Annotated in this window: 53 protein-coding genes and 1 pseudogene (1 of these 54 running past the window's edge); 24 read left to right on the forward strand and 30 right to left on the reverse strand. The window is 51.3% G+C overall.

Annotation, left to right across the window (positions count from 1 at the left end):
• The 5 genes and pseudogenes from ACIDEJ_RS13610 to rplY all read left to right on the forward strand — a co-directional run.
• A pseudogene (locus ACIDEJ_RS13610) lies at window positions 1-459 on the forward strand (IS5-like element ISSpu11 family transposase); the annotation flags it as partial.
• A 120-nt stretch (window positions 460-579) separates the two neighbouring features.
• Window positions 580-1,104, forward strand: a complete 525-nt coding sequence (locus ACIDEJ_RS13615; RefSeq protein ID WP_411988612.1) for a type II secretion system protein — start codon at window positions 580-582, stop codon at window positions 1,102-1,104.
• Window positions 1,105-1,472: 368 nt separating this feature from the next.
• A complete protein-coding gene (locus ACIDEJ_RS13620; protein WP_411988613.1) occupies window positions 1,473-2,843 on the forward strand; it encodes a L,D-transpeptidase family protein in 1,371 nt (456 codons plus the stop codon).
• A 152-nt stretch (window positions 2,844-2,995) separates the two neighbouring features.
• Complete coding sequence (locus tag ACIDEJ_RS13625; protein ID WP_411988663.1) at window positions 2,996-3,544, forward strand: DUF882 domain-containing protein; 549 nt, start codon at window positions 2,996-2,998, stop codon at window positions 3,542-3,544.
• A gap of 115 nt (window positions 3,545-3,659) precedes the next feature.
• The gene (rplY, locus tag ACIDEJ_RS13630) at window positions 3,660-3,944 is read left to right on the forward strand and encodes a 50S ribosomal protein L25 (RefSeq protein ID WP_411988614.1); all 285 of its coding nucleotides are present in this window, start codon (window positions 3,660-3,662) and stop codon (window positions 3,942-3,944) included.
• 184 nt (window positions 3,945-4,128) lie between these two features.
• Here rplY and minE read toward each other — a convergent pair whose 3' ends face one another.
• Genes minE through minC form a run of 3 tightly spaced genes read right to left on the reverse strand, consistent with a single transcriptional unit; the run spans window position 4,129 to window position 5,894 of the window.
• Entirely contained in the window at window positions 4,129-4,386 is a 258-nt protein-coding gene (minE, locus tag ACIDEJ_RS13635) for a cell division topological specificity factor MinE (protein WP_411988615.1), read from the reverse strand.
• A gap of 7 nt (window positions 4,387-4,393) precedes the next feature.
• Window positions 4,394-5,200 carry a septum site-determining protein MinD gene (minD, locus tag ACIDEJ_RS13640; RefSeq protein WP_411988616.1) on the reverse strand — a complete coding sequence of 269 codons (807 nt, stop codon included), beginning with the start codon at window positions 5,198-5,200 and terminating at the stop codon, window positions 4,394-4,396.
• 25 nt (window positions 5,201-5,225) lie between these two features.
• Window positions 5,226-5,894: a septum site-determining protein MinC gene (minC, locus tag ACIDEJ_RS13645; RefSeq protein ID WP_411988664.1), complete on the reverse strand. Its 669-nt coding sequence runs from the start codon at window positions 5,892-5,894 to the stop codon at window positions 5,226-5,228.
• A gap of 120 nt (window positions 5,895-6,014) precedes the next feature.
• Here minC and ACIDEJ_RS13650 point away from each other — a divergent pair, with 120 nt between their 5' ends.
• Genes ACIDEJ_RS13650 through ACIDEJ_RS13660 form a run of 3 tightly spaced genes read left to right on the forward strand, consistent with a single transcriptional unit; the run spans window position 6,015 to window position 7,778 of the window.
• Complete coding sequence (locus ACIDEJ_RS13650; protein ID WP_411988617.1) at window positions 6,015-6,299, forward strand: YcgL domain-containing protein; 285 nt, start codon at window positions 6,015-6,017, stop codon at window positions 6,297-6,299.
• An 11-nt stretch (window positions 6,300-6,310) separates the two neighbouring features.
• Window positions 6,311-7,285, forward strand: a complete 975-nt coding sequence (locus ACIDEJ_RS13655) for a lytic murein transglycosylase (protein WP_411988618.1) — start codon at window positions 6,311-6,313, stop codon at window positions 7,283-7,285.
• A gap of 52 nt (window positions 7,286-7,337) precedes the next feature.
• Window positions 7,338-7,778, forward strand: coding sequence for a YcgN family cysteine cluster protein (locus ACIDEJ_RS13660; protein WP_411988619.1), 441 nt, complete (start codon window positions 7,338-7,340; stop codon window positions 7,776-7,778).
• Between the two features lie 56 nt (window positions 7,779-7,834).
• On the opposite strand, the gene dsbB is transcribed toward ACIDEJ_RS13660, so the two are convergent.
• Window positions 7,835-8,350, reverse strand: a complete 516-nt coding sequence (gene dsbB / locus ACIDEJ_RS13665; protein ID WP_411988620.1) for a disulfide bond formation protein DsbB — start codon at window positions 8,348-8,350, stop codon at window positions 7,835-7,837.
• A gap of 87 nt (window positions 8,351-8,437) precedes the next feature.
• The gene (gene nhaB / locus ACIDEJ_RS13670; RefSeq protein WP_411988621.1) at window positions 8,438-10,030 is read right to left on the reverse strand and encodes a sodium/proton antiporter NhaB; all 1,593 of its coding nucleotides are present in this window, start codon (window positions 10,028-10,030) and stop codon (window positions 8,438-8,440) included.
• 304 nt (window positions 10,031-10,334) lie between these two features.
• On the opposite strand from nhaB, the gene fadR reads away from it, so the two are divergent.
• Window positions 10,335-11,054 (forward strand): fatty acid metabolism transcriptional regulator FadR, encoded by a 720-nt coding sequence (gene fadR, locus ACIDEJ_RS13675; RefSeq protein WP_411988622.1) that lies wholly within the window; start codon window positions 10,335-10,337, stop codon window positions 11,052-11,054.
• Window positions 11,055-11,107: 53 nt separating this feature from the next.
• Here fadR and ACIDEJ_RS13680 read toward each other — a convergent pair whose 3' ends face one another.
• From ACIDEJ_RS13680 to hyaA (ACIDEJ_RS13760), 17 genes are all read right to left on the reverse strand, one after another.
• The gene (locus ACIDEJ_RS13680) at window positions 11,108-12,625 is read right to left on the reverse strand and encodes a SpoVR family protein (RefSeq protein ID WP_411988623.1); all 1,518 of its coding nucleotides are present in this window, start codon (window positions 12,623-12,625) and stop codon (window positions 11,108-11,110) included.
• A gap of 10 nt (window positions 12,626-12,635) precedes the next feature.
• A complete protein-coding gene (locus ACIDEJ_RS13685) occupies window positions 12,636-13,907 on the reverse strand; it encodes a YeaH/YhbH family protein (RefSeq protein WP_411988624.1) in 1,272 nt (423 codons plus the stop codon).
• 53 nt (window positions 13,908-13,960) lie between these two features.
• A complete protein-coding gene (locus ACIDEJ_RS13690; RefSeq protein WP_411988625.1) occupies window positions 13,961-15,895 on the reverse strand; it encodes a PrkA family serine protein kinase in 1,935 nt (644 codons plus the stop codon).
• Between the two features lie 315 nt (window positions 15,896-16,210).
• On the reverse strand, window positions 16,211-16,558 hold the full coding sequence (hypA, locus tag ACIDEJ_RS13695) for a hydrogenase/urease nickel incorporation protein HypA (protein WP_411988626.1): 348 nt from the start codon (window positions 16,556-16,558) through the stop codon (window positions 16,211-16,213).
• Entirely contained in the window at window positions 16,558-17,565 is a 1,008-nt protein-coding gene (hypE, locus tag ACIDEJ_RS13700) for a hydrogenase expression/formation protein HypE (protein WP_411988627.1), read from the reverse strand. The genes hypA and hypE overlap by 1 nt, the downstream gene beginning before the upstream one ends.
• 2 nt (window positions 17,566-17,567) lie before the next feature.
• Complete coding sequence (gene hypD / locus ACIDEJ_RS13705) at window positions 17,568-18,692, reverse strand: hydrogenase formation protein HypD (protein WP_411988628.1); 1,125 nt, start codon at window positions 18,690-18,692, stop codon at window positions 17,568-17,570.
• Window positions 18,685-18,927, reverse strand: a complete 243-nt coding sequence (locus ACIDEJ_RS13710; RefSeq protein WP_411988629.1) for a HypC/HybG/HupF family hydrogenase formation chaperone — start codon at window positions 18,925-18,927, stop codon at window positions 18,685-18,687. Before ACIDEJ_RS13710 ends, hypD begins: the two co-directional genes overlap by 8 nt.
• The gene (gene hypB / locus ACIDEJ_RS13715; RefSeq protein ID WP_411988630.1) at window positions 18,927-19,688 is read right to left on the reverse strand and encodes a hydrogenase nickel incorporation protein HypB; all 762 of its coding nucleotides are present in this window, start codon (window positions 19,686-19,688) and stop codon (window positions 18,927-18,929) included. Before hypB ends, ACIDEJ_RS13710 begins: the two co-directional genes overlap by 1 nt.
• Window positions 19,689-19,747: 59 nt before the next feature.
• Window positions 19,748-22,075, reverse strand: coding sequence for a carbamoyltransferase HypF (gene hypF, locus ACIDEJ_RS13720; protein WP_411988631.1), 2,328 nt, complete (start codon window positions 22,073-22,075; stop codon window positions 19,748-19,750).
• A 72-nt stretch (window positions 22,076-22,147) separates the two neighbouring features.
• On the reverse strand, window positions 22,148-23,941 hold the full coding sequence (locus ACIDEJ_RS13725) for a NiFe hydrogenase (protein ID WP_411988632.1): 1,794 nt from the start codon (window positions 23,939-23,941) through the stop codon (window positions 22,148-22,150).
• A 2-nt stretch (window positions 23,942-23,943) separates the two neighbouring features.
• Window positions 23,944-24,543 carry a HyaD/HybD family hydrogenase maturation endopeptidase gene (locus ACIDEJ_RS13730; protein ID WP_411988633.1) on the reverse strand — a complete coding sequence of 200 codons (600 nt, stop codon included), beginning with the start codon at window positions 24,541-24,543 and terminating at the stop codon, window positions 23,944-23,946.
• A 16-nt stretch (window positions 24,544-24,559) separates the two neighbouring features.
• A complete protein-coding gene (cybH, locus tag ACIDEJ_RS13735) occupies window positions 24,560-25,228 on the reverse strand; it encodes a Ni/Fe-hydrogenase, b-type cytochrome subunit (protein ID WP_411988634.1) in 669 nt (222 codons plus the stop codon).
• 14 nt (window positions 25,229-25,242) lie between these two features.
• On the reverse strand, window positions 25,243-26,946 hold the full coding sequence (gene hyaB / locus ACIDEJ_RS13740) for a nickel-dependent hydrogenase large subunit (protein WP_411988635.1): 1,704 nt from the start codon (window positions 26,944-26,946) through the stop codon (window positions 25,243-25,245).
• 3 nt (window positions 26,947-26,949) lie between these two features.
• The gene (gene hyaA / locus ACIDEJ_RS13745; RefSeq protein ID WP_411988636.1) at window positions 26,950-28,086 is read right to left on the reverse strand and encodes a nickel-dependent hydrogenase small subunit; all 1,137 of its coding nucleotides are present in this window, start codon (window positions 28,084-28,086) and stop codon (window positions 26,950-26,952) included.
• 438 nt (window positions 28,087-28,524) lie between these two features.
• Window positions 28,525-29,202: a Ni/Fe-hydrogenase, b-type cytochrome subunit gene (gene cybH, locus ACIDEJ_RS13750; RefSeq protein WP_411988637.1), complete on the reverse strand. Its 678-nt coding sequence runs from the start codon at window positions 29,200-29,202 to the stop codon at window positions 28,525-28,527.
• Window positions 29,203-29,214: 12 nt separating this feature from the next.
• Window positions 29,215-30,918: a nickel-dependent hydrogenase large subunit gene (locus ACIDEJ_RS13755; RefSeq protein ID WP_411988638.1), complete on the reverse strand. Its 1,704-nt coding sequence runs from the start codon at window positions 30,916-30,918 to the stop codon at window positions 29,215-29,217.
• A gap of 3 nt (window positions 30,919-30,921) precedes the next feature.
• Complete coding sequence (gene hyaA, locus ACIDEJ_RS13760; protein WP_411988639.1) at window positions 30,922-32,058, reverse strand: nickel-dependent hydrogenase small subunit; 1,137 nt, start codon at window positions 32,056-32,058, stop codon at window positions 30,922-30,924.
• 405 nt (window positions 32,059-32,463) lie between these two features.
• On the opposite strand from hyaA (ACIDEJ_RS13760), the gene ACIDEJ_RS13765 reads away from it, so the two are divergent.
• Together ACIDEJ_RS13765 and ACIDEJ_RS13770 are read left to right on the forward strand one after the other, a co-directional pair.
• On the forward strand, window positions 32,464-33,123 hold the full coding sequence (locus ACIDEJ_RS13765; protein ID WP_411988640.1) for a response regulator: 660 nt from the start codon (window positions 32,464-32,466) through the stop codon (window positions 33,121-33,123).
• Window positions 33,124-33,126: 3 nt separating this feature from the next.
• The gene (locus ACIDEJ_RS13770; RefSeq protein ID WP_411988641.1) at window positions 33,127-34,509 is read left to right on the forward strand and encodes an ATP-binding protein; all 1,383 of its coding nucleotides are present in this window, start codon (window positions 33,127-33,129) and stop codon (window positions 34,507-34,509) included.
• A 74-nt stretch (window positions 34,510-34,583) separates the two neighbouring features.
• On the opposite strand, the gene nikR is transcribed toward ACIDEJ_RS13770, so the two are convergent.
• Window positions 34,584-34,997 (reverse strand): nickel-responsive transcriptional regulator NikR, encoded by a 414-nt coding sequence (nikR, locus tag ACIDEJ_RS13775; protein WP_411988642.1) that lies wholly within the window; start codon window positions 34,995-34,997, stop codon window positions 34,584-34,586.
• 292 nt (window positions 34,998-35,289) lie between these two features.
• Window positions 35,290-36,690 carry an asparagine--tRNA ligase gene (gene asnS / locus ACIDEJ_RS13780; RefSeq protein ID WP_411988643.1) on the reverse strand — a complete coding sequence of 467 codons (1,401 nt, stop codon included), beginning with the start codon at window positions 36,688-36,690 and terminating at the stop codon, window positions 35,290-35,292.
• 194 nt (window positions 36,691-36,884) lie between these two features.
• Here asnS and ACIDEJ_RS13785 point away from each other — a divergent pair, with 194 nt between their 5' ends.
• Window positions 36,885-37,223: a hypothetical protein gene (locus tag ACIDEJ_RS13785; protein ID WP_411988644.1), complete on the forward strand. Its 339-nt coding sequence runs from the start codon at window positions 36,885-36,887 to the stop codon at window positions 37,221-37,223.
• Here ACIDEJ_RS13785 and ACIDEJ_RS13790 read toward each other — a convergent pair.
• Together ACIDEJ_RS13790 and pabB are read right to left on the reverse strand one after the other, a co-directional pair.
• Window positions 37,199-37,798 carry a CoA pyrophosphatase gene (locus tag ACIDEJ_RS13790; protein ID WP_411988645.1) on the reverse strand — a complete coding sequence of 200 codons (600 nt, stop codon included), beginning with the start codon at window positions 37,796-37,798 and terminating at the stop codon, window positions 37,199-37,201. The two genes, ACIDEJ_RS13785 and ACIDEJ_RS13790, sit on opposite strands and share 25 nt — an antisense overlap.
• 4 nt (window positions 37,799-37,802) lie before the next feature.
• Window positions 37,803-39,215 carry an aminodeoxychorismate synthase component I gene (pabB, locus tag ACIDEJ_RS13795; protein ID WP_411988646.1) on the reverse strand — a complete coding sequence of 471 codons (1,413 nt, stop codon included), beginning with the start codon at window positions 39,213-39,215 and terminating at the stop codon, window positions 37,803-37,805.
• 219 nt (window positions 39,216-39,434) lie between these two features.
• Here pabB and ACIDEJ_RS13800 point away from each other — a divergent pair, with 219 nt between their 5' ends.
• Both ACIDEJ_RS13800 and ACIDEJ_RS13805 read left to right on the forward strand, forming a co-directional pair.
• The gene (locus ACIDEJ_RS13800) at window positions 39,435-40,955 is read left to right on the forward strand and encodes a fumarate hydratase (protein WP_411988647.1); all 1,521 of its coding nucleotides are present in this window, start codon (window positions 39,435-39,437) and stop codon (window positions 40,953-40,955) included.
• Between the two features lie 82 nt (window positions 40,956-41,037).
• Complete coding sequence (locus tag ACIDEJ_RS13805) at window positions 41,038-43,098, forward strand: S9 family peptidase (RefSeq protein ID WP_411988648.1); 2,061 nt, start codon at window positions 41,038-41,040, stop codon at window positions 43,096-43,098.
• A gap of 127 nt (window positions 43,099-43,225) precedes the next feature.
• Here ACIDEJ_RS13805 and pyk read toward each other — a convergent pair whose 3' ends face one another.
• Window positions 43,226-44,662 (reverse strand): pyruvate kinase, encoded by a 1,437-nt coding sequence (gene pyk / locus ACIDEJ_RS13810; RefSeq protein ID WP_411988649.1) that lies wholly within the window; start codon window positions 44,660-44,662, stop codon window positions 43,226-43,228.
• A gap of 174 nt (window positions 44,663-44,836) precedes the next feature.
• The gene (locus ACIDEJ_RS13815; RefSeq protein WP_411988650.1) at window positions 44,837-45,691 is read right to left on the reverse strand and encodes a MurR/RpiR family transcriptional regulator; all 855 of its coding nucleotides are present in this window, start codon (window positions 45,689-45,691) and stop codon (window positions 44,837-44,839) included.
• 346 nt (window positions 45,692-46,037) lie between these two features.
• Between ACIDEJ_RS13815 and zwf the strand changes: the two genes are divergently transcribed.
• From zwf to ACIDEJ_RS13845, 6 genes are all read left to right on the forward strand, one after another.
• Window positions 46,038-47,510, forward strand: coding sequence for a glucose-6-phosphate dehydrogenase (gene zwf, locus ACIDEJ_RS13820; protein WP_411988651.1), 1,473 nt, complete (start codon window positions 46,038-46,040; stop codon window positions 47,508-47,510).
• 9 nt (window positions 47,511-47,519) lie between these two features.
• Window positions 47,520-48,224: a 6-phosphogluconolactonase gene (pgl, locus tag ACIDEJ_RS13825; protein ID WP_411988652.1), complete on the forward strand. Its 705-nt coding sequence runs from the start codon at window positions 47,520-47,522 to the stop codon at window positions 48,222-48,224.
• 9 nt (window positions 48,225-48,233) lie between these two features.
• Window positions 48,234-50,090, forward strand: coding sequence for a phosphogluconate dehydratase (gene edd, locus ACIDEJ_RS13830; RefSeq protein WP_411988653.1), 1,857 nt, complete (start codon window positions 48,234-48,236; stop codon window positions 50,088-50,090).
• Window positions 50,091-50,099: 9 nt separating this feature from the next.
• Window positions 50,100-50,765 carry a bifunctional 4-hydroxy-2-oxoglutarate aldolase/2-dehydro-3-deoxy-phosphogluconate aldolase gene (locus tag ACIDEJ_RS13835; protein ID WP_411988654.1) on the forward strand — a complete coding sequence of 222 codons (666 nt, stop codon included), beginning with the start codon at window positions 50,100-50,102 and terminating at the stop codon, window positions 50,763-50,765.
• 698 nt (window positions 50,766-51,463) lie between these two features.
• Window positions 51,464-52,195: a hypothetical protein gene (locus tag ACIDEJ_RS13840; RefSeq protein ID WP_411988655.1), complete on the forward strand. Its 732-nt coding sequence runs from the start codon at window positions 51,464-51,466 to the stop codon at window positions 52,193-52,195.
• A 354-nt stretch (window positions 52,196-52,549) separates the two neighbouring features.
• Window positions 52,550-53,167 (forward strand): type II secretion system protein, encoded by a 618-nt coding sequence (locus tag ACIDEJ_RS13845; RefSeq protein WP_411988656.1) that lies wholly within the window; start codon window positions 52,550-52,552, stop codon window positions 53,165-53,167.
• Between the two features lie 177 nt (window positions 53,168-53,344).
• Here the strand turns inward: ACIDEJ_RS13845 and ACIDEJ_RS13850 are convergent, their stop codons facing one another.
• Together ACIDEJ_RS13850 and ACIDEJ_RS13855 are read right to left on the reverse strand one after the other, a co-directional pair.
• Window positions 53,345-53,962, reverse strand: a complete 618-nt coding sequence (locus ACIDEJ_RS13850) for a LysE family translocator (protein WP_411988657.1) — start codon at window positions 53,960-53,962, stop codon at window positions 53,345-53,347.
• 2 nt (window positions 53,963-53,964) lie between these two features.
• A complete protein-coding gene (locus ACIDEJ_RS13855; RefSeq protein ID WP_411988658.1) occupies window positions 53,965-54,723 on the reverse strand; it encodes a YqcI/YcgG family protein in 759 nt (252 codons plus the stop codon).
• Between the two features lie 130 nt (window positions 54,724-54,853).
• On the opposite strand from ACIDEJ_RS13855, the gene ACIDEJ_RS13860 reads away from it, so the two are divergent.
• From ACIDEJ_RS13860 to ACIDEJ_RS13875, 4 genes are all read left to right on the forward strand, one after another.
• Window positions 54,854-55,759 (forward strand): LysR substrate-binding domain-containing protein, encoded by a 906-nt coding sequence (locus tag ACIDEJ_RS13860; RefSeq protein ID WP_411988659.1) that lies wholly within the window; start codon window positions 54,854-54,856, stop codon window positions 55,757-55,759.
• 466 nt (window positions 55,760-56,225) lie between these two features.
• Window positions 56,226-56,654 (forward strand): NADAR family protein, encoded by a 429-nt coding sequence (locus ACIDEJ_RS13865; RefSeq protein WP_411988660.1) that lies wholly within the window; start codon window positions 56,226-56,228, stop codon window positions 56,652-56,654.
• A gap of 99 nt (window positions 56,655-56,753) precedes the next feature.
• Entirely contained in the window at window positions 56,754-56,984 is a 231-nt protein-coding gene (locus ACIDEJ_RS13870; protein ID WP_411988661.1) for a hypothetical protein, read from the forward strand.
• A 147-nt stretch (window positions 56,985-57,131) separates the two neighbouring features.
• Window positions 57,132-57,671: the 5' portion of a Vat family streptogramin A O-acetyltransferase gene (locus tag ACIDEJ_RS13875; protein WP_411988662.1), read on the forward strand. Its footprint extends 99 nt past the window's final position; the window shows 540 of its 639 coding nt (coding positions 1-540); it begins with the start codon at window positions 57,132-57,134; its stop codon lies beyond the right edge, outside the window.

A 57,671-nucleotide genomic window follows, 5' to 3' on the forward strand; every position in this document is an offset into this window, starting at 1 on the left:
ACGCATAGCCATGAAATCATCGCCGCAGAACTGAGTTTATCCGGTGTAACAGACGCTGAAGTCATGCCGAATTTGCTCAAGCAAACCCATCGCAAAATCCGCAATATCTCAGGTGATGGTGCTTACGACACAAGAGCCTGTCACGATGCAGTTCGTAGAAAACAGGCTTTGGTACTCATTCCACCGAGGGAAGGTGCCGCGCTCTGGGAACAAGGTCATCCGCGTAACTTAGCGGTCAGTTGGCAACAGCTTCATGGTTCAAATAAACAGTGGAAAAAACGGTATGGTTATCATCGGCGGTCAATCTCAGAAACAGCAATGTACAGAGTGAAGCAACTACTTGGTGGCAGATTGAGCCTGCGAAATTATAACGGTCAGGTAGGAGAAACTTACGCGATGATAAAGGCGTTGAACAAGCTCACAGGGCTAGGCATGCCTGAAACTCACTGTGTAGTATAATCTTTAAACAATTATGATGGATTTGTTCGCTGAGTCGATTTAGGAAACAAAGCCGGTATATGATTAACTCAGGATTTTTATCTTGCAAAACGGATGATCGTGCCCGAAGGCAGAGGGGGAATGATGAAGAAACAACATGGATTTACGTTAATCGAACTTGTCGTCGTGATTATTATTCTGGGTATTTTAGCGGTTGTTGCAGCGCCTAAGTTCTTAAATTTGCAAGGTGATGCCCGGGAGGCGTCCATTAAAGGTTTCGCTGCGGCATTGAAGGGGACCGTGCAACTCAGTCATGCCAAAGCGCTGATAGAGGGGAAAGACAAACAAGCAACCGGGGCCAGTCTGAGCATTAATGGTAGCCAAATCAATCTTGCCTGGGGATACCCCATCGCGGCGGATTCCGGCGGGATTATCGATTTGATTGACGATATGAATGACTGGACCTATTTGGTTGTGCTTGGCAATGCAGTTTCGCCATCAAAAGTGTTGTTTACCTTAAAATCCGTGGCGGCCAATCAAACGGTGTTTTCTGCAGGGGTTACCGATACGGGTTCTTTGATTAGTACCTGTTATGTCCAATATCAACAGGCGACGGATGCCGCTCCTGCGGCCATTTCATTCCCTGTAAACGGTTTGAAGTGCTAACGTTTTCATTGTTTGAATGGGGATGCAAGCCGTATTAACACAACGGCTTGAAAAGGCATGTGTTGCTTCATTTCCACATGTTTTCATGCCTGACGGGGCAAGCGTGGAGCTTACCCGATTACGCATTAAATATTGCGTTACATGTTAAGTGTGGGCATTCATCAGCAATACCTGCCAGTGCATGAGGCAGAGTGACTTTTGGCACTGGACGGTTTTTGCTGGGCTGGTGTCACGCAATGCCGCGTTGCGTTTCATGTTGTTGTTAACTCAATATAATAAGGTTTGCAGCATGGCTGGTCGTATCTGATCATCAGCACCAAAACGCATAAATTTTGCCATACTTTAGCCGTATCGAATGGAGAATGTTTATGACGTGCTATCGGTTATGGCTGATTTTGTGGGCAGGATTGTTGTCTTTTACCGCCAATGCTGCTGCCAGCAATAATGACATCACCTGGAAAACACTGACTGCCCATGTGCAAATGTTGGCGTTATTGCCGGAGCAAACGTTGTTGCGCCAACAATTGTCTATGTTAAACAGTGCCCAGTCCTTGGGCGTTGTTACCCAGCGGGCACTTGAAGAGGAGATTGCCAATTTTTGGCAACGACAGGGGGTGGACATTCCCTATAGCGCTTTATCTCCGGCTTCCTCTCCCTTGCAGCGAGCCATTGCCTTGGAGCCGCAAGCGGCACAATACCAAGCGGTAGTGAACCGCATCCAGTATTTGCTATGGTTGCAACAACAAGCCTGGCCGATATTGCAACCCAGCGGTTGGTTGCGTCCAGGGGATAATCATCCGTTAATGCCACAAATTACCCAGCGTTTGTTATGGCTGGGGGATTTATCCCGTTATCCTGAAAACGGTTACGACTATACCGAGGACATTGCCGAAGCGGTGCGTCATTTTCAGGCGCGTCACGGGTTGAAGGTGGATGCCGTTATCGGGCCACAAACCTTGCGTTGGCTGAATGTATCGCCGTTGCAAAGGGCCAGTATCTTGGCACGGGATTTTGTCGCTGAAACGGTCTATCGCCAAAAATTATCTGACAGCTACATTTTGGTCAATGTTCCGGCCTATCAACTAAGCCTGGTTGAATCGGGTCAAGTGGTTTTGCAGTCCAAGGCCATCGTTGGCCGCCCTTATCGTAAAACCCCATTGTTACAAAGCGTTATTTCCAGCGTGGTACTGAATCCCGGCTGGCATGTACCGCGCAGTATTTTGCGACGGGATATTCTGCCTAAAATTCGTCAAGACGGTAATTATCTTCAGGAGCGTGAATTTACCGTGGTGGATTACGCCGGCCAGCAAATTGAGAAATCTCCTGAAGAGTGGCAGCAGTTGGCCCATGAGCGTTTTCCTTACCGCCTTATTCAACAACCGGGTAACCTGAGCGCATTGGGCCGCTTTAAATTTCATTTTCTCAATAGCTTTGATGTTTATCTGCATGACACGCCCGACAAACAGTTATTTGCACGTCATGATCGGGCGCTGTCTTCGGGATGTGTCCGGGTGGAGAAATCTTTTGAGCTTGCCCAGTGGCTGATACAGCATCGGGTGGCTGATGTGCGCAAATGGGACAACATGCAGGATAATTTTCATACCACACAGTGGTTTGCCTTAAAACAGCCTCTGCCCGTGTACATTGTGTATTGGACATCCTGGATTGACGGGCAGGGTGTAGCGCAGTTTCGTGATGACGTGTATAAAAAATTTTCTACAACTGATGAATTAAGATAACCATTTGCCAACATGTAAAAAATAGTCTACCCGTCATCCAAATCTTATCTGGTCTTTACATCATATTACTGATTCAACAGTTGACCACGAGATATAAAACGGTTAATTTTTGTGCGGTTACAATAATGTTTCCAACAGTAAAGGTGATGAAATTGTCAGTTGTATGTCCTGCCCGCCGGCAGTTATTAAAAGGACTTGGGGGCGTGGCGTTAATGTCTTTTATCCCCGCTCAGGCGATGGCGAGTCGCTCTACCAGGGGGCGTCGGTCACTGAGTTTTTACAATATCCATACAGGGGAGCGCGAAGACGGTATCTACTGGCTTGACGGGCAGTATGATCCTGACATGCTGTCGTCATTTAACCATCTGCTGAGAGATCATCGCCAGAATTTGCAAGCGCCCATGGATAAGCGCCTATTTGATTATCTTTATCAGTTACAGCAACAGTTAAACACCGATAAGGAAATACATGTTATTTCCGGTTACCGCTCACCCAAGACCAACGAAATGTTACGCGCCCATAGTGGCGGCGTTGCCAAAAAGAGTTTCCATATGTCCGGCATGGCCATGGATATTGCCATGCCGGGAGTCAAACTGTCCCATGTGCGGAATGCCGCTAAGGGGCTGAAGCTGGGCGGCGTGGGCTATTACCCAAAGTCCGGTTTTGTGCATATTGATTGTGGACCGGTCAGAAGCTGGTAAGTCATTGTTGGCTCTTGTTGCTTTTAGCCGTCTGTGGTAATATCCGCCCGCTTTATACGAGGTCGCCATTGGTCGAAAATGGCGACCAATTATTTTTTACGAGAGAGTAATTGTTATGTCTTATACAATTCAAGCCACTACCCGCACAGAGATTGGGAAAGGTTCGAGCCGCCGCCTGCGTCGTGAGGGTAAAGTGCCTGGCGTTATCTATGGTGTTAAAGCTCCTGTATCTATTATGTTTGATCATAAAGATATCATTAACGTTCAGACCAATGATGATTTCTATACCAGCGAGTTGACCATTGTCCTTGATGGTGAAGAAGTAAAAGTACGTGTACAGGCAATGCAGCGTCACGCGTTCAAGCCTGTTATTGAGCATGTGGATTTTGTTTACGCTTAATCCGTAGCTGCCAATAAAAAAGCGCCTAAGGGCGCTTTTTTATTATGTAGAAACCGCTGAACACCCAAGTAACTGCCATTTTGCGCTTTCACCCCGCTAAGGTGGGCGCGAGTCATCACGGCCATGCTTGCCCTAACAGGCTGTTTGGCAGCATGACCTTACCCTGGATGGCATTGCTTCCGCATTAATGATCCGGAAGGGTGACGTTAAGTTCCAGCACCGATAAGTTATCGTCATTCTGATCCAATTGCACTGAAACCTGCTCTTCAGAGATGGCCACATATTTGCGGATAACCTGAATAATTTCCTGTTTCATCAAAGGCAGATAATCGGGCGTATCCCGCTCTGAACGCTGATGGGCGACGATAATCTGCAACCGCTCCTTGGCGGTGGCGGCGGTGTTACTTTTCTTGCTGCTTCTGAAATAGTCAAGTAAAGACATAGTTTAGCTACCCAAATATTCGTTTGAGGAATCCTTTCTTCTCTTCGACAGTGAAGCGTAGGGGAATTTCTTCGCCAAGCAGTCGGCCTACCGTATCAGTATAGGCTTGTCCTGCATCGCTCTCCTGGTCAATGATCACGGGCACCCCTGAGTTGGAGGCTTTCAGCACTGATTGGGATTCAGGAATAACGCCTAACAACTTGATGGCCAGAATTTCCTGCACGTCTTCCACACTGAGCATTTCCCCGGTTTTTACGCGCGCGGGAGAATAGCGGGTAAGAAGCAGGTATTCTTTGATGGGTTCCAGGTTTTGCTCCGCCCTGCGGCTACGGCTTTGCAGCATACCGAGAATACGGTCAGAATCCCTGACGGAGCTGACCTCAGGATTGGTGGTAACAATTGCCGTGTCAGCAAAGTACAGCGCCATCATGGCGCCGGTTTCAATGCCCGCTGGTGAGTCACAGATGATAAATTCAAAGTCTTTGGCTAAATCATCCAGTACCTTTTCAACGCCGGCTTTGGTTAATGCATCTTTATCCCGGGTCTGGGATGCGGGCAATACAAACAAGTTGTCGCAACGCTTGTCTTTGATAAGGGCTTGGTTCAGGTTGGCGTCACCATTGATGACATTAACGAAGTCATAGACAACGCGACGCTCGCAACCCATGACCAAGTCCAGATTGCGCAGTCCAATATCAAAGTCGATGACGACCGTTTTATGGCCTTTAAGTGCCAGACCGGTTGCAATCGCAGCGCTGGAGGTGGTTTTCCCCACGCCTCCTTTCCCCGAAGTGACCACAATGATTTGTGCCATGTGTTGTTATATCCCTTGTAGCTGTCTAGTCGGGCAGTGATTCGACAGTGAGTGATTCATCGTTTAAGCGGATACAGCAGCTTCCGCGTTTTGCTCCATGTTGTTGCAGGTTTTCCGCCAGCCAGTAACGGCCGGCAATGGAAACCAGTTCGGCGTCCAATGCCTGGGCAATGATAATGGCGTTGGCGTCACCCTTGGCGCCCGCCATCGCTTTCCCACGCAAAGTGCCATATATGTGAATGCTACCATCGGCAATTACCTCGGCGCCATTGCTCACTGCGCCAAAAATTATCAAATCACCGTTTTGTGCATAAATCTGTTGCCCGGAACGCACGTTTTGCTTGAGCACTTTACATTCTCTGGGCGGGGCAGGTGGAAGCGTATTGGCTTTGCCCATTTTCAAGTGGGCAATCCCCAATTGGGCCGCTTGTTGCTGTTGTGCTTCATCAGCACCGGTGATCCCTACCAAAATAAGTTGGCGTTCGGCCATTGCCTCCTTTAAGGCTAACAGATCAATTGCTTGATGGGTAATGGCGCTAAAATTCAATACCAGTGGGGCGTTGATAAAAAACTGGGGCGCTTGGGCCAATTTTTTATCAAGTTCCTGCAACAGGTGAGGCAATTCGGCAGAATTAATATGCAGAACAGACAACATGAAAGAGGAACATTTCAGTTCCAGTGCGGGTTTTTGCATCCTGGCGGAAGTCTCCGGCATCCGAGCATTAAGCTCATTAACATACAATGTATAATGGTCAACCATGTTATAATGCGCTAATTTTAGTGGCAAGCCATAACCGGGGAATTTGGTGTTCTTATGATCTGTGCGGTATATAAAAGCAGACGCAAAGCTGATACCTACTTATTTATCAAACAAAAAAATAATTTTGATGTGGTGCCAGAGCCTTTGCTGAAGGTATTTGGTCAGCCTGAATTGGTGATGCTGTTGCCGCTGGAAAAACGGCAACATCTGGGCATGGCGGATATTAACAAGGTAAAAGCGGAATTGGAAAAAAACGGTTATTACCTGCAATTACCACCACCGCAAGTTAATTTACTTAAAGAGTTCCTTGCCGAGCAGGGAGTGTCTCCAACAGAGTAAAGGGCATTGATATGAAATACTGGGGGGCGCTGTTTGCTGTTCTGCTGCTGGGCATAAGTTTTGTGGTTCATGCCCAAATCACAAATTTTTCCCAATATCTGTCATTGTTGCGGCAGCAGGCGCTGAAAGACGGTATTGCCCCGGCAACCGTTAATGCCGAATTCCCCCAGATAAAACGTTTCCGGCGCGCTGAAATGGCAGACGCGCCATCCGGGCCCCGTTCACTTGAGCAATACCTGCCTGCCAGCGCCACCGAGCTGCGGGTGCTGGCAGCGAAAAAGCACTACCTTGCCCATAAAGCGGCATTTGACGCGCTGGCCAATCAATACCAGATCCCCGCGCGATTCGTGTTGGCCTTGTGGGGGGGGGCCTCGGATTTTGGCGAGCATCCGGCGCGTTATCCGGTATTGTCTGTGACAGCTTCCTTGGCATTTGCGCAGCAGGACGTGGCAGTACACCGACAAAATTTTATGGCGGCGTTAACGCTACTGGATTCAGGAACACACAACGTTGACCAATTGCGCAGTGACCGTAATGGACTGCTGGGACAGGCGCGGTTGTCTCCGGTGCTGTACGCACAGTGCGCCACTGATGGCAATGGTGACGGACAAGCCAATATTTGGGATGACCCTGAGGATGTGTTTGCCTCCATTGCCCATTGTTTGCAGGTATTGGGATGGGAGCAGAGTCAAACCTGGGGACGTCAGGTTCGGGTGCCTGCCACGCTGGATAGCGCATTGGTGGGCGAGGAGCACAAAGCAACATTTGCCCAGTGGCAGGCGCTGGGTGTAACGCGTTTTGACGGCAGTGCGCTGCCAAAGCGTCAGGATATGCAGGTATCATTGATAATGCCGGACGGTACCAATGGCCGACATTACTTGATTTATGATAATTACCGGGCACTCAAGCAATTGCTTTACGATGACTATGTGGTACTTGCTGTGGTGCATTTATCCGAAAAGCTCAAGGCACAGCAGATAGACTGAGTAACAATGGCCAATGACAAGGTGCCCAATAACAAGAAGTAGGTAACCGAAGATGTCTTTCTGGTTGTCAAAAACATTATCTGAGATGACACAAACGGAATGGGAGCAGCTATGTGACGGTTGTGGTAAGTGTTGTCTCAATAAGCTGATTGATGATGAAACCGATGAACTGTATTACACCTGCGTTGCGTGTAAATTGTTATCCGACAAAGATGGGTCATGCCTCCATTACCCGCAACGTTTTGAGTTTGTACCCGAGTGTACGGCCATTACGCCGCAAAATATTGCCAGCCTGGATTGGTTGCCGGATAGCTGCGCTTATCGGCGGCTGTACCTGGGACGGCCATTGCCCAGCTGGCATCCGTTGTTAACGGGTGACAAAAAACTGATGCATAAAAAAGGCATGTCCATCAAAGGTAAAACCATCAAGGAAACCCGGGTCAAGGATCTGGAAGATTATATTGTGATCTGGCCGTTACAGGACATTGATTAATCGGAAAACAGAGCAGGCCTGAGCCTGCTCATCCACGTCTGCAATATCGCTTGTCATCATGCCTTTTTTCGTACGATGGCAGTAGCAAAGAGCGCCAACATCAGCACGTAAACCGCAAACGCCACAATCATCCATTGCGCCATGGTTATGCCCATAAAACGCCAGGGAATTTCGCTGCACATGCCTGTGGGCATGAACATTTCAGGTAGCCACTCATGCAGGGGTAACCACGCAGGAAACTCGGGTGTAAAGGAACATGTGGCAAAAGGCGAGGGATGCTGTTGTAAATCATTAAGCGCCATGGCTATCTTCAAGCCCCAAATGGCACTAACGCCCCAAATCAGCGCCGCCATTATTCGTAACGGCCGATATGCAGGAGCCAGCATTCCAATAATGCCGGCAATGGCCAGCCCCACCACGGCAACTCGTTGGTAGATGCACATCACGCAAGGGTTAAGCTGCAGGCCGTATTGAAAAAATAATGCCGCCAGTTCCAGCGCAGCCGCACTCAGAAACAACAGCAACCAGCTGCGCCGGGATATTGCCCAGGTATTGAGAAATTTCAGAATCATTCCCCCCAATAAAAAACGCCCATAGTGTCATGGGCGTTTTTTAGACCTGGCTGAACCCAATTGGTTCAGCCAATGGTTTTATGATGATTAGTGCCCAGCAGCTTCTGCAGCACCTTGCATCACTTCCCGCATGCTGTGGTGCAGGATCATGTGCGTATCATAAAAATATTGGGTAGCTTCTTGCAGGAAACCACTTTCAATGGCCAGTACGCCCACAATGGACAGTACGATGGTGTAAGGCAGCGCCATCCATACCATACGGCCATAAGACAAGCGGATTAACGGTGCCAGTGCAGAGGTCAGCAAGAACAGGAACGCGGCCTGACCGTTAGGTGTGGCCACTGAAGGCAGGTTGGTACCTGTGTTAATGGCAACCGCCAGCAAGTCAAACTGATCGCGGGTGATCTGGCCATCCAGCAGGGCGGCTTTCACTTCGTTAATATAAACCGTGCCCACGAACACGTTATCACTGACCATCGACAGCAAGCCGTTGGCAATATAGAAAATCACCAGCTGTACGTTGCCTTCGTAACTCAAGGCCCAGTGGATCACCGGGGCAAACAGATGCTGGTCAATAATCACCCCTACCACGGAGAAGAACACTGCCAGCAATGCGGTAAACGGCAAGGCTTCCTTAAAGGCGTTACCCAAGGCGTGTTCGTCAGTAACACCGTTAAATGCGGTGGTGAAAATAATCACGGACAAGCCAATCAGGCCTACAGAGGCCAGGTGGAAGGCCAGACCGATAATCAGCCATATCCCTACCATGGCCTGGATCACCAGTTTCATCTTGTCTTTGGTGGTGCGGCGCTCATCTTCGTGATTGGCAAAATCCACCAGAATGCGATGCACGGCATCCGGCAACTTGGCGCCATAACCAAACAGGTGGAATTTTTCCACGACCAGACAGGTAAGTACCCCCATGAGCAACACGGGCACGGTGACTGGCGACATGCGCAGGGCAAATTCGGCAAACTGCCAATTGGCCTGGGCAGCAATAATCAGGTTTTGTGGTTCACCCACCATGGTGCACACGCCACCCAGTGCAGTCCCCACACCGGCATGCATCAACAGGTTACGCAAAAATCCACGGAAGTTTTCCAGCTCTTCAGCGTTTAACTGTCCGTCTTCATCATCGGTGTGATCATGGCTGTCAGCAAAATCCTTGCCTGAGGCCACTTTGTGATAAATGGAGTAAAAACCCACCGCAACGGCAATGATGACCGCAATAACGGTTAGGGCATCCAAAAATGCGGAAAGGAAGGCTGATGCCAAACAAAACAGCAGCGACACGGCAATTTTGGAGCGTACTTTAGTGATCATTTTGGTGAACACATAAAGCAGCAACTGTTTCATGAAGTAGATGCCTGCCACCATAAAAATCAACAGCAGCAATACTTCAAGGTTAGCTTCCAACTCATGTAATACCTGGCTTGGACTGGTCATGCCAATAAAGACCGCCTCAATAGCCAAAAGTCCCCCTGGCTGCAGTGGATAACACTTAAGTGCCATGGCCAGGGTGAAAATAAATTCGGCAACCAACAACCAACCTGCAAGGAAGGGATGAATACTGAATACGATTGGATTAATAATTAAAAAACTTAGAATTGCAAGCTTGTACCACTTGGGCGAGTTCCCCAAGAAGTTACCCATGAAGGCCTGACTTAATGGCATTGGCATGGTTTCCCTCTCTCAAGTAAGTTGTTATAGGTCGTTATGTCGTTATAAAAAGCACATGGTTTGTGTGAATGGCCAGTCTAGCCCAAACCCTTGATTATTGTCATGAGAAGTCTGAAAACAGTCTTAAAATTTCACTATCCGATAGTAAAAGTGAGATGTAGGTACGGGTTTTTTTTGAGAGTTCCCTGTTAACGCTCAACGCGGATGACCGCAGAGTGTAGACCATTGTTTGAAGGTTTCCATTTTTTTTGTCTCTGGTATGATCAGTGGTCAAAATTATTGTTACCACTGGAAAATTGGGCTGATGATCATCAATGCCAAAGGGCCTGCAAGTTTTGCAGAAAAATACATAGTTCGCTCGATTTGGGAAAACAAATTTCCTCCAGGCTCCATTCTACCGGCAGAGCGGGAGTTGTCGGAGCTCATCGGCGTCACCCGCACCACGTTGCGGGAAGTGCTGCAGCGTCTGGCGCGGGACGGCTGGCTGACCATCCAGCACGGCAAACCCACCAAAGTGAATAATTTCTGGGAAACTTCCGGGCTGAATATTTTGGAAACCATTGCTGATTTGAATCCGGCAGGTTTTCCGGTACTGGTGGATCAATTGCTGTCGGCCCGTACCAACATCAGCACCATTTATTTCCGTGGCGCCTTGCGCAATAACCCCAATATTGCCATTGATACACTGGCCGGTGCCCATGAGCTGGAAGATGAAGCCGGAGCCTACACGGATTTTGATTACATGTTACACCATACACTGGCGTTTTCATCCGGTAATCCGTTGTACGTGTTGATCCTCAATGGCTTTAAGGGACTTTACGGCCGGGTGGGGCGTTATTACTTCAGCAATGTGGAAGCCCGCAAGTTGGCACTTAATTTCTATCTCACGCTGGAACATCTGGCCCGCAGCGGCCGATTTGCCGAAGTGCCGGAATTGATGCGTACCTACGGTAAAGACAGTGGCATCATGTGGCAGAAGATGCGTGACGACATGCCGTTGGAGATTGCCCAGGATAACCAGTAATGCTTGCCATAAACAGACCGCCATGGCGGTCTGTTTATGCATTTCCCCGCCGTTTAAGCCGCCGCTTCCTTGTCTGGGCAGATCCCCAAGGTTTTGACATGGTCATCATCCTGTTGCTCCAGTCTTACCTCAAATCCCCAAAGCCTGTGCAGGTGTTTGAGCACTTCACCATGATTGTGTGCCAGCGGTACCCCCTGATTGGGAATGTAGCGCAAGGTCAGTGACCGGTCGCCATTCAGATTCACGTTATACACCTGGATATTGGGTTCGTTATTGGCGAGATTATATTGGGCGGACAGGGTTTGGCGGATATCCCGGTAGCCCTGTTCATCATGAATGGCCGAGATGCTCAGATGCTCCTGACGCTCATCATCCAAGACACTGAACAGCTTGAATTGGCGCATTAAATGGGGCGATAAATACTGGCTTATGAAACTCTCATCCTTGAAATTCTGCATGGCAAAATGCAGGGTATCAAGCCAGTTGCTGCCGGCAATGTCCGGAAACCAATGGCGGTCCTCCTCGGTGGGGCTTTCACATATTCGGCGGATGTCGCAAAACATGTTGAATCCCAACGCGTAAGGATTAATACCACTGTAATAGGGGCTATTGTAGGCGGGCTGGGCCACCACATTGGTGTGGTTTTGCAAAAACTCCAGCATGAAACGGTCGGTCAACAATCCTTCATCATACAAATGGTTAAGCAGGGTGTAATGCCAAAAGGTCGCCCAGCCCTCATTCATCACCTGGGTTTGCCGTTGCGGGTAAAAGTATTGCCCCAGTTTACGCACGATGCGGATCACCTCCCGCTGCCAAGACGCCAGCAATGGCGCCTTTTTTTCAATGAAGTAGAGAATGTTTTCCTGGGGTTCAGAGGGAAAGCGTTTGTCCGCCTGGGCCTTTTGTTCCGCGGCCTTGTGCGGCACGGTGCGCCACAAATCGTTTACCTGGCTTTGCAGATAGGCTTCCCGCTGCTGCTGGCGTTGCTGTTCCTCTTTGAAGGAGATTTGTGAGGGCCGCTTGTAACGATCCACCCCGTAGTTCATGAGGGCATGACAGGAGTCCAGGATGGTTTCAACCTCTTCCACGCCGTATTTGCGCTCACAATGGCTGATGTACTGTTTGGCGAATACCAGATAGTCAATAATGGAGCTGGCATCGGTCCAGGTTTTGAACAGGTAGTTGTTTTTGAAGAAGCTGTTATGCCCGTAACAGGCATGGGCCATTACCAGCGCCTGCATGGTAATGGTGTTTTCTTCCATCAGATAAGCAATGCAAGGGTCTGAATTAATCACGATTTCATAGGCCAGTCCCATCTGCCCCCGTTTATAGCCCTGTTCGGTTTCAATAAAGCGTTTGCCAAAAGACCAATGGGTGTAGCCTATGGGCATGCCAACGCTGGCGTAGGCATCCATCATCTGCTCGGCCGTGATGATCTCTATTTGGTTGGGATAGGTGTCAAGGCGATAATGGGCGGCAACTCTGGCAATCTCTTTTTCATAGCCCTCAAGCAGCTCAAAGCTCCATTCTGGCCCGTCACTCAGGGGCTGACGCCGTATCTGCTGTGTCATAATGCCTCCTTCATACCGCTTGTTTCTTGAACAGTTCGCGAAATACCGGATAAATGTCTTCCACTTGCCGAATATTTCTTACTGCCATATTGTCAAATTTTTCAGTAAGTTGTTCGTACTCTCGCCATAAGGTCTGGTGGGCGCGGTTGGTGATTTCGATATAGGAAAAATAACGCACGCAAGGCAGGATTTGCTTTTCCAGCAACTGATGGCACAGGGGGGAATCATCCGCCCAGTTATCACCGTCAGAGGCTTGGGCCGCGTAAATATTCCATTCGTCGGCCGGGTAGCGTTTCTGCTGGATTTCATGCATCAGTTTTAACGCGCTGGACACTATGGTGCCGCCGGTTTCCTGAGAATAAAAAAAGTCGTGCTCGTTCACTTCTTTTGCTTGGGTATGGTGGCGGATATACACCACTTCCAGATTTTTATACGTCCGGGTGAGAAACAGGTATAGCAGGATGTAAAAACGTTTGGCCATGTCTTTGGTGGCCTGATCCATGGAACCGGACACATCCATGAGACAAAACATCACCGCCTGGCTGGTGGGGATTTCCCGTTTTGAAAAATTGTTAAAACGCAGATCGAAGGTATCAATAAAAGGCACCTTGGTAATCTTTTGTTGTAATGCCGCTATCTGGTTTTGCAACGCGAGAATGCGCTCGGCACTGGCTCCCGGCGTATCTTCCAGGGTGTTGAGCTCTTGCTCCAGTGCTTGCAACTCACGTTTTTTGCCTGCGGTCATGGCCGTGCGCCGAGCCAGCGAAGAACGCAACGACCTGACAATATTGATATTGGTGGGTACGCCATCAGTGGTGTAACCGGCGCGATAGGTTTGATATTCCACCAATTTGTTCAGGCGGTTTTTTTGCAGGTTGGGCAACTCCAAATCTTCAAACAGCAGCTCCAGATATTCGTCCTTGGAGATCTGGAATACAAAGTCATCCTGCCCTTCGCCACTGTCGGAAGCATCACCGCTACCACTGCCGCCACGACCTCCGCCGCCCTGGGGACGTTCGATTTTGTCGCCACGGCTGAACTGATCATTGCCGGGATGCACCCGCTCACGGATCCCGCCCTGACCTTGGTGGAACACGGGTTCACTAATGTCCCGGGTGGGGATGCTGATTTTTTCACCCTTGTCCACATCCGTCACGCTGCGGCGGGTGACAGCATCACTTACCGCTTTTTTGATTTGTTGTTTATAGCGGTCGATAAAACGCTGGCGGTTAACGGTACTTTTACCTTTGGCATTTAACCGCCTGTCGATGAAATTCGCCATAAGCGCCTCCCTAAGTGTGGAACGGGGCGGTCAATGACCGACCCCGTGTCGGACTACGAGGACTTTCTTACCCTCAGGTACCATTCAGACAACAGGCGGACCTGTTTTTGGGTGTAACCCTTTTCCATCATGCGACTGACAAAGTCGTCGTGCTTACGTTGATCTTCCGTGGATGTTTTGGTGTTAAAGGAGATGACCGGCAACAAATCCTCAGTGTTGGAAAACATTTTCTTTTCTATCACGGTGCGCAGTTTTTCATAGCTGGTCCAGTTGGGGTTATTGCCATCATTGTTGGCACGGGCACGCAACACAAAGTTGACGATTTCGTTGCGAAAATCCTTGGGATTGCTGATGCCAGCGGGTTTCTCGATTTTCTCAAGCTCCGCATTGAGGGCTGCGCGGTCGAACAATTGCCCGGTTTCCGGATCCCGATACTCTTGATCCTGGATCCAGAAGTCCGCATAAGTGACGTAACGGTCAAAGATGTTCTGGCCGTATTCAGAATAGGACTCCAGATAGGCGGTCTGGATCTCTTTTCCGATAAATTCCACGTATTTGGGAATAAGGTATCCTTTGAGGTATTCCAGATAGCGATCGGCCGTATCTGACGGGAATTGCTCCTGTTCAATCTGTTTTTCCAGTACGTAAAACAGGTGCACCGGGTTGGCCGCTATTTCGGTGCGGTCAAAGTTAAACACCTTGGAGAGGATTTTAAAGGCAAAGCGGGTGGAGAGCCCCTGCATGCCTTCATCAACGCCGGCATAATCCCGGTATTCCTGATAGGACTTGGCTTTGGGATCGGTGTCTTTCAGGCTTTCACCATCATATACCCGCATTTTGGAGTAAATGGAGGAGTTTTCCGGTGCCTTTATCCTGGATAACACACTGAATTGCGCCAGGGTTTCCAAGGTGCTGGGGGAGCAGGGGGCGTGAGCCAGCTCCGAGTTGTCGATTAGTTTTTCATAAATGCGGATTTCTTCGGATACCCGCAGGCAATAAGGCACCTTGACGATGTAAACCCTATCGAGAAATGCCTCATTGTTCTTGTTATTGCGAAATGCGCTCCATTCCGACTCGTTAGAGTGCGCCAGGATAATGCCATTGAAGGGCAGTGCAGAAAGCCCTTCCGTGCCGTTGTAGTTGCCCTCCTGGGTGGCGGTCAGCAACGGATGCAGCACCTTGATGGGAGCCTTGAACATCTCCACAAATTCCATCAGCCCCTGATTGGCCCGGCACAGGGCGCCAGAGTAGGCATAGGCATCGGCGTCATTTTGCGCAAAATGCTCCAGCTGGCGGATATCCACTTTACCCACCAATGAGGAGATATCCTGGTTGTTTTCATCGCCGGGTTCGGTTTTGGCAATCGCCACCTGATCCAGTACGGACGGGTACACTTTGACCACCCGGAATTGAGAGATGTCACCGCCAAATTCGTGCAGGCGTTTTACCGCCCAGGGCGACATGATGGTTTTAAGGTAACGCAACGGAATTTGGTATTCCTGCTGCAACAGTTTGCCGTCTTCTTCCGGATCAAACAGGCAAAACGGATGATCATTGACCGGGCTGCGTTCGCCGTTGGCGGTCAGCACATAAATGGGCACCTGCTGCATCAGTGCCTTGAGTTTTTCGGCCAGGGAGGATTTACCACCGCCCACAGGCCCCAGCAAATAAAGGATCTGTTTGGACTCTTCCAGCCCTTGGGCAGAATGGCGCAGGTAAGAAACTATCTGTTCGATGGCTTCTTCCATGCCGTAAAAATCTTTGAATGCCGGATAACGGGAGATGACCCGATTGGAGAAAATGCGGCTTAATACCGGATTTTTTGAGGTGTCGATGGTTTCCGGCTCACCGATTGCCACCAACAACCTTTCTGCGGCAGATGCATATGCCGTACGATCTTTGTGACAAAGTTCCAGAAACTCCTGAAGTGTAAATTCCTCTTCGAGTTTCTGCTCATAGCGCTGCTGATAATGCTCGAATATACCCATCTTGACCCCCTGAAACTTTCAAATATAGGCACTTGGTATTGAGTCCCTACACTTAATCTTAGACGCAAGGTTGTGGGCTTTGTCAAAAAAAACATAAATAAAAACAATAAGAAATAGTTGCAAAAGCAATATTAGCAGATATCAAACTGGAGTTTTAACGGGTTTTTCAGGGGGGAAATGCCGTGTCTGTGAATGGATAAATGCACGCTCAATCGAATGAGTGACAAAGCCGGCATATGGGCAGGAAATGCCAACAGGCGACAGGTGATGTTAGGGAAAATGACGGGCCGCAGTCATGGCTGCGACCCGGAGGGATTAATCGTAAATCAGCTCTAATTGCATGAGCAGCATCTCTTCACCGCCACTGACCTTGATGTCGCGGCTGTGACAGACAGGGCACAGATAGGCAATTTCATCCGGTACCGAGTGGGCACCACAGGCCTTGCAGTCCAGCTCCAGTGGTGCCACATCCATTTCCAGCTCGGCGCCTTGGCACATGCCGTCTTCACGGAAGGTGTCAAACGCGGTTTTCACCAGTTGTGGCTCCACCCCGCTCAGTGCGCCGATTTTGACTGCCACGCGGGCAATGCCCTTTGCCTGATGTTGCTTGGCCAGTTTTTCACACTGGTCAATTAAGGCGCTGACAATGGAAAACTCGTGCATCAGCAGATCCTCGGCAGCAGTTCACCGGCAGGCAACTCCAGATAGCGTTTGCTGCCCCAAGGGGAATGCAAAATCACTTTGCCCTGGTTATCTTCAGTGACCGTGCCCACAATCTGCGCCTGGTTGCAATCGCAGAACTGGTGCATGACCTCAATGGCCTTGGCGGCAATTTCCTGGGGCAGGGCGATGACAAAAGTGCCTTCGTTTGCCAGATCCCAAGGTTCAAAACCGTATAGCTCACACACGCCGCGCACTTCATCACGTACCGGAATGGCCGCTTCGTTAAGCTCAATGCCTACACCGGCCGCTTTGGCCCATTCGTTAAGCACTGCGGCAATGCCGCCACGGGTGGCATCACGCATGGCGTGAATGTCAAGATTGGCCGCAATCAACTGTTCAACCATGGGCCACAGGGTGGCGCAATCGGAGGCCAGTTCGGTTTCCAGCTCCAGTCCCTCACGGGCCGCCAGTACGGTGGCGCCGTGGCAGCCGATATCCCGGGACAAAATGATGGCATCTCCCGGGCGCACGGCATGTACCGAAATTCCGGGTTTGATGATGCGGCCTACCCCTGAGGTGTTGATGAATACGCCATCGGCGCAGCCTTTGGGCACAACCTTGGTATCGCCGCACACAATCTTGGCGCCGCTTTTGTGCAGTTCATCCGCCATGGTGTGCACAATCTCTTTGAGCTTGGCAATTTCAAAGCCTTCTTCGATGATGAAGCCGCAGCTGAGGTACTGTGGGACGGCACCCATCATTGCCAGATCGTTAACGGTACCGGCAATGGCCAGCTTGCCGATATTGCCGCCTTTGAAAAACAGCGGCGATACCACAAACGAGTCAGTGGTAAACGCAATGGGGCCAGTCACATTCAAGCTGGCAGCATCCTCTTCCTGACGCAGGATCTGGTTATCGAACGCTTCAAAAAACAGTTTGCCAATCAGCTCCGCCATTTCGCGGCCACCGCCGCCATGACTGAGCTGGATTTGTTTTGGGGTTGACATGGTTATTTTACTCCTGCGTAACGATAGTAGGCGTTGCACGCCCCTTCGGAACTTACCATGCAGCTGCCAAGTGGTGTTTGCGGAGTGCAGCCGCGACCAAAGACCTTGCAGTCTTGGGGTTTGGCTTTGCCACGCAGAATATCACCGCACTGACAGGCTTTATGATCATCAATTTCTTTTACGGGCAACCGCGCTGCATATTTGATTTCGGCATCACGATGGCGGTATTCCGGTTTCAGCATCAGTGCCGAGTTGGGAATGGGGCCCAGACCTCGCCAGCGGAAGCTGGGGCGGATGGTGAAATAGGTGTTCACCTTTTGCTGTGCCGCTTCGTTGCCCTTGTAGCTGACGGCGCGGTTATACTGGTTTTCCAGTTCGCAGCGGTTTTCCACTTTCTGCTTGACGATGGATAAAATCGACTGCATCACATCCACGGGTTCAAAGCCGGACACCACTACCGGGGTGTGGTATTTATCCACGGTTGGTTGATAAATCTGGCTGCCGGTGATGACGCTTACATGCGACGGGCCGATAAAGGCGTTCACCCGTGTTTCCGGATCGGCCATCACCGCATCAATGGCTGGTGGCACCAGCACATGGTTGATGTGGAACAACAAATTGTTGATCCCCAGTTTTTCTGCCTGCTCCAGCAGTACGGCGGTCATGGGGGTGGAGGTTTCAAAACCGATGGCGAAATACACCACGGTTTTGTCCGGGTTTTCCCGGGCGATTTTCAGTGCGTCCAGCGGCATGTATATCGGACGGATATCGCAGCCTTTGGCGCGAAATTGCGCCAGTGAACCTTGTGAGCCGGGCACCCGGATCATGTCACCCAGGGTCACCAGAATGACATCGGGTTGCTGGGCCAAGGCCGCAGCCTGGTCAATGCGTTCTTTGGGCATGATGCAAACCGGGCAGCCTGGGCCGTGAATAAATTCGATGTTATCCGGCAGCAGCTGCAAGAGACCGTATTTCATGATGGTGTGAGTGTGTCCGCCACACACTTCCATCACGTTGACCGGTGCTTGCAGCTTGGGGGCCAACTGCTTGATTTGTTCAGCCAGCTCGGCAACGGTACGGGGATCTCGAAAACCGTCGTATAGCTGCTTGAGTTGCAGCTCAGGCATCAGCGGCCTCCATTTTTTCCACAATTTCCTTGTACAGCGCCAGACTTTCGGCGGCGGCGTCCGCATCGATTTTGTTCATCACGAAACCGATATGGATCAGTACATAATCCCCGATGTTCAGAGGCTCATCCATCAGGTGACAGCTAACGGTACGTTTTACCCCCAGCGTGTCCACGGTAACGCTCTGGCTTTCAGGGTGCAGTTCTACCACTTGGGACGGAATTGACAGACACATTAGGCAGTCTCCACACGTGAATGAAAGGCGGCAAGTTCGGTTTCGAACCACTGCGCCACTTCTTGCATGCTTTCAGGCTCTTTTACTGAAACGCAGATGACCTTGGCCTCTGGGTTGAGTTTCAGCACCTGGTTTTTGGCCACTTCGGTGTCAAAGTCAAAGTAGGGCAGCAGGTCGCATTTGGTGATGAACACCACATCGGCCTTGCGGAACATCACCGGATATTTTTCAATCTTGTCTTCGCCTTCCGGTACGGAAACCAGCACCACGTTTTTATGGGTACCCACATCGTAACTGGCAGGGCACACCAGGTTGCCGACGTTTTCCACAAAGCAGATGTCCATGCTATCCAGAGGCTGTTGATGCAAGGCGCCGTGTACCATAAAGGCATCCAGATGACAGGCGCTGCCGGTTTGAATTTGCACGGCGCTGATCCCTTTGGCTTTCAAGCGATCCGCATCACGGGAGGTTTCCAGATCCCCTTCAATCACGCAGTATTTTTTACCGGTGTATTCGGCCAGGTGTTCCAGCAGGGTGGTTTTACCTGAGCCAGGGCTGCTCATCAGGTTGAATGCCATGACCCCATGTTCTTCAAAATGCTCACGGTTATGCGCGGCTTCCACGTCATTCTTATCAAGGATTTTATTGATGACAGACAAGGTTTTCTTGTCATTGAGCTGAGGGTTGGTAGACAACTCATGATGATGGTGATCATGGCTGTGATCATGTCCTGCAATAGAACAACCGCAATCTTTACACATAGCAAACTCCGGTTTGACTGTGGGCTGACACGACATCGTCAGCCGCATTAAATTGGGTTTCAGGCAGTGTGGCAGTGCTGTTGCAGACCATACCACAACTGTCCCAAAGCAATACCGCCATCATTCACCGGTACCAGATGCTGCGCTAGGCGAGGGATCTGGTGTTGATTCAGTTTTTGATAGCAGTACTCGGTTAAAAATCTGTTCTGAAAAACACCGCCAGTGAGTACCACCGGCAAGTGCTTGTTTAATTGTTGTCGCGCCAGCATGGCGCTGTGGCAGATGGCATCGCCCAAGGCCTGCATGAAGGCGATGGCAATGACGCCGTTATCCACCTGTTGCTGCTGGGCCTCAAGCAGTTGGGCAAACAGGGCTGCCGTATCCCATTGTCCCAAGGAGAGTTGGGGATGGGGGCGCAAGGGAAGTTGCAGCTGCAACGCCTTGGCTTGCGCCATTTTACCTGCTGTCTCCGCCCGGCGGGCCAGGGTTTCAATCAAAATGCCGGCCTGACCTTCGTACTGGGTGTCTTGCATCAGGCCTAACAATACCGCCAGTGCATCAAAAAGTCTGCCGATGGAGTGAGACTTCGGCATTTTGGCGGTGGCACAAATCTTTGCCAGATTGCGCAATAATGCCGGGCTGCAGTGGGCAAATGCCGGCAGCTGCATATTGATGATATCGTCAATACCGAATCGTTGCAGTAGCAGTGCCAGGGTGAGCCTGAACGGTGATTTGATGGCTTGCTCATTGCCCAGCAGGGCAAACGGGCTGATGCTGGCCAAGCGCTCAAAATGGCGGTTATCTGCCAGTAACAACTCTCCTCCCCACAGTTCGCCGTCATCGCCAAGGCCGGTGCCATCAAAGCTGAATCCCAGCACTTGCCCTTGATAATCATTGGCTGCCAAGGTGGCCAACACGTGGGCATAGTGGTGTTGCACGGTAATCAGCGGACGGGACTGGGCCATGGCCCAACGGCTGGAAGCGTAATGGGGGTGCATGTCGCGCACTATGGCATCGGCATTAAAGTGGTACATCCGCTTGAAACTGGCCAGCGTGCGCTGGAAATAACCTTCTGCACCCATGCTGAAAAGATCGCCAATGTGCGGGCTAAGATACAGGGTGTGGCCGATATTGAGCGCCAGGGTGTTTTTTTGCTGGGGACCCACGGCCAAAACGGACGGCAGCTTGCAAGCGGCCAGCTGTTTGCTGGGTAAACTCAGCGGTGCGTAGCCTCTGGCGAGCCTGAGCACCTGCAGTTCATCGCCACACATTTGCACCACTGAATCATCGCAACCGTTCAGGATGGGGCGGTTATGATCCAGCATGGCATCAATTACGCTAAAGGGGCTGCTGGCCAGTTGTGCCAGAATCTCGCTGCCTTCGGTAATGATGGGTTCCCCGGAAAGATTGGCGCTGGTGGCCACCAGGGGTTTTTGCAAGGCGTCGAGTAACAGTGTATGCAGCGGGGTATAGGGCATGAACAGCCCGATGCGGTCAATCCCCGGCGCCACGGCATCACTTAATGGCATGGCAGTGTCAGGGGCAGCTTTTTGCAGCAAGACAATGGGGCGTTCCTGACTGACAAGCAGTTGCCACTCGGCAGCAGACGCCGTGGCATAACGCTTTGCCATGGCCAAATCTGCCACCATGACCGCCAGGGGTTTAGCTGGGCGCTGTTTGCGTTGCCTTAAGGCGCTTACCGCCTGATGGTTGCTGGCATCGCACACCAGATGAAAACCGCCTAATCCTTTGATGGCAAGGATTTTACCCGTTTTCAGAGCCGCTACAGCCATGCTCAAGGCATTGTCCCGGTTGGCAAGCTCTTGGCCGTCAATGTCCACATAACGCAGCTGCGGCCCGCATTTGGGGCAGCTTACCGGTTGGGCGTGATAGCGCCTGTCCAACGGGTTTTCATAGGCTGCCTTGCACTCGTCACACATGGCAAAGGTGGCCATGGACGTGTTGTGGCGATCATAAGGCAGGTGATTGATGATGGTGTAACGGGGGCCGCAGTGGGTGCAGTTGGTAAAGGGGTAACGATAATGGCGATTGGCCGGATCGCGAATTTCTTGCAAACATTGTTCGCAACTGCTTTTGTCCGTACCGACAGCCACAAATGCCTGGGCACTGGCGGTACTTTGATGAATGGTGAAGTCTGTCAGCTGTGGCGTTACTTCAACGGTGTCGTATTGCAAACTGTCGATACGGGCCAGGGGGGGCTGTTCATGGTGCAGGGCATCATCAAAGGCTTGCAGTGAGGCCATATCCGCCTGTACCACAATGGTCACGCCTTCGCCGTTATTAAGCACATGGCCGCATAATTGATAACGGCTTGCCAGTTGATAAATCCAGGGGCGGAAACCCACCCCCTGGACAATACCTGTCACATGGTAACACCGGGCTTGCAATGCACTGTGGGCAATGCATGGCGATGGGGATGTGACAGTTTCAGGCATGTGTTATCTCCGACGTTGACGCAGGTAAAGCGCGCCGGTGGCCAGTAACGCACCATCAAGATCCTGCATCTGGCTCACCCCTAACGGGAAGTTTTTGCCAAGGCGCAGGGCAATGCGTCGACCCAGTACCTGATTGGCAAAACTGCTGCCGGCCAGATACACCCGGTGAATGGCCGTATTCAGATCCAGCCTCTCAATCCAGTTGGCAATGAAGTCTGCCAGTGAGTCATTCATGGCAAACGCCAGGTTGGCGGCATTGTCAGCCCCCGCCAGGCGGAAACTGATTAACGTACCCAGTGTCTTGCACCAGTTGAAGCTGGCACTATCGCCGGATACCAGCGGATAGTCAATGCGCGGGGCATTGGCGCCGGTGTTGCTCATGGCGGCCGCCACGAAACCGTCGGCCAGTTGTTCGGTGTCTTGCCCTTCAATGCCGATGATAACCGCTGCCACAATCCACAGGGTTTTCAGGCTCTGTTTGGGGCAATGGCTGAGATCCAGCTGTTGCAAACGCTGATACAGCGCCGGATAGCGTTCGGCAAATTTTGCCAACACATCTTGCTGGGGGCTTTGCTCCATGGCGGCAATGATGTCCCGGCCAGTGGCTGGCAGCTCAGGCACCTGCATAAAGCAGCTGATTTTGCCGTCGTTATCAGAGGTCAGTAGCTGACTGACATACTCATCACTGAAATAAAGCAATCCCAGGTTTTTTTGACTGCCGGCTTCTGCGCCAACGCCCAACAGGGCACATTGGGCTGCCGTGCTACCTGAGGTGGAATCCCAGACATTAACATCAGCATTGTATGTTACGGCAATTTGCTGTTGCTGCCGTTTGCCAGTGGCTGTAGCGGTGTACTGGGCAAAGCGGGCATTGTCATGGAGGGTTTCCGACAGTGACTGCCCCAACAGGGCTTTGGTCAGCAGCACCTTGGGGGCTGCTACCGGCACATCCATTCCCAACGCATGGGCATGCAGTGCCTGCTGTGCCCGGCGGCAATAAATGGCATCAATGCCTTTTACCCGCAAGAACTCTGCCAGTACCAGTTGCAGGCGTGAGGCGGCAAAGCCCACTTCGTAGAGCGGTGCTGACAAACCGGCATCGGCTACGGGCCGCAGCAGTAACTGGGGTTTCTCAAGGGAGGAGAGGGCCAATACTTCGTTGTCGCTGACCTGGAACAAGCCGTTAAGCGTGTTGGGATTACAAATCAACAGTTGTTGGCGTCCCTGACCCAGCGGATGACGGCTAAGCTGCAACGGGCCTGTCACGTCGTCAAGCTGCAGGGTTTCGCCTTCCAGCAGTTTGCCGGCCAGCTGTTGCAAGTCCGTCCGCTGCAATGAGGCTACGCTGTCAGCCTGGCTGATGGCCTGATCACCATGGCAGTGATCGCAGGCCAGCCCCAGATTGGCAAACTCGCCATGCTGGTTATCGCCAAAGCGGGGCTGGCAATGTTGGCAAAAGGGCAGTTGTGCGCTGGCAACGGCAATGGGTTGATCATCACCCACACGCTCAGTGGCCAACAGCATGCGCGAGTCCAGCAGGTAGACACTCAGCAAAAAGTCGGCGGCAATGCTGTCTGCCAACTGTTCCAGTGCGGCCTGCTCACCTTCGGCTTCCAATATGTAACGCCAGGTGACCACAGGTTTTTTCTGTTGTTCCAGGTGGGCGTCGGCCTGATGGCGGACGGCCTGCAGTGCAACCGTTAATTTAAGCGGTTGGTAATTAAGGTATTGATTGCATAAGTAACCATACCAAGGTACCTGTCTGGAACAGTCAAACTCGAATCTCAGCAATTTCATTATTAATCGGTGTCCTGCGTTTCCTGCCGGCACGCGGCTTGGCCGCTGCTTCTGTCGCCCATGGACAGACGGGGTTTGTAGGATTGCGGAATCAGATCTGCAATGTCAGTGTGGGAAATGCGCTCACATTGCCATCCAAGATTTTGTAGGTAATGGATAAGGGTACGTTCCATAACCGGTACCGCAGCTGCAATGCGTTCGGTTAACCCTAAGGTCATGGGTTCAATAACGGTGGGTGTTACGCCCAGTACCATGGTATGGGGACGATCGCCCAGCATTTCCATCATTGTCAGGGTTTGCAGCATCTCCACTTCATGGGCGCTGCCTTGCCAGTCAACTTCTGGGGGGGCTTGATCAAAATCGAAAAAGTAAACTTCTCCGGGGCCGCAGTCAGCCGCATTGATGGTATCCACCACAATCAGTGCATCGTATTGACTGATAATCGGGGTGAGACCCTGGGCCAGCGTGCCGCCATCGAGCATCACCAGCTCATGCTCTGGATGGGAGAAGCGGTAGTTTGCATGAATATAATTGACAAAATGTACGCCGATACCCTCATCGGCGTACAGTACATTGCCAATTCCCAATAATAGTAATTTCATTGGGGACATTGGGCTCCTAGTGTTTTTCTGGATGGTAATCGTATCCTGACACAATGGCGTCTACCGCATTGTGTTTGAAGCGCAGACCATACCAGACAGCCATATAAACGTGGATTACCACGAAGATGATGAACACCCAGGTCATGTAATGGTGCCAGATACGCACCATGGCCAGGCCACCCATTGCTTCGGTAAGCCATGCGGCAGAACTCCACATCGCGCCACCCAAGCCGTCGTGGTAAACGTTGGCATACAATACCAGCCCGGTGATACAGATCAATCCAGCCATGACAGATATCGCAAAATAAGTCATGAACTGCAAAGGTCCGTAGACCCCGGCCTTGTTCAGATGGCCCATCCACAGATAGGACTTAATCTGTGCAATCCAGCTTTTGAAGCACATGACGTCCTTGAAGGAGCGTCGCTCGATATCGCTTTTACTGAAGAAAAACAGATAAGCACGAGCCAGGGTGATGGCACACAACACGAAGCCAAACACCAGATGCGCAAAGCGGATCCAGCCCTGAACCAATACGTCAGTGGAATCAGCACCCACCACGTAAGGCCACGAAATATAGAGACCGGTAGCCACCAGTATTGCAATCGCCAGCGCTCTCAGCCAGTGAAAGATACGTATTGCGGCACTAAAGACTTTTACCTGTTTATAGGCAATACTTGCTGCCATAACACTTTCCCTCCTTACAGGCCGTTGGGATCAACGCGGAATTCACCCATAGACTGACCTTTGTAATCCATAACATGCACGGCACAGGCCATACATGGGTCAAATGAGTGGATAATACGAATAACTTCCAGCGGTTTAGTTGGATCTTCCAGTTTCAAGCCCACCAGAGATGCTTCATAGGGGCCGATTTTGCCATTGGCATCCACAGGACCTGCGTTCCAGGTGGTAGGTACCACTGCCTGATAGTTTTCTACCAAGCCGCCCTTGATGCGGATCCAGTGACTCAACATGCCACGTGGGGCTTCAATCATGCCAACACCGCGGTATTCTTTGTTGGGGTCAATCACAGGTTGCACGTAGGTGGATTCATCGCTCAGCATGTTGGTCAGCAGGGCGTTGAAGGTCTTCATGCTTTCCTTGGCCACAATGGAGGTCTGCAGCATGCGGGCGGCAGTACGACCCAATGTGGTGAACAGGGCTTCGATTGGCAGACCGGTGCGTTGCAGCAGGCCATTAACCGCATCAACCACCACCTGGTTGCCTTTGGCATAGTTCACCAGCAGGCAGGACAGTGGACCCACTTCAACAGGCTCGCCGTTGTAGCGTGGTGATTTCACCCAGCTGTACTTGTTGTCGCCGTCCACGGTAGGCAGTTTGCCATATACGGTGTCGCGTTCAACAAAACCGGTGTAATCAGGCACTGTGGTACCGTCATAAGGATGCTGGGCATCATCGGCTTTATACCAAGCGTGAGTCACGTCTTCGGCAATCAGGTTAGGATTGATGTCGGTGACATTGCTCAGGTCGCCGTTCATGATCACACCCTGCTGGAAGATGTATTCACCGTCCGCAGTCACGAAATCATTGGTCGCCATGAAGTTGTGGATTTTCACGCCGCCCAGCACGGAAGGTTCCTTGCCGAAGGCTTCAGCCGCCATGATAACGTCGGCTTTATAAGCGCGCTCAATAAAGTCGGCCACGATATCGTGTTTCTGTTTCCACTCTTGCAAGCGGGCAGGGCTCAGCATGTCACGTACAGAAGTCACACCACCGACAACCAGGGATTGTGGATGGGGCTGCTTACCACCGAAGATGGCCAGCATTTCTGCTGCAATGCGTTGCACTTCCAGCGCTTTCAGGTAGTGAGACAAGGCAATCAGGTTTTGTTCTGGGGTGAACTTGTAAGTTCCGTTGCCCCAGTAAGCATTGGCGAATGGGCCAAGTTTACCGGTTTCAACAAAGCCTTTTACCCGTTCCTGCACGGCGCGCAGTTCGCCTTCGCCAGCGGCAATAGGCTTGTCGGTGTATTGCAATGCAACCTGGGCGGCTTTCACGGGGTCAGCGCTCAGTGCAGAGACAACATCCACCCAGTCCAGACCGTGCAGGTGATAGAAATGCACCACGTGGTCATGCATGAACAGGGAAGTGTGCATCAGTGAACGCAGGTAACGGGCGTTCAGCGGGATTTTAATGCCCAGTGCATCTTCTACCGCTTCAGTACCGCAACGGTAGTGAGAATAGGTACATACACCACAGATACGTTGCACAATCAGGCCAACGTCCATGGGGGTACGGCCTTTGAGGATCACTTCAATACCGCGCCACAGCGTAGATGCTGACCACGCTTTTTGAATCACATTATTTTCATCCACTTCCACTTCAATGCGGAGGTGACCCTCAATACGGGTGATGGGATCGATAACGACACGTTGGTTCATTGATTAGTCCTCCTCGGAACCGATAAACAGACTGGCGACAGCGTGGGCACCGATACCGACGACGGTAGCACCAAGAATGACGGCACCGATGGTGTCAGCTGTGGCATCCAGACCATGGAGCAACTGACGGCCAAGAGGTTTTTCAAAGTCAGCCATATCGTCCCAGAAGTTGGGTTCAGAGCAACCCATGCAGCCGTGGCCTGCCAATACGGGCCAGCTTACATGGTGGTTAAAACGTTCAGTAGGGCAGTTGTTGTAAGTGTAAGGGCCTTTACAGCCTACCTTGTACAGGCAGTAGCCTTCTTTGGCACCTTCATCACCAAACTGCTCAACAAATTCACCGGCATCGAAACGGCCACGACGTTCACAGTTGTCATGTACCCGTGCGCCATAGGCCCATTTTGGCCGGTTATACATATCCAGTGCGGGTAAGCGACCGAACATGATGAAGTACATTAATGTACCGACAATGTTCTTTTCACTTGGTGGGCAACCACCCAAGTTGACCACTGCTTTGTCAACCACTTCATATACGCCTTTGGCGCCAGTAGGGTTAGGTGCAGCGGCCTGAATGCCACCGAAAGAAGAACAAGTACCAACAGAAATAATGGCAGCAGCGCCTTCGGCAGCTTCTTTCACGATTTCCAGACCGGTATGGCCCTTACAGCCAACCGTCAGGAACGCGCCATTATTGGCAGTGGGCACAGCCCCTTCAACTGCCAGCAGGTATTTGCCTTTGTAGGCTTCCAGTGCGTGTTCCAGATTTTCTTCTGCCTGCCAGCCAGCTGCGGCCATCAGGGTTTCATGATACTCCAGAGAGATATGATCAAAAATCAGTGAATCGAGATTAGGAGTATCGGCCCGAACAAGAGACTCGGAACAACCAGTACACTCGGCTAAGTGCAACCAAATCAATGGTACCCGGTCAGCCAGTTCTGCGGCTTCTGCGACCAGATTGCTGAAGGGCAGGGGCAGTGCCAGTAAGGCGGTAACCGAAGCGCTCCATTTCATGAAGTCACGACGGGTAATACCGTGCGCCAGCATGCGTTCCTGCAGTGATTTATCCTGACGGGGGGGCAGTTGGCGAAGTTCCTCCAACCGTTTCCGTCCCTGTTCATAGAGGGCTGAATGTGTGTCCATGGGTTTACCTTAATGTTGTTTTTAAAAGGCGATTTGCGTTAAAGCTCACACAGTTAACAGCGTTAGTGTAGGGGGATAGGCGCGGTAAAATCTTGAGGTGCATCAATTTTCTATAAAAGATGAGAGCCCAGAGTTAATTAGTTATTCACAATATGATGGCGATCAAATATTGCATCCGTCATTTGGACAAATTGTCCATTTCTCTCGAATGACTCGTAACAGACGGATTTTAAGGTATTTTATCTGCCACTTAAAAATTTTTTTTGTGATATTTGCGGCAGATTTGTGTTTGGCGTTAAGAAAATCGCTTTTTTTCGTGACACAAACCGATAACAAATCAGCAATATGGATAGCATCTGCGCATTTATAATGCCGTGTTTGTTCATTATGGCATCAGGACGGGGAAAACAGCCGCTTTGCCCCGTCCTGACGGAGGATTTAAGGATGGGGTTGTTGCGGGCGATAGTCGTACCCTGACACAATGGCATCCACCGCATTGTGCCGGAAGCGGATCCCGAACCATACCGCCATGTAGATATGGATAATCAGAAACACCACAAAGCACCAGGTCACATAATGGTGCAAGATACGCACCATGGCCAGGCCGCCCATGGCTTCCGTTAACCAGCTGGCAGAACTCCACAAGGCGCCGCCAAGCCCTTCATGATACACGTTGGCATATAACACCAAGCCGGTAACGCACATGAAGGCTGCCAGCAGTGAAATGACAAAATAGGTCATGAACTGCAACGGCCCATAGACGCCGGCTTTTTTCAGGTGGCCCATCCATAAATAGGATTTTATCTGGGCTATCCAGCTACTAAGGCGCATCACATCCTTGAAGGAGCGCCGCTCGATATCGCTTTTACTGAAAAAGAACAGGTAGGCGCGCACCGCGGTGATGGCGCAAAGGGCAAAACCGCAGATAAGGTGCGCCACTCGGATCCAGCCTTGCACCAGCACATCGGTGCTATCCGCGCCCACCAGGTAGGGCCACGAGATGTAAAACCCCGTGGCAACCAGCAATACGATTGCCAGCGCCCGTAACCAGTGAAATGCCCGGATGGCTCCGCTGAACACTTTTTCCTGTTGATAGGAAACCGTTGTGGTTTTCATCTTCCACTCTCCTTAGCAAGCACTGGCGCCTACACGGAATTCACCCAAAGATTGCCCTTTGTAATCCATCATGTGTACTGAACATGCCATACAGGGGTCAAAGGAATGGATGATGCGTAATACTTCCAGTGGTTTGGTGGGATCTTCCAGTTTGAGGCCCACCAGTGAGGCTTCATAGGGGCCAATGTTGCCGTTGGCGTCCATGGGGCCGGCATTCCAGGTAGTAGGCACTACCGCCTGATAGTTTTCCACCACGCCGCCTTTAATCCGTACCCAGTGGCTCAGCATGCCGCGAGGGGCTTCGATGATGGAATGGCCCACGTATTCCTTGTTGGGGTCAATCTGGGGTTTACGGTACAAGGATTCGTCGCTTTTCAGGTTGGTCACCAGTGCGTTGAAAATCTTGTTGCTTTCCTTGGCGATAATGGAGGTTTGCACCATGCGGGCGGCGGTGCGTCCAAGGGTGGTGTAAAGGGCTTCCAGTGGCAGGCCAGTGCGTTGCAGCAGCTCGTCCACCGCTTCCACGACCACGGGGTTCCCCTTGGCATAGTTCACCAGCAGACAGGCCAGGGGACCCACTTCCATGGGCTCGCCATTGTAGCGGGGAGATTTCACCCAGCTGTACTTGTTGTCACCATCCACGGTGGGCAGTTTGCCATAAACCGTGTCGCGCTCTACAAAGCCTGTGTATTCGGGAATGGTGGTGCCGTCATAAGGGTGCTGCGGTTTATCCGCCTTGTACCAGGAGTGGGTGACATCTTCCGCAATCAGCGCCGGGTCCACATCAGTGACACTGTTCAAATCCCGGTTATGGATAACCCCCTGCTGGAAGACATACTGGCCATCGGCGCCAATGAACTCGTCACAACAGATGAAGTTGGGTACATTCACCCCGCCCAGTACGGAGGCTTCGGCACCAAAGGCATCGGCGGCCATGAGGATGTCGGCCTTATAGGCGCGCTCAACAAATTCCGCCACGATATCGTGCTTGGTTTGCCACTCCTGCAGCCGCGCCGGGTTCACCAGATCGCGCACGGATGTCATGCCGCCCACCACCACGGACTGGGGATGTGGCTGTTTGCCGCCGAAAATCGCCATCATCTCTGCCGCCACCCGTTGGATCTCGAGGGCTTTGAGGTAATGCGACAGGGCAATCAGGTTCTGCTCGGGTGAAAAACGATAGGTTTTATTGCCCCAGTAGGCGTTGGCAAAGGGGCCAAGCCGTCCTTTATCCACAAATCCCTGCACCTTTTTCTGCACATGGTGCAAGTCGCCTTCACCGGCGGCCATGGGATCATCACTGTACTTCATGGCCACTTGCGCTGCCTTGGCAGGATCAGCCTTAAGGGCAGAGAGCACGTCCACCCAGTCCAGGGCATGCAGGTGATAAAAATGCACTATGTGATCATGGTAATGCAGCGCGGTCATCATCAACGAGCGCAGGTATTGGGCGTTGAGGGGAATTTTCACGCCCAGCGCATTTTCCACGGCTTCGGTACCGCAGCGATAATGGGAAAAGGTGCATACGCCACAGATGCGCTGTACCAGCAGGCCCACATCCATGGGAGTACGGCCTTTGAGGATCACTTCAATGCCGCGCCATAAGGTGGAAGATGCCCAAGCTTTTTGAATGACATTTTGTTCATCCACTTCCACTTCAATGCGCAGGTGGCCTTCAATACGGGTGATGGGATCAATCACAACACGTTGGTTCATGGACTACTCCTTCTCAGAACCGATAAACAGACTGGCAACCGTATGGGCACCAATACCTACCGCCGCAGCGCCGAGGATTACCGCACCGATGGTGTCGGCAGTGGCATCCAGGCCATGGAGCAACTGGCGACCCAGCGGTTTTTCAAAGTCCGCCATGTCATCCCAGAAGTTGGGTTCGGAGCAGCCGATGCAGCCATGACCGGCCAATACCGGCCAGCTCACATGGCTGTTGAAACGTTCAGTGGGGCAGTTGTTGTAGGTGTAAGGGCCTTTACAGCCCATTTTGTACAGGCAATAACCGTTTTTGGCGCTGTCATCGCTGAACTCTTCCACAAACTCGCCGGAGTCAAAATGGCCGCGGCGTTCACAGTTGTCATGCACCCGGGCGCCATAAGCCCATTTGGGACGGTTATACATGTCCAGTGCCGGCAGGCGGCCGAACATGACAAAATACATCAAGGTGCCCACAATGTTTTTCTCGCTGGGCGGACAGCCCCCCAGGTTGATGACGGTTTTGTCGATGACTTCATGTACCCCTTTGGCACCCGTAGGGTTGGGGGCGGCGGCTTGCACGCCACCAAAAGAGGCACAGGTGCCAACCGAAATGATGGCGGCGGCGCCTTCTGCGGCAGTGCGCACGGACTGCAAGCCGGTTTGGCCCTTACAGCCCACGGTGAGAAACGCGCCGTTATTGGCGGTAGGCACGGCGCCTTCAATGGCCAGCAGATAGTTGCCTTTGTAGTGCTCCAGTGCGTGCTCCAGATTTTCATCCGCCTGCCAACCGGCAGCGGCCATCAGGGTCTCGTGGTACTCCAGTGAAATATGGTTAAAAATCAGGGTGTCAAGGTCGGGGGTGTCGGCGCGGGTGAGGGATTCTGAACAACCGGTGCATTCTGCCATGTGCAGCCATACCAGCGGCACCCGGTCGGCCAGTTCGGCAGCTTCCGCCACCAAGTTACTGAAGGGCAGGGGCAGTGCCAGCAATGCGGAAACGGACGCGGTCCATTTCATGAAATCGCGGCGACTGATGCCGTATTCCAACAAGCGCTCTTGCAGTGTTTGTTCTTGACGTTGGGGTAACTGCTTTAGCTGATCAAGCCGTTGCCGTCCTTGTTGATAAAGGGCTGAGTGAGTATCCATGGATTTGCCTTAATGTTGTACCTGAAAGAGCGGTGTTCACACACCAACACCGCACCTGCCACATTGTGTTGATTTTGTGCGTGGTCTTTTGAAAATGACAAAAGTATGACCAGTGTCATTAAATAAATAAATTTGAGACATGGTACGCAATAAAAATCACATAAAATTGATCTAGGTCAATAAATTGAAATTACCGCACAAAAACTAAGCGCATTATTCGCCGTTATTGCCAGGTGGTGGCATGAAGGGAAACGCAAAGGGTTTCTATACTGTCAGAACACTGGTAGTGGCAGGGGAAGAAACGTTATTATCGGGAAAAGCAGTTTAAGATCCCGTGGTTATCTCACACTACTGCATCAAACTTTTATGGCGGGCTCATCACGGGTCGACAGAATTGACATCAATATGCGCATACTTTTAGTTGAGGATAACGAGCTGTTGGCTCAGGGAATCGTGTTGAGTCTGGAGAAACTGGACTTTCAGGTGGATCATGTTGCCACCATCAGCCAGGCAGAAACGGCCATTCATAATGAAGCCATCAGTGCCATCGTGCTGGATTTGGGCTTGCCGGACGGTAATGGCCGCACGTTGCTGCAGCAATGGCGCCAGCGGGGCATTACCACGCCCACCATCGTATTGACCGCCAATACGGACTTTGACACCAAGCTGGCGTGCCTGGACTTAGGTGCGGATGACTATCTGGCCAAGCCGTTTGATGTGCGTGAGCTGGTGGCACGCCTCAAGGCCATTGTGCGGCGCCATCACGGGCTGGATCAAAACCTGTTGGTGGTGGGGGCGCTCAACATGGATTTGAATGCCCATGAAGTGAGTTTTCGCGGGCAGCCGGTCAGTCTGTCCCGGCGGGAGTTTCAACTGTTGCTGGAGCTGGCCCAGTCCAGCGGCCGGGTGCTGACCCGGGCCCAGCTTGAGCAGCTCACCTATGGCTGGGATGAGGTGGGCAGTAATTCCATTGAGGTGCACATTCATCACCTGCGCCGCAAAACCGCGCCGGAGCTGATTAAAACCGTGCGGGGTATTGGTTATACCCTGGCAGAGGTGGAGTGATACATGTCATTACGGCTGTTAATGATGGGGGTGATGTTGCTGGGGATCAGCCTGTCCATCGGGATTTCCAGCTGGCTCAGTACCCATGACTCCCATCAGCAGATAGAAGAGCTGTTTGACGCCCAGATGCTGCAAAGTGCCAAAATGCTGGAGATGTTTTATGGCGCCCAGCCGGAAGAGCACCGCCAAGCACTGGTGACCCATCCGCTATTGCTGGCCATCACTCCCGCCAACGTGGAAACCTTTGACGAGGACGCCAGTGCCAAGAATCTTGCCTACGAGCAAAAGCTGGCGTTCCAGATCTGGCAGCCTGACGGCCACTTGTTGGTGCGCTCCACCAATTCAGCGGCCATTCCCATGGCGAATTTCAACGAGGGGTATCATCGCAACCAGTTTCAGGGCAGCCTGTGGCATATCTACTGTTACTACTCTGTCCGGGATGACATCTGGATTATGGCGGGGCAGCGGGATGATGTGCGCCAGGAGCTGGTGCAGCAGATTGTGGGTAACAGCCTGATTGCACCGGCCATCGTGTTTCCGCTGGTGGCATTGCTGATGCTGTTTTTGTCCTACTGGCTGTTGGAGCCGTTGCAAACGCTGGCAGACAAGTTAAAGCGGCGCCATCCGGATGATTTGACGCCCTTGCAGCTGCAGTTGCCCTCAGAGCTGATGACGGTGCGCGATGCCATTAACGCCTACATTGCCAGGGTGACGGCGGCCATTACCCGCGAGCGGCAGTTTAGTGGCGATGTGGCCCATGAGCTGAAAACCCCGCTGGCGGTGATCAAGTTGCATCATCAGGGATTGCAGCAGGCTACCGAACCTGGCGAAATATTACTGCATCATCAGGCGCTGGATAAAGGCATTGAACAGATAGCCCACACGGTGGAGCAGATGTTGCTGCTGTCGCGCATCGAGTCCCTGGAGCAACTGCAAGTGACCTCGGTGGATTTGGGTGAACTGGTGCAGCAGGTGCTCAACGACATGCTGCCGCTGATTGCCGATTACCAATGGCAACTTGAGCTTCCCCCCCATCTGCAAGTGTGTGCAGACGCCTTTTATCTGAAACTGGTATTGAAGAACATCATTGAAAATGCCTGTAAATATTCGGGAGATGCAGGCCCCATTCGCATCCATGCCTGGCAAGCGCAGCACAATGGCGACGTCATGTTGCAGGTGGTTGATTCAGGCCCGGGGCTTGATGAAGCGCACTGCCAGCAGCTGACGGAGCGTTTTTTCCGGGTAGAGAAAGAAAAAGTGCCGGGTTCCGGGCTGGGATTGTCCATTTGCGCGCAAATCATCAACTTGCATAAAGGGCAGCTGAGCATCAAACCGGGTACGCCTTGCGGGCTAGCGGTACAAATCCGCTTGCCGCCGGCCTGTTAGCAGGCTTGCTGGGGAACAGGTGGGAGCCGGGCGATGATGACCCCGGCTTTTTTAGCCTTTACCGCTTTTGCAACTTACACGATGCCGGCACGGCTCAAACGGGCCAGATTCACCCCTTTGAGTACAGAGATTTTATTCACCAACTGGTTCACTTCAGTGGCCTGGCCTTTGAGAATGATGGTTTCCAGGCAACGGTGATGATCAATGTGCACATGGGTGCTGCATAAAATATGCACCAGATGGTTGTGCTGAATTTCAATCAGTTTTTCAGAAAGCCCCCGTTGGTGGTGATCAAAAATCAGGGTCAGTACCCCCACCACATCTTCCAGGCTGTTATTCCACTGTTTGTCTACAATGCGATCCCGAAACAGATCGCGGATATATTCGGAGCGGGATTGATAACCACGGGCATCAATGTCCGATTCTATCTCTTCAAATAATGACTGTGGCAGGGAAACGGTAAAACGCAAAGTTTCATCATTACTCATGATGTGACCTCAATAAGCTGATGCCGGTATGATGAATGTTCTTATACATTAATCTGTTAGAAATAGCCCACAATGTTGCACTCAGGCGTGATCCAATGCGGATTTCCCGGCGTGAAAGATGGCATTGGCAGACAGGGCAAAGCCTTAGCATTCTGTGCAGCGTTTGCATCATCAAGTGCACGCTACATAAAAGGATAAGTATGCAGGGGGCCAAATAGCCATGGGGGCTGCACCATCCAGCAACACATCACCCTGCACTGGTGGCAGGGTGAACATGTGGCATGCGGCTTGATTAGAAGTTGGCGGAACGGGGGGCGCGAGGGAACGGGATCACGTCACGGATGTTGGATACACCGGTCACGTAAGACACCAAACGTTCAAAGCCAAGGCCGAAACCGGCATGGGGCACGGTGCCATAACGGCGCAGATCCCGGTACCACCAGTAATCCTCCTTGGCCAGCCCCATTTCATCCATGCGCTGATCCAGTACATCCAAGCGTTCTTCACGCTGGGAACCACCAATGATTTCACCAATACCGGGAGCCAATACATCCATGGCGGCCACGGTTTTGCCATCTTCATTGAGGCGCATGTAGAAGGCCTTGATGTCTTTTGGATAGTTCTTGACCACAACCGGTGCATGGAAGTGTTCTTCTGCCAGATAGCGTTCATGCTCTGACTGCAAGTCAGTGCCCCATTCCACCGGGAAGTCGAATTTTTTGCCGCAGTTTTGCAAAATTTCCACCGCATCGGTGTAATCCACCTGGGCAAAATCACTGCTGACAAAACGTTCCAGACGTTCAATAACCGTTTTATCCACCCGCTGGGCGAAAAATTTCATGTCATCCATGCGCTCGGTCAATACGGCCTTGAAGGCGTATTTGAGCATGGCTTCAGCCAGTGCGGCCACATCGTTAAGATCAGCAAAAGCCACTTCGGGCTCCACCATCCAGAACTCGGCCAAGTGACGGCTGGTATTGGAGTTTTCAGCGCGGAAAGTGGGGCCGAAAGTATAAATCTTTGACAGGGCACAAGCGTAGGTTTCGCCGTTCAGCTGGCCGGATACGGTCAAAAAGGCCTCTTTGCCGAAGAAGTCTTTATCGTAATCCACCTTGCCGTTTTCACCACGGGGCAGGTTTTCCATGTCCAGCGTGGACACCCGGAACATTTCACCGGCGCCTTCGGTATCGGAAGCGGTGATCAGCGGGGTGGACACCCACACAAAGCCGTTTTCATGATAGAAACGGTGAATGGCCTGAGACAGGCAGTTACGCACGCGAGCCACGGCGCCAATCAGGTTGGTCCGGGGGCGCAGATGGGCCAGTTCCCGCAGGTGTTCCACCGAGTGGCGTTTGGCGGCCATGGGGTAAGTGTCCGGATCATCCACCCAGCCACAGACTTCAACCTGAGTCACCTGCAGTTCGTAATCCTGGCCAGCCCCTGGGCTTTCTACCACTTCACCGGTCACAATCACGGAACAACCGGTGGTCAGCTTGAGCACTTCATCGTTGTAATTGGGCAGATTATTGGGCACAACCCCCTGGATTGGATCAAAACAGGAGCCGTCATAGACAGCAAGAAAAGAAATCCCGGCTTTGGAATCCCGGCGGGTACGAACCCAGCCACGGACGGTAACTTCAGAACCGACCGCATATTCGCCTTTAAATACAGATGCGACAGATGCAATGCTCATTATTGCTTTGTTCTCCAGTGAAACGTGTTGCCGTCCAGACACGGTGACGGCGATAGTGCGTCAGGCCGGATGGGCCAACACAGCTGTGTACCAAAAATTGGAGGTTTATATTACCTTGCTGGTGGCTTTTCTCAAGTTGAAAAAGGTATTCTGGAACCATTCTCCGTCTTCCGGGTGAACAAGGTGCCAGCAAAATGAAAAAACTGCGTATATTACAGATAGTTTTAGCTGTGTTATCCATTGCCGGATGGGGATTGGCCCTGTACGCCCTGATATTGTTTCACGATGCAAGGCCGGATCGGGCCGTGGGCTATTTTTTCAGCCGCGGGGCACAGGTGCGCTTGCAGTGGGATCTGCAAGGAACCTTGCAGCTGGAGTATATCATCTGGCTTTGCGCCGGGCTCAGTTTTACCAGCATGGCCCTGAACTGGTATCTGGCCAGCCATTACCGCATGGGTTACTGGTTCAACATTCCGTTGCTGCTTTTAAGCTCCGTGACCGCCGGGCTTTACCTGCGGTTTGTCATCCTGTAGTCATGAGCGCCGATGACATCGCAAAAGGTGTCGATAATGGCGGCGGTAGCACCCCAGATCAAGCGCCCTTCGTAGGGAATGAATGTCAGAGGATGGCGGCGTTGATGGCGCTGCAGGGTAATCACATGGCGGCAATCTGGCTGCAGTAAAAACGCCAGCGGCAAACTGAAAAGCTCGCTGACCTCCCCTGGATTTAGGCACGGGCGAAACGGCTGCTGCACAATGCCCACCACCGGGGTGATGTTAAAGCCGGTAATGGTATGGTGCTCCGGCAAGGTGCCCAGTAACTGCACATGGTCAGGGGGCAGGCCTATCTCTTCTTGCGCTTCCCTAAGGGCGGTATCCAGCAAGGTGTCATCTTGTGGCTCCTGCTTGCCACCGGGAAAGCTCACTTGCCCCGGATGGGCCTTCAGATGGGCAGGCCGCTGGGTCAGCAATACTTCCAGCCCCCGGGGGCCGGCTTGAAACGCCATCAGTACCGCTGCCGGGCGCAGTTTTTGCGGTACCCAGGGCGGTTGGCGCAGCGGCGCTGTCACGCCCAGTTCAAAGCGCCAGCGCAGTTCGGTCATGTCCACGGTTTCACTCCCTGAATTGGCTCAGTACCGGCAAAATGCGGCTTACCTTGTCGTAGCTTTCCTGATATTCACTCTCGCCCTCGGAATCTGCCACAATGCCGCCGCCGGCCCAGCAGTGCAGTTGGCCATTGGCAGCGATAAGCGTGCGAATGGCAATATTGCTGTCCATTACACCATGTTGGCTGAGATAGGCAATTGCACCACAGTATAAGCTGCGCCGTGAGGGCTCCAGCTCTTCAATAATTTCCATGGCGCGGATTTTGGGGGCACCGGTGATGGAGCCGCCCGGGAACGCCGAGCGTAACAGCGTCAAGGGGGACACGCCCTCAGGCAACTGACCGGTAACGGTGCTCACCAGATGATGCACCGCCGGGAAGCTCTCCAGCGCAAACAATGAGGGCACCGCCACGCTGCCGGGGCTGGCAATTTTACCAATGTCATTGCGTAGCAAATCCACAATCATCAGGTTCTCGGCGCGATTTTTTTCAGACTGCTGCAGCTCGGTTGCCAACTGTTGGTCCTGCTGGGCGTTTGCATGGCGCGGCGCCGTGCCCTTGATGGGCTTGGTTTCAATATGGCCGTTAGCATCCACTGCAATGAAGCGCTCGGGGGAAATGGACAGGGCGCACCCCTGCGGCAGGCGCATGAAAGCGGAGAAGGGCGCGCCATTGGCGCGGCGCAGCGCGCAATAGGCTTGCCATTCATCCCCTTGGTATGCGGCGCTGAAGCGCTGGGTCAGGTTTATCTGGTAACAGTCGCCGCTGTGCAAATAATGCTGAATGCGCTCAAAGCGCGCCAGATACTCGGATTTGCCAAGCTGTAGCTGCCATTCGCCGCAAAGCCTGAAAGGGGCGGGCGTTTTTGCAGCGGGGCGTTGCAATAGTTGTTGCAGCTGCAACAGCGTTTTGGCCAGGGCCTGCTCACCTGCATAATGCACCAGCTGCCAGCATTGCTGCTGCTTGTCATGAATGAGTGCCCAGTCGTAAAGCCCCACCGCCATTTGGGGAAACGGTACATCATCGGCAGCAATTTGCGGCAGGGCTTCAATATGGCGCCCCAAATCATAACCAAAGCAGCCAATGGCGCCGCCGGCAAAGGGTAAGTCACTGGCCTTTTTTTCAGGGAAACAGGCGGTCAATTGTGCTGATAACAGCTGGAAAGGGTCGTTATCTGATACCTGACTGTGGGCGGGGATTGCATCATGCCACTGACAAATCTCAGTGTGCCGGCCCTCGGTGCAAAGGGTGACCCGCGGCCAGGCGCTGATGATGTCAAAGCGGGCATCAGGATGGGCGGCGTCGGCAGAATCCAGCAGAACGGCCCAGGGCTGGGCAGACAAGTAAGAAAACAACTGGGAAACGGAGTCATCCCAATCCAGTGAATATTGTGCAATTTTGCGACTGGTTGAGGTTTGCATCTAATTTTTTAATCCGAAAAATGTGATGTAGCCCAAAAAGCTATGAACGGTTATGATAACAGCCACCAAAAATTATCAGAACAGCCTGATCTTGGGGAATCGTGCGGTGTAACGGTTTTTCTGCGGTGCATTGGGGGCATCGACACTGTAGACGAAGATAGCCTTAAAACACAAGCTAGGAACGCTACAGCAAGGACGGCGAGCAATTGGAGCGCAAACATGTCAGTCATCAAACAAGCTGATTTCATCGACAGTATTGCAGATGCCCTGCAGTACATCTCTTATTATCATCCCAAGGATTTTATTGACGCAATGGCCGAGGCCTATGAGCGTGAACAGAATCCGGCCGCAAAAGATGCCATTGCACAGATTTTAATCAACTCCCGCATGTCTGCCGAGGGCCACCGGCCATTGTGCCAGGATACCGGGATTGTGACCTGCTTTGTGTATGTGGGCATGGGCGTGCAGTGGGATAAAACCGATCTCACTCTTCAGCAGATGGTGGATGAAGGCACCCGCCGCGCCTATACCAACAGTGACAACACCCTGCGGGCCTCCATTGTGGCCGACCCTGCCGGCAGTCGCAAAAACACCCGGGATAACAGCCCGGCAGTGGTGCATATCGTGTCTGTGCCCGGCAATCAGATTGACGTGGCCATTGCGGCCAAAGGTGGTGGTTCGGAAAACAAATCCAAAATGGCCATGCTCAACCCCTCCGATGACATTGCCGCCTGGGTGGAGAAAACCCTGCCCACCATGGGCGCCGGCTGGTGTCCTCCCGGCATGCTGGGGATTGGCATTGGTGGCACGGCCGAAAAGGCCGCGGTAATGGCCAAAGAAGCCCTGATGGAAAGCGTGGACATTCATGAGCTGAAAGCCCGCGGTGCCCAGACCACCGAAGAAAAATTGCGACTGGATATTTTCAACCGGGCCAACGATTTGGGGATTGGCGCTCAGGGGCTTGGTGGCCTTACTACCGTGCTGGATGTGAAAATCAAGTCCGCGCCCACCCATGCGGCGTCCAAGCCGGTGGTGATGATCCCGAACTGCGCCGCCACCCGCCATGTGCATTTCCATCTGGATGGCACCGGCCCGGCAGTGCTCACCCCGCCGTCACTGGATGACTGGCCGGCCATTACCCGCGCTGCCGGTGACAATACCCGCCGGGTCAATCTGGATACCGTCACCCAAGCCGACATTGAAACCTGGCAAAGCGGCGACACCTTATTGTTGTCAGGCAAAATGCTTACCGGCCGTGATGCGGCCCACAAGCGCATTCAGAGTTTGCTGGAAAGCGGCGAAGGGTTGCCGGACGGGGTGGATTTCAAAGGTAAATTCATCTACTACGTGGGGCCGGTCGATCCGGTGGGCGATGAAGTGGTGGGTCCTGCCGGCCCAACAACCTCCACCCGCATGGACAAATTCACCGACATGATGCTGGATAAAACCGGCCTGATGGGGATGATTGGCAAGGCCGAGCGCGGCCCCGCTACCGTGGCCTCCATCAAACAGCATAAAGCCGTGTACCTGATGGCCGTGGGCGGCGCTGCTTACCTGGTGTCAAAGGCCATCAAAAAGGCGCGAGTGATCGCTTTCGAAGATTTGGGCATGGAAGCGATTTATGAGTTTGAAGTTAAGGACATGCCTGTTACTGTAGCGGTTGACTCCCAAGGGGTTAATGCCCACGAAACCGGCCCGGCTATCTGGAAAGTGAAGATACAAGCGGCGCGCAAGGCGTGAGGATGCATTTCTTAAGGGGCCAGTGATGGCCCCTTTTTGTATAACACCCAAACCATCGAAAAATAACAAAGAAGATCAACAAATGAAAATGAACACTTTGAGTATGGCACTGTTGGCCACCAGTATCGCCATGCCGGCAATGGCCGCGGAGCAAAAGCCATTTACGGTGCAGGATTTGGTTTCACTCAACAAACTGCATTCTGCTGCGGTATCCCATGATGGCAGCAAACTGGTGTACGGTGTTAAAACCGTGGCGGCAGACGGCAAAGCCGAATCCGATCTGTACCTGCTGGACTTGAACGACAAAGCCGCCAAGCCTTTGCAGCTGACTTCGGCCAAGGGCACCGAGCATGATGTCAGTTTCAGCGCCGATGATAACAGCATCTATTTCATTGCCGCCCGTGACGGCAGCAGCCAGTTGTACCGTTTGCCGCTGACTGGCGGCGAAGCCCAGCAAGTGTCCCATCTGCCCCTGGATATTGACGGTTATAAACTGTCTGCCGACGGCAAGCAGGTGGTGATGAGCATTCGGGTATTCCCAGAGTGCGACACCCTGACATGCTCCAAAGAGAAATTCGAGGCGGAAAAAAACCGTAAGAGCAGTGGCCGTGAATACAGCCAGTTGATGGTACGCCACTGGGATACCTGGTTTGATCATGCCCGCAGCCACCTGATTGTGGCGCCCATTGAAAACGGCCAGTTGGGCGATACGGTGGATGTCACCAAGGGGCTGGATACGGAAACCCCGCCAAAACCCTTTTCCGGCATGGAAGAAGTGACCTTCACACCGGACGGCAAATATGTGGTGTACAGCGCCAAGGCCCCATCCAAGGATCAGGCCTGGACCACCAATTACGATTTATGGCAGGTGCCGGTTAACGGCGGGGATACGGTCAATCTTACCGCAGACAACAAAGCCTGGGACGCCCAGCCCGCGTATTCCGCCGATGGCCGCTATCTGGCCTATCTGGCAATGAAAAAACCGGGCTTTGAAGCGGATCGCTACCGCATCATGCTGCGCGATACCGTCACCGGCCAAACCAAAGAGGTGGCGCCATTATGGGATCGCAGCCCGTCTTCCGTGAGTTTCGGCAAGGATAACAACACCCTGTATGTTACCGCCCAGGATGTGGGACAGGTGTCGGTTTTTGCCGTCAACACCCAGTTTGGCGATGTGCGGCCACTGTATAACGATGGCAGCAACAGCTTGGTGGGCATGGCGGGCGAGCGCTTGATCATGCGTCATGCCTCGCTGGTGGAGCCGGGAGATTTATGGTCCATGAACATGGACGGCCAGGACTTGCAGCGCCTGACCGACGTGAACCGTGCCAAGCTCGACAAAATCAAGTTTGGCGATTTCCAGCAGTTCAGTTTCAAGGGCTGGAACAACGAAGAGGTGCACGGCTACTGGCTGAAACCTGCCAACTATGAAGAGGGCAAAAAATATCCGGTGGCATTCTTGGTGCACGGTGGCCCCCAAGGCTCCTTTGGCAACGCTTTCAGCTCCCGCTGGAATCCTGAGCTGTGGGCCGGTGCCGGTTATGCGGTAGTGATGGTGGATTTCCACGGCTCTACCGGTTATGGCCAGGCATTTACCGACGCCATCAGCCTGGACTGGGGTGGCAAACCGCTGGAAGACTTGCAAAAAGGCCTGGCGGCGGTTGCCAAACAGCAACCTTGGATTGACGCCTCCAATGCTTGCGCTCTGGGCGGGTCATACGGCGGCTACATGATGAACTGGATCCAGGGCAACTGGCCTGACGGTTTCAAATGCCTGGTCAACCATGCCGGGTTGTTTGACATGCGCTCCATGTATCATGTCACCGAAGAGTTGTGGTTCCCGGAACATGAATTTGGCGGCACTTACGAACAGGCCAAAGAGCGCTACGAGAAATTCAACCCTGCCAATTACGTGCAAAACTGGAAAACCCCCATGCTGGTGATCCACGGCCAGCAGGATTTCCGGGTGCCTTATGGTCAGGGACTGGCGGCATTTTCCTACATGCAGCGCAATAACATTCCGTCAGAGCTGCTGATTTTCCCTGATGAAAACCACTGGATTCTGAATCCGGAAAACCTGCAGCAGTGGTATGCCAAAATCTTTGACTGGATGGGTCACTGGACCGGCAAGGACGCCAAGTAACCCACTTGGTCAATGTCCATGGCAGCGAATTTGCCTGCTTAATCAAAAACCCGGCGCAATGCCGGGTTTTTATTTGCACCGCTGGCAAAAAAGCGTAACAGCGGCGTGCCATGGTCAACGGTCATGCCTAGGGCACAATCAGCACCTTGCAGGTATTGGTGCCGCCAATGGTTTCCATTACATCACCCTTGGTCATCAGCACCATGTCGCCACTGTGGATGTAACCCTTGTCACGCAAGCATTCCAGCGCTGCTTGGGCCAAAAAGTCCGGGGCATGCAGTGATGAGTCAAACGCCACCGGATACACGCCGCGATAGAGCGCCATGGCCGACAGGGTGCGAACATGACGGGTCAGGGCAATAATCGGCAGGGCGGAGCTGATGCGCGACATCAATTTGGGGGTCGCCCCCGATTCTGTCAGCGCCACAATGGCTTTTACCGCTGGCAGGTGATTGGCCGCATACATGGTGGCCAGTGCAATGGTTTCTTCCACGCCGCTGAAATTCTGATCCATCCGGTGCTTTGACACCCGGATGCTGGGATGCGCCTCCGCGCCAATGCAAACCCTGGCCATGGCGGCAACGGTTTCTTCAGGGTAACTGCCAGCGGCGGTTTCGGCCGACAGCATGACCGCATCTGTGCCATCAAGCACCGCATTGGCCACATCCATCACCTCTGCACGCGTGGGCAGCGGATTGTTGATCATCGACTCCATCATCTGGGTGGCGGTAATGACGATTTTATTGAGCTGACGGGCGCGGCTGATGAGTTTTTTCTGCACGGCCACCAGTGCCGGATCGCCAATTTCCACGCCAAGATCGCCCCGGGCCACCATAACCACATCGGCGGCATTGATAATGTCGTCAATGGCCGCATCGGAGGCCACTGCTTCAGCGCGCTCCACTTTGGCCACCATCAGCGCTTGGCTGCCGGCGGCCTGAGCCAACTGCCGGGCATAATCCAAATCGGCTCCGCAACGTGGAAAGGATACCGCCAGATAATCCACCTCAATCTGGGCGGCGGTCATGATGTCCCGTTTGTCTTTATCGGTCAGCGCCGCGGCAGACAAACCGCCACCGCGTTTGTTAATTCCCTTGTTATTTGACAACGGCCCGGCCACGGTGACCGTGGTATGGACTTGCCGTCCGCTCACGCTGTCCACCTGTAATTGCACCCGGCCGTCATCCAGCATCAGGATGTCACCCACATCCACATCATCGGGCAATTCTTTGTAATCAATGCCAACCTGATGCTGGTTACCGGCGCCAGGGGGCAACTGGGCATCCAGTACGAACGCCTGGCCCTGAGACAACATCACCTTGTTGTCCTCAAAGGTGGAAACCCGGATTTTTGGCCCCTGGAGATCCCCAAGAATGGCTATCTGGACGCCAAGCTCTCGGGCAATTTCCCGGGCTTGGGTGGCGCGTTTGATGTGATCTTCCGTGGAACCGTGGGAAAAATTAAGCCGTACCACATTGGCACCGGCGGCAATGATGCGCCTGAGATTGTCGTCACGGTCAGTGGCAGGCCCCAGTGTGGTGACAATTTTTGTTCTGCGAAACATGGTGTTGATACCCCATTGAGTGTGCAAATGAACGTTTATATCTTAACAGAGTTACCGTGGTTTTGTAGGAAAGTTACAAACAAAAGTCTATGGTGAATATGTTTAGAAATTGTGACGTTAGCGGGAAAAAACGGTAAACGGGCGGCTGCTGGAATGCAACCGCCGCAGGAGGCATTACAATACGTCGGTTTTCTCGACGCGGGATTCTTTGAGCACCTCTTTGACCCGCTTGAGGCTTTCGCGAAAACGGGGGCCGCGGCGCAGGGTAAAACCGGTGGCCAGCACATCCACAATCACCAGTTGCGCCAGTCTTGAGGCCATGGGCAGATACATGTCGGTATCTTCCGGCACTTCCATGGTCACCGGCAGGGTGCACTCCCGGGAAAGTGGTGAATTGCGGGCGGTAATGGCAATCACTGCCGCGCCGTTTTCCTTGGCCAGGCGGGCAATGTCCAGCAGGGATTTGGTGCGGCCGGTATGGGAAATAAGCACTACCACATCGCCTTCATCACAACTGATGCAACTCATGCGCTGCATTAACACATCATCGAAACAAACAACCGGTACATTAAAGCGGAAAAACTTGTTTTGCGCATCGTGAGCCACGGCGGCAGAGGCTCCCAGCCCGAAGAAAGAGATTTTTTTCGCTTGGGTCAGTACATCAACCGCGCGGTTGATGGCAATAGGGTCCACACTTTGGCGGGCGGTATCCAGCGCGGCCATGGAAGATTCGAAAATCTTGTTGGTATAGGAGTCGGGAGAGTCATCTTCCTCTACATGGCGGCTCACATAAGGGGTACCATTAGCCAGACTCTGGGCCAGATGCAGTTTAAAATCGGGGAAACCCTTGGTATCAAGGCGGCGGCAAAAGCGGTTAACCGTTGGTTCACTGACATCCGCCATCTTTGCCAGAGTGGCTATGCTGGAATGAATGGCAGTTTGAGGGGACGCGAGAATAACCTCTGCAACTTTACGCTCAGATTTGCTGAAATGAGACAGGTTCTTTTGAACCTTTTCTAAGGTATTCATATGTTATTAAGTCCGCAGGCCAAATGATTATGTAATTTTATTAGTTTCTTTGATGTAACTTAAACGAAGCATAAAACTCATCCGACGGGTGAACAAGTATGGAAACATCTTGCCACGCTATTTGTCAGCTTAATGCCGGAGCAATAGGGTTTGTAACATGATGAGCATAACAGATCCCGATAATGTATGACCAGTGATAAAGGCGTTAAACCGGACTAAATAACAGATGAGGTTTTTAGTTTTTGTTGTTATATTACAACAGAATTGTATATCGATTTCCTTACGTGTGGTATAAGCTTGACGCTTAACATGAATGCCACCCCAATTCAGAGGAGAGAGTGGAGCGATGGGCAAAACATTATCCGAGACCAAAGCCTGTGATTTTGTACTCTTTGGCATCAAAGGAGACCTCGCCCGGCGCAAATTGTTGCCATCCCTGTATCAGCTCGACAAGGCCAATTTGCTACACCAGGATACCCGCATCATCGGCGTTGCCAAAGATGCCTTTACTCAGGAAGAGTTTATCGACCGTGTAACCCAATCCATCAACCGTTTTGTAAAAGAGGGCGTATGCGCAGAAACCCTGCAACGGTTTTTGGGGCGCTGTCATTACATCGGTACCAATTTTACCGACGTGGATGGCTACGGGGCATTTCATGAAATCCTTGATACCCAAAGCCGGGTCATGGTGAATTACTTTGCCACGCCGCCGGCCATTTTTGGTGACATTTGCCGCTGCCTGCACGAGCAAGGGCTGATTAATGCCGACACCCGGGTGGTGCTGGAAAAACCCATCGGTTCAGATTTGGCCTCATCCAAAGTGATTAACGATCAGGTATCGGCCTACTTTGATGAGCGCCAGGTGTATCGCATCGACCACTATCTGGGCAAGGAAACGGTACAAAACCTGATTGCCCTGCGTTTTGCCAACTCGCTGTTTGCCTCCAAGTGGGATAACCGCACCATTGATCATGTGCAGATCACCGTGGCCGAAGAGGTGGGCATTGAAGGGCGCTGGGGCTATTTTGACAAAGCCGGGCAGATGCGCGACATGATCCAGAACCACCTGCTACAGGTACTGACCCTGATTGCCATGGATCCGCCGGTGAACCTGGATGCCGACAGCATCCGTGATGAAAAAGTCAAAGTGCTCAAGTCGCTGCGTCCCATCACCATGGACAACGTGTTTGAAAACACCGTGCGCGGGCAATATTCCGCCGGATTCCTCAAAGGCTCGCCGGTGCCGGGCTATCTGGAAGAGGAGGGCGCCAATGTGACCTCCAATACGGAAACCTTTGTGGCCTTGCGGGTGGACATTGACAACTGGCGCTGGGCGGGCGTGCCGTTTTATCTGCGCAGCGGCAAGCGCATGCCGTTCAAAAGTTCGGAAATCGTCATCTATTTCAAGAATCCGCCTCACAACCTGTATCGCTCCAGTTACCGCAACCTGCCGCCCAACAAGCTGACCATTCGCTTGCAGCCTCATGAAGGGGTGGAAATCCAGATGATGAACAAGGTGCCGGGGCTGGAGCAAAAACAGCGCCTGCAAACCACCAAACTGGATTTGAGCTTTTCCGATACCTTTAAAGGCGAACGCATTCCCGATGCTTACGAACGCTTGCTGCTGGAAGCCATGCTGGGCAACCAGGCATTGTTCGTGCGCCGGGATGAAGTGGAACAGGCCTGGATTTGGGTGGACGGCATCATCCAGTCTTGGGAGCAGAGTAACGAAAAACCCAAATCCTATCCGGCAGGCACCTGGGGGCCGGTGGCCTCGGTAGCACTGATCACCAAAGACGGCCGTTCCTGGGACGAATAAGGAAGCATCATGCTCAAAGAAACCGTATTCAAGGCATTTGATGATAGCGAGCTGCTGGAGCAGCAATTGGCGGAACGCATTGCCATTGCCTTGCAGCAAGCCATTGATAGCCGTGGCAAAGCCAGTCTGGTGGTCTCCGGCGGCTCCACGCCCATCGGCTTGTTTCAAAAGCTCAGCCGCAAAGTGCTGGACTGGAGCGAAGTGTTCATTACGCTGGCGGATGAGCGTTGGGTTGACCCTCAAAATGATGATTCCAACGAGCATCTGGTGCGCCAGCACCTGTTGCAGCATTGTGCCGCCAGCGCCAAGTTTCGCGGGTTGAAAAACATGTATGCCACCCCGGAAGCTGGCGTGGCCATGACCACCGAGCAGCTGGCCAACATTCCAAGGCCGTTTGATGTGGTGCTGTTGGGTATGGGCAATGACGGCCATACCTGCTCCTGGTTTCCCTCTGCGCCGGCAGAAGAGCTGCAACAGGCGCTGCATGGCGATGGGCTGCTGTACGCCACCCACCCCACCAGCGCGCCCCATGGCCGCATCACGTTGAGCCGCAGCGCCATTCTTGGCAGTCGGCAAATCTACCTGCATTTGGTGGGGCAGCAAAAATTGGCGGTATACAAGCAGGCACTGGCAGGCGATGACATTAACAAGATGCCGGTGCGAGCCATTCTCTCCCAGCACAAAATCCCCGTGGATGTGTACTGGGCCGCGTAAGGAGCAGTTATGAATCCTACAGTTCAGGCGGTTACCGACAGGATAATCGCCCGCAGTAAACACAGCCGTGCCGCTTATTTGGCGGCCATTCATCGTGCCAAGGCCGACGGGGTTTCCCGGGCAAGTCTGGCCTGTGGCAATCTGGCCCACGGCTTTGCCGCCTGCCAAAGTGACGACAAGCAAGCGCTGCAACAACTGAACAAGGCCAATATCGGCATTGTGACCGCCTATAACGACATGTTGTCAGCCCATCAGCCCTTTGAATCCTACCCGCAAATTTTGCGGCAGGCCTGCCATGAAGTGGGCAGTGTGGCACAGGTGGCATCAGGGGTTCCGGCCATGTGCGATGGTGTTACCCAGGGGCAGCCGGGCATGGAGCTTAGCCTCCTGAGCCGGGAAGTGATTGCCATGGCAACTGCGGTGGGCTTGTCCCATAACATGTTTGATGGGGCGCTGTTACTGGGCATTTGCGACAAAATCGTTCCCGGATTGTTAATCGGCGCCCTGAGCTTTGGGCATCTGCCTGCGCTGTTTGTCCCGGCAGGCCCCATGCGCTCTGGCATTCCCAATAAGGAAAAGGCCCGTATCCGCCAGAAATTCGCCCAGGGGTTGGTGGATCGCGAAGCCTTGCTGGAAGCCGAGTCCAAGTCTTACCACAGTGCCGGCACTTGCACCTTTTATGGCACCGCCAACAGCAACCAGCTGGTGCTGGAAGTGATGGGGCTGCAGCTGCCCGGTTCCTCGTTTGTGAATCCGGACGAACCGCTGCGACTGGCATTGACCCAAGCCGCCGCCAAACAGGTGTGCCGCCTGACGGCCCTGGGCACCCAATATACGCCGGTAGGCGAGTTGGTGTGCGAGCAGGCGATTGTCAACGGCATGGTGGCCTTGTTGGCAACCGGTGGCTCCACCAATCTCACCATTCACATGGTGGCGGTGGCCAGAGCGGCGGGCATCATCATCAACTGGGATGATTTTGCCGAACTTTCCGATGTGGTGCCGCTGCTGGCCAAGGTGTATCCCAATGGCCAGGCTGACGTGAACCACTTCCATGCCGCCGGCGGCATGGCCTTTTTGATCCGCCAGCTACTGGATGCAGGCTTGTTGCACGAGCAGGTGAATACCGTGGCAGGCTTTGGCCTCAAGCGTTACACCCAAGAGCCCAAACTGCTGCCACAGGGCTTGACCTGGGTGGATGGCCCCCACACCAGCCTGGACTTGGAGGTACTGGCCACAGTAGCGCAGCCTTTCCAGCAAACCGGCGGCTTGCGGCTGCTGAGCGGCAATCTGGGACGGGCGGTGATGAAAATCTCCGCCGTGGGCGAAGCCCACCGGGTGGTTGAAGCCGAAGCGGTGGTGATTGACGACCAGCTGAAACTCAACGATTTGTTCAGCAGCGGGCAACTGGACAGGGACTGCGTGGTGGTTGTCAAAGGCCAGGGCCCCAAAGCCAACGGCATGCCTGAACTGCATAAACTCACTCCGTTGCTGGGCACGTTGCAGGATAAAGGCTATCACGTGGCGCTGGTTACCGACGGCCGCATGTCTGGCGCTTCCGGCAAGGTGCCGGCCGCCATTCACCTTACCCCGGAAGCACTGGATGGCGGCTTGATTGCCAAAGTGCAAAACGGTGACCGCATTCGGGTGGATGCCCTCAAGGGGGAAATAACGTTGCTGGTGGATGACGCCGAATTGGCAAGCCGCACCGCAGAGCCGGTCAATCTGGCCTCCAACCGTTACGGCATGGGGCGGGAACTGTTTTCCGTGCTGCGGGCCAGTCTTGGCAGCGCCGAAACCGGTGCCCGTTGCACCAGCGCGATTGATGAATGCATTTCCCCTGACCCGTCAATGGAGCCCATGGCATAGGAGCGGTAAATGACACAAAACAACTGGATGTTGCAACCGGCAGAGGTGTTTGCGCTCAGCCCCGTGATCCCGGTGATGGTGATCAATGACATTGCGCACGCGGTGCCATTGGCTCGGGCCTTGGTGTCCGGGGGCATTCGGGTGCTGGAAGTCACCCTCAGAACCACTTGCGCACTGGCTGCCATTGAAAAAATTGCCGCCCAGGTGCCTGAGGCGGTGGTGGGGGCCGGCACCATTTTAAATGAAACCATGCTGCAGCAGGCTCAGGATGCCGGGGCGCAGTTTGCCATCACCCCCGGCGCCACCGAAGCCTTGCTCAACGCCGGTAAAGCCGGGCGCATCCCGTTAATCCCCGGCGTTGCCAGCATCTCAGAGGTCATGGCAGGGTTAGGTCACGGTTATCACCACTTCAAATTCTTTCCTGCCGAAGCTTCCGGCGGCGTCAAGGCCCTTAAGGCTTTTGCCGGCCCGCTGGGGGATGTGCGTTTTTGCCCCACCGGCGGCATTGCCTTGCACAATTATCTGGATTATCTGGCACTGCCCAATGTGGACTGCATCGGCGGCAGCTGGATTGCCCCGGTAACCGCCATGGACGCGGGCGACTGGGCTCAAATCACCCAGCTGTGCCAGCAGGCATTGGCGCCTTTGCAGCATCCCGTTACCGCCAAAGGCTGACGCTTTGCACCTGCCGGCAGGGGTTTCCCTGCTGGCCGCTTAATGCGTACTTTGTTGCTTAACCGCGCTCGTTTCCTCGGCACCATTCTGATAGAGTGCTTATTAATCAAAAGGTTGCTAAAAACGCAACTGCGATAACAGGTTTATTCAATGTGCGTGCGCGTTTTGCCAAATATATGCGCATGGGCACTAATAAAATGTTATGTGCAATAAGGGAGGTTACTAAATTATGGAAGAAAACACATCTACAATACATTGGCCTAGTTTATTTTGGATTGTTGTAGGTATTTTGAGTTTAATGGAATTTTTCAAATTCCAAGAGTACAAATCTCTGCTACAGACGTTTGGTTTTATTTGTATGGCTTATTCAAGTATTCGATTGGTGCCGGCTAATCTTTTCACTCAAAACATATCTCTTAAAGTTTTAAGACAAAGCGCTGGGCCTATTCGCAGGTTGGACGTCACTATACAATTTCTCGGTTTTATCTTTATAACCTGTAGCTTGGTGGTTTAAATGGCTAATGCACATAACAAGGTACTTAAGGCGCAATCCGCTAGAGCGGCTTGCTGGGACACAAACACGCAGGCTGCTTCGCATTATAGCCTACGTGTTTGTGCCCCTTAGTTTAGTGTTATGCCGTTAGAAATATTGTGGTAGAGGTCGTGAATTGAGTTCGTCAAAAGATTACTTATTCGAGATGCAAGAGCTACAAGCTGATGAGTGGATCAGAGAAAGATTGAGCGATGACTCGCTTGATGAAGACTCAGAGGAATATCAGGAGTTAGCGGAAGAGTATTCGAATTACCAAGAACATTTACGTGAAGAAGCTGAATGGCAGGCGGAGTTGCGATGGTTGAAAGATAATGGGTCATCAAACATTCACAGCATATTTGTTAGCGAACTTGATGCTTTGAGAACCATGTTTGATAGTAACGTCAATAACCCTCAAAAAATGGCTTTTATACTCCATACAAACATTGTTGTAAAAATGTCATATGCATACGCGGTTACACTGCTTGAGTCATACTTAGGTGATACCTTACGAGCTCTCATTTCTCAAGATGAACAGTTTTTAAAAAATGCATTACGAAAATTCAAAGTGCTTAAAAGCGTTAAACTAACTGATGTAGTTGAAACAGATTTAGATATTAAATCCCTAGTTTTACGATATGTCAGTGACGTCCTATACCACAATATCCCAAATGTCGTAGAAATGTATGAGCAAGTCTTAGGTGTTAAACTTGATATTGATATATCTAAAGTAGTTAAAATCACAAAGTTAAGACACGATATTGTTCATCGAAATGGCAGAAATGTTGATGGCAGTATGATTAGTGTAGGTGCTCAAGATTTTACGCAAGCAATTAGCGATATCAAAGAATTTACAGGAGCACTGCAACGAGCCATCAATGACAATCAAACGGCATAACAAACAAACTGTTTAAGAGTGATTCGCAACGCGTGGCATTTTTACTATGCGTTGCGTTTAGTGTTTAAGGTGGTATGCGGGGACTTCGGTATTGCGTTGCTCACACCTTAACAAGGCGTTATTGATTATTTGCTTGAACTGCCCCAGCAACATGATGACAACTGCCTTGAAAAATGCTGACACTGCTGTACGCTGTGCCGTCAGATGTTTCTAAGCATTGGATTGTGATCTTGTCGCAATGGGTGGTCCACGTCAAAGGGTGTTTGGGTAAACCCTTCGGTATATCGCTAACATTAGTGGATATGGACGGTTGAACGCTGCCAGGATGAACACTCCTATTTCGAGTTTATCGTTATGCCTAAGTGCTTTAATTTCAAAATTATTAATTCACAATCTTTAAAATCACTGCATGGCTTTACCTTGATTGAGTTAGTGATGGTCATTATGCTACTGGCCATTCTTGCCGTAACTGTGCTGCCGCATTTTATCAACCTTAAAGGCGATGCTAAACAGGCAGTCATAAAAAATGTCGCGAGTGGTATTCATGAACTTGATCAACAGGTTTACCTGAAGTCAGTCATTCTGGGCATTCAAGATAATGACCGTAATTTAAACGCTACTGATACAAACCCTCAAGGGGGATTTCTCTTAAATGGTCAGTTTATTCAGACCATATACGGACACCCTTGGTTATTTGATGGTGACAGGCTGAGTAATTTACTTCAAGCGGATATTCAGTATGAAACGTTGAGTAATCGAGATAAAGTCTGTGATTATAGTGGCGACTTTTGTGCCATGGAGTTCCACAATGCGACAGCACCCACTGATGTTGGTGTCAATTTCCAGCCAGGTAACGCCATGCTCATTTATTTGCCTGGTGATTCAATCGCAAATAATTGCTATGCGTACTACATTTTCGATCGCACCAATAACGACTCAATGATTGGCTCTGTAATGACAGGCTGCAATTGAATGGTTCAGCAATAAGCCATGCACCTCACCGGTGTTTAAGGCAGATTCACCATGTTTGGCATTTTTGGTGGATTACCAGTGGCCAAATTTACTGTACCACTACAATACCTATTGGCCGAAAAGACTGGATCTTCGCCAACACATTAAAACGCCCCATGCGATCATGGGGCGCTTATGTTAAGTCAACATTTCAATCACATTGTATGCGGTGCTTATTAAAGCGATAATTAAAAGAAATGTTAAGGATATACACTCAGTAGCTCGACTAAATTTTTTCATGAAACTTTGCTTAAATATGTATATGTAAATAGAGAGTATCGTTAAATCAAGGATGATCCATATGAAACATAATGTCATGATGCTAACGAAAAATGTTTGACTGATAGAGATAAACTGAGGAAAAAAGGCAATGAAAAAAAGGATATCTTTGGGATTGGATATCCCTATTAAAAACCCCTTTTTAAATCCTGGCATCTCATTTGAGAATGTGGAATCTATGTGGTTACGTCTATAGAGATCAACTAATCCAGAGGCAGCCATCCAGCCTAAGTAAACTGAGCCCAGAACACCGAACACATTAAGATAAAAGTCGGGTAACGACACAATACCTAGTAACATAAGAATTGCGAGCGAAATAAGACACAGAGACGCAAAATTAGTCCCTAATGCTGTTGCAAAAGCTTTTCTCGATCCGTATTTGACAGAAGAATGAGTGATCAGAGCTACAACTGGCCCTGGCGTAAGCAGTAAGACAAGAACAGAAGAAACATATACACTTAAAAGAGTAAAATTCATTTTTATCTCTCCTTGCTGATTTTCAAAGGACACTTGTCTAAATTCAGACTCCCTTCTTCATTCAATTGATATTGTTTCCATTCCAAATTGTTGTCATCGCCATAAAATACAAGTTCTTTTGACTCATAGCCTTGATTATCGTTGGACACTCTATTTCTGATCTTCTCTCGAACCTTGATCCCTTTTATGTCCTTGCTGCTAGCGAGTACATCAAAATGTTGTCTTGGGTTAATGACAAAAACGACTCGGTTTCCGAGGTTTCGGCTTCTAATCTTTTGATGCCCGGGGCAGCTTATATTGATAAATAACGCTACTCCGCCAAAACAGAACGACCATGATTTATCCTCAGGGGATATCGGTATACTATCGGGCCAATTTTCATGATCTCCATCATGGATTTCTTGTAAGCATTTCCAAGAAAACGCCTGTGCTTCCTTCAGTTCTACAAAACCGCCCTGTTCAAAAACCATTGATAATGGACTATAAAGACGCTGCTCTATAGGTAATGTCTGGGGTCTGTTAGTGAATTTAATTAAACTATTTAACATGTTGTCTGTTCGCTCTGTTTCACTTATGAACGTAAACAGTAGAGAGTTCTGCTTCCATGCATGACGACCAAATAGACAAGGGAATTTACTATCACTTAGGCGTGAAGATACTTCATGGAAACTTTGGAGCCTCCAATCACTCTGAGATTCGATATCTGAGAAGTCCCTTTGAAGCATTAACAAATCTGATTGTTTGACCAGATCACCATTCATAACTAATTCACACACGGACTATTTGCCTTTTGTCAATTATTGATATACGACATCATTCATATATCGGTCTCTATTGAAAAATGGAAAATAATCAAGTTTAATGTGAGTAAAAATCACAATGAGAAATAAGATGGTTTTACCACCACTCTATGCCTTAAGAGCTTTTGAAGCTGCAGAACGTTTTGGCTCCTTTAGTAAAGCGGCCGCTTACCTCAATCTAAGTCCTAGTGCTATCAGTCACCATATTTGTACGTTAGAAGACTGGTTTGAATGTAAGCTCTTTATAAGAAAAGGGCCTAAGGTTGAATCAACCAATGTCGGCAAGGTGTTAGCTGAACAACTCGCAGAGGGTTTTCGATGTATAGAACACGCATGTAATATATTACAAAGCAACTCCAGAGAACTCCGTTTAAAAGCACCATCGACTTTAACCATGCGATGGCTTCTTGAAGTATTGAAATCATTTAATGAGTTATACTCAACACCTAAGGTCGGGATAACCAGTGTATGGATGGATGTGGACACGGTTGATTTTAGCAATGAACCCTATGATTGTGCCATTTTGTTAGGACATGGGCAGTTTGGTCCAGAAACCGACTGCTTAGCACTCTTTGATGAGTTCCTGATACCAATATGCTCTCCCAAGCTAACCCATCAAGTATTGAGCAATATTGCTGAATTTGAGTTAATTCATCCTTCACCAGACAGACGTGATTGGCGTAGATGGTTAAAGAAAACCGGTCATCATAGTGATCTTAATATTTCTTATGGGAAAGTGTTTGATACTTTAGAACAAGGGAACTTGGCTGCGATGAGTGGGCATGGTGTTTCGATTGGTGATCTGCTGTTGAGCCTAGAATCTATTAATAGCGGATTACTCGATATCCCTTATCGTGAAGCTGTCGCGACCGGAGATAGCTATTATCTTGTTTGGCCGAAAAACTCCTTATGTAAGGACAACATTGAAGTTCTTCATCATTGGTTAAAGGATAGGATACCGAGTGAGCTTCCTAAAGGAGTTAAGATTTTACGATAGTTATTTTGTAAGCCGGAAAAGAACGTCACTAATTTTCAACTGAATTTAAGTTCGAGGCTGGACATCTTATTTCGTATAATAATTGCTATATCCGCGTAGACGCATATCATCACTGACAGCGCGAAGAAAGGGACTCTTACTCATGGCAATCTTCAGGTGCTGTATATACGCACAGTATTATCGAGATTTTGGCGATTTCAAGTCAGAATTGATCTGATAAGCAGTCCGGTTATCCAACCAGTAAAAATATTATTATTTTTTAAATCAGCAGTTTAAAGATTTGTTACCGCTAGATAGTGTGCGGCATCTAGGGAGATAACAAGTATGCTCATTTTCATCGTAAATTTATCTGGAAAAAATGGCGTAATTTGTTAATTATTAAAGCAATTCACATGCTCGCTTTACACTGGTCAGAGGTGCTAAATGAGCATTCTCATTATTAAAATGTTATATTTCATAGGTCAGCATGACGATCTTTTTCTATACAAAGACAGATGAGTTTGGCGAATTCAGTAACTTCTCAAAGTTCGGTGTTGAGATGGACGGGGTTTGGTGGCCCACGGTGGAACACTACTTTCAGGCTCAAAAATTTGAGGATAAAGAGCATCAAGAAAGAATCAGAACAGCCCATACCCCCAAAATAGCTGCTGAACTTGGCAGGAGCCGGAAAGTAGCTATAAGAACTGATTGGGAACAGGTTAAGGATAACATTATGTATGAAGCAGTCCTGAAAAAATTCAAAACCCATCCTAAGCTCGCCGAATTACTTAAGTCCACAGGATCCCAAGACATCGTTGAGAATGCGCCGGGTGATTATTACTGGGGTTGCGGTCAAGATGGGACTGGCCAAAATAAACTAGGAAAAATTTTGGCTAGGGTTCGCGATGAAATATAACAAGTTGCTGTTTTTCGTTACGGCCACAAACAGCGTGGCCTCCACCGGACGCGCTAACGCGCGCCGCAAAGCAAAGCGTTATATGTACAGGGAGTTCTAGTGCTAGTTAGAGTAACGGATGTGAGTTTTACAACGAACCAGCCATGGCTATTTAAGTTTGCGGATTCCGAAAACAAAGAATACCTAGTTTTAAATTCGGAAACTTATGCCAAATACGGATTACCAAACCCTGTAAATAGAACGCACCTAGACCAACTTGATGTAGGTATGCCATCCAAAATAGCATTTAAAGTTATTGATGGTAAAAATATTGTTACATCAATTAGATGAAAGTACATATAACAAGCCACTGTAGTCGTGCGCTGCGCGCACTGGGACAAATACGCGCAGGCTCCCAGTCGCTACGCTCCTTAATTTTAGCCTGCGGTATTTGCCCCTAAGTGGGGCGTTAAAAGTCACAGACACATCGGAGGCATTTTGAAAGGTCCAAGTCCTGAAGATAAAGAACCTATGAAGGGGTTTCCCCAAGTAGGCTATTTGAAGAATTACATATCTTCTGAAAATATCATCGTTGGTGACTATACCTACTACGATGACCCTGAAGGTCCTGAGCGATTTGAGAGCAATGTACTTTATCATTTTCCGTTTATTGGAGATAAGCTCATAATAGGGAAATTTTGCGCTATCGCAAAAGACGTAAAATTCATAATGAATGGCGCTAATCATAAAATTTCTGGCTTTTCGACATACCCATTCCAAATATTTGGTAACGGCTGGGAGAAGGTCATGCCTAAAGAGGGGGAGCTACCCTACAAAGGCGATACAGAAATTGGGAATGATGTTTGGATCGGCTATGAAGCTACAATTATGCCGGGAGTCAAAGTTGGCGATGGAGCAATAATAGCGAGTAAATCTATCGTGACAGCTGATGTCCCGGCGTACAGCGTTGTTGGTGGCAATCCTGCCAAAGTCATTAAATATCGATTTGATGATAGTACAATTAATGAGCTCTTAGAG

Origin of the sequence: Shewanella mytili (genome assembly GCF_046765975.1) — a bacterium.
In the GTDB taxonomy this organism is placed as follows: Bacteria; Pseudomonadota; Gammaproteobacteria; order Enterobacterales; family Shewanellaceae; genus Shewanella; species Shewanella mytili.

Excerpts from the sequence above, each read along its gene's own strand:
- minE (WP_411988615.1), bottom strand. The coding sequence starts at position 4,386 with ATGTCTTTACTTGACTATTTCAGAAGCAGCAAGAAAAGTAACACCGCC.
- hypA (WP_411988626.1), bottom strand. The coding sequence starts at position 16,558 with ATGCACGAGTTTTCCATTGTCAGCGCCTTAATTGACCAGTGTGAAAAA.
- ACIDEJ_RS13845 (WP_411988656.1), top strand. The coding sequence starts at position 52,550 with ATGCCTAAGTGCTTTAATTTCAAAATTATTAATTCACAATCTTTAAAA.
- ACIDEJ_RS13615 (WP_411988612.1), top strand. The coding sequence starts at position 580 with ATGATGAAGAAACAACATGGATTTACGTTAATCGAACTTGTCGTCGTG.
- ACIDEJ_RS13620 (WP_411988613.1), top strand. The coding sequence starts at position 1,473 with ATGACGTGCTATCGGTTATGGCTGATTTTGTGGGCAGGATTGTTGTCT.
- pyk (WP_411988649.1), bottom strand. The coding sequence starts at position 44,662 with ATGTTTCGCAGAACAAAAATTGTCACCACACTGGGGCCTGCCACTGAC.
- hyaB (WP_411988635.1), bottom strand. The coding sequence starts at position 26,946 with ATGAACCAACGTGTCGTTATCGATCCCATCACCCGTATTGAGGGTCAC.
- hypB (WP_411988630.1), bottom strand. The coding sequence starts at position 19,688 with ATGTGTAAAGATTGCGGTTGTTCTATTGCAGGACATGATCACAGCCAT.
- ACIDEJ_RS13865 (WP_411988660.1), top strand. The coding sequence starts at position 56,226 with ATGACGATCTTTTTCTATACAAAGACAGATGAGTTTGGCGAATTCAGT.
- ACIDEJ_RS13850 (WP_411988657.1), bottom strand. The coding sequence starts at position 53,962 with ATGAATTTTACTCTTTTAAGTGTATATGTTTCTTCTGTTCTTGTCTTA.
- dsbB (WP_411988620.1), bottom strand. The coding sequence starts at position 8,350 with ATGATTCTGAAATTTCTCAATACCTGGGCAATATCCCGGCGCAGCTGG.
- ACIDEJ_RS13860 (WP_411988659.1), top strand. The coding sequence starts at position 54,854 with ATGGTTTTACCACCACTCTATGCCTTAAGAGCTTTTGAAGCTGCAGAA.
- ACIDEJ_RS13680 (WP_411988623.1), bottom strand. The coding sequence starts at position 12,625 with ATGACACAGCAGATACGGCGTCAGCCCCTGAGTGACGGGCCAGAATGG.
- pgl (WP_411988652.1), top strand. The coding sequence starts at position 47,520 with ATGCTCAAAGAAACCGTATTCAAGGCATTTGATGATAGCGAGCTGCTG.
- cybH (WP_411988634.1), bottom strand. The coding sequence starts at position 25,228 with ATGGCAGCAAGTATTGCCTATAAACAGGTAAAAGTCTTTAGTGCCGCA.
- ACIDEJ_RS13840 (WP_411988655.1), top strand. The coding sequence starts at position 51,464 with ATGCAAGAGCTACAAGCTGATGAGTGGATCAGAGAAAGATTGAGCGAT.
- ACIDEJ_RS13805 (WP_411988648.1), top strand. The coding sequence starts at position 41,038 with ATGAAAATGAACACTTTGAGTATGGCACTGTTGGCCACCAGTATCGCC.
- hypD (WP_411988628.1), bottom strand. The coding sequence starts at position 18,692 with ATGCCTGAGCTGCAACTCAAGCAGCTATACGACGGTTTTCGAGATCCC.
- ACIDEJ_RS13855 (WP_411988658.1), bottom strand. The coding sequence starts at position 54,723 with ATGAATGGTGATCTGGTCAAACAATCAGATTTGTTAATGCTTCAAAGG.
- ACIDEJ_RS13785 (WP_411988644.1), top strand. The coding sequence starts at position 36,885 with ATGAAAAAACTGCGTATATTACAGATAGTTTTAGCTGTGTTATCCATT.
- ACIDEJ_RS13730 (WP_411988633.1), bottom strand. The coding sequence starts at position 24,543 with ATGAAATTACTATTATTGGGAATTGGCAATGTACTGTACGCCGATGAG.
- ACIDEJ_RS13800 (WP_411988647.1), top strand. The coding sequence starts at position 39,435 with ATGTCAGTCATCAAACAAGCTGATTTCATCGACAGTATTGCAGATGCC.
- hyaA (WP_411988639.1), bottom strand. The coding sequence starts at position 32,058 with ATGGATACTCACTCAGCCCTTTATCAACAAGGACGGCAACGGCTTGAT.
- zwf (WP_411988651.1), top strand. The coding sequence starts at position 46,038 with ATGGGCAAAACATTATCCGAGACCAAAGCCTGTGATTTTGTACTCTTT.
- hypE (WP_411988627.1), bottom strand. The coding sequence starts at position 17,565 with ATGTCAACCCCAAAACAAATCCAGCTCAGTCATGGCGGCGGTGGCCGC.
- fadR (WP_411988622.1), top strand. The coding sequence starts at position 10,335 with ATGATCATCAATGCCAAAGGGCCTGCAAGTTTTGCAGAAAAATACATA.
- ACIDEJ_RS13770 (WP_411988641.1), top strand. The coding sequence starts at position 33,127 with ATGTCATTACGGCTGTTAATGATGGGGGTGATGTTGCTGGGGATCAGC.
- ACIDEJ_RS13710 (WP_411988629.1), bottom strand. The coding sequence starts at position 18,927 with ATGTGTCTGTCAATTCCGTCCCAAGTGGTAGAACTGCACCCTGAAAGC.
- minD (WP_411988616.1), bottom strand. The coding sequence starts at position 5,200 with ATGGCACAAATCATTGTGGTCACTTCGGGGAAAGGAGGCGTGGGGAAA.
- rplY (WP_411988614.1), top strand. The coding sequence starts at position 3,660 with ATGTCTTATACAATTCAAGCCACTACCCGCACAGAGATTGGGAAAGGT.
- minC (WP_411988664.1), bottom strand. The coding sequence starts at position 5,894 with ATGCAAAAACCCGCACTGGAACTGAAATGTTCCTCTTTCATGTTGTCT.
- ACIDEJ_RS13765 (WP_411988640.1), top strand. The coding sequence starts at position 32,464 with ATGCGCATACTTTTAGTTGAGGATAACGAGCTGTTGGCTCAGGGAATC.
- nhaB (WP_411988621.1), bottom strand. The coding sequence starts at position 10,030 with ATGCCAATGCCATTAAGTCAGGCCTTCATGGGTAACTTCTTGGGGAAC.
- ACIDEJ_RS13660 (WP_411988619.1), top strand. The coding sequence starts at position 7,338 with ATGTCTTTCTGGTTGTCAAAAACATTATCTGAGATGACACAAACGGAA.
- ACIDEJ_RS13690 (WP_411988625.1), bottom strand. The coding sequence starts at position 15,895 with ATGGGTATATTCGAGCATTATCAGCAGCGCTATGAGCAGAAACTCGAA.
- ACIDEJ_RS13650 (WP_411988617.1), top strand. The coding sequence starts at position 6,015 with ATGATCTGTGCGGTATATAAAAGCAGACGCAAAGCTGATACCTACTTA.
- hyaA (WP_411988636.1), bottom strand. The coding sequence starts at position 28,086 with ATGGACACACATTCAGCCCTCTATGAACAGGGACGGAAACGGTTGGAG.
- ACIDEJ_RS13685 (WP_411988624.1), bottom strand. The coding sequence starts at position 13,907 with ATGGCGAATTTCATCGACAGGCGGTTAAATGCCAAAGGTAAAAGTACC.
- ACIDEJ_RS13815 (WP_411988650.1), bottom strand. The coding sequence starts at position 45,691 with ATGAATACCTTAGAAAAGGTTCAAAAGAACCTGTCTCATTTCAGCAAA.
- cybH (WP_411988637.1), bottom strand. The coding sequence starts at position 29,202 with ATGAAAACCACAACGGTTTCCTATCAACAGGAAAAAGTGTTCAGCGGA.
- pabB (WP_411988646.1), bottom strand. The coding sequence starts at position 39,215 with ATGCAAACCTCAACCAGTCGCAAAATTGCACAATATTCACTGGATTGG.
- ACIDEJ_RS13725 (WP_411988632.1), bottom strand. The coding sequence starts at position 23,941 with ATGAAATTGCTGAGATTCGAGTTTGACTGTTCCAGACAGGTACCTTGG.
- ACIDEJ_RS13655 (WP_411988618.1), top strand. The coding sequence starts at position 6,311 with ATGAAATACTGGGGGGCGCTGTTTGCTGTTCTGCTGCTGGGCATAAGT.
- edd (WP_411988653.1), top strand. The coding sequence starts at position 48,234 with ATGAATCCTACAGTTCAGGCGGTTACCGACAGGATAATCGCCCGCAGT.
- nikR (WP_411988642.1), bottom strand. The coding sequence starts at position 34,997 with ATGAGTAATGATGAAACTTTGCGTTTTACCGTTTCCCTGCCACAGTCA.
- ACIDEJ_RS13755 (WP_411988638.1), bottom strand. The coding sequence starts at position 30,918 with ATGAACCAACGTGTTGTGATTGATCCCATCACCCGTATTGAAGGCCAC.
- ACIDEJ_RS13835 (WP_411988654.1), top strand. The coding sequence starts at position 50,100 with ATGACACAAAACAACTGGATGTTGCAACCGGCAGAGGTGTTTGCGCTC.
- asnS (WP_411988643.1), bottom strand. The coding sequence starts at position 36,690 with ATGAGCATTGCATCTGTCGCATCTGTATTTAAAGGCGAATATGCGGTC.